Raw genomic sequence first — 57,671 nt, forward strand, 5'->3', positions numbered from 1 at the left:
TGCATTTCCGTATTGTAAGCGTGATGCGCCTGTTTCAGCAGCTGCTCGGTTTCCCGCTCCGGCAATATCGCCGTCACCGTGCGGATTTCTGCAACCTTCATCCCGGTTTCTTCAGGATGATCTTTTGGCAGCGCCTGCACTTCCGCTTGTTCGATTTGCTGCCAATAAGGCCATTCTTTTTCGATTGCGGGACTGTTGGCATATTGGGCCAATGCTTCGGTCCATCGGAGAAACGAATTTGTTTTGGCGGGCAGGCGGATGGGCAGATTTTTTGCCGCTTGTTCGTAAGCCATCGCAAAATGAGCCAAAAGAATGCGCCAAGACGTTCCATCTACCGCCAGATGATGAATGCATATGAACAAATGATCGCCATCCGGACAGCGGAATAAAGCTGATTTTATGAAAGGGCCGTCGGACAGATCGAAGCTTCTTTGGATTTCGCGGGTCTTCGCCTCAACCTCTGCCTGAAAGTCCTGGACCGAAGTGAAATCATACATACTCAGACTCAGCAGTTCTTCCGTTTCTTTCATACTGCGATTATATAAAGACAATCCATTCCCGGTGGGGCGCAGCACCAATCGCAAAGCGTCATGATGCTCGACAAGCTTGCTAAACGTCTGCCGAAGCGCCGTTTGATCAAAGCCGTGCGGTTGGTAAAGCATGACGGTTTGATTGAAATGATGCGGCTCCGCCAGGCCAAGCTCCAAAAACCAGTGCTGGATGGGCGTCAGCCCGCATTCCCCTGTCACTTCCCCCTGCTCCGCCATGTGACTGGCCGTTTGAACGTACGGGCTTAATGAAGCGATAGTCGGGTTTTGAAACAGATCCTTCATCTCCACCTTGTATCCTGCATGGAAAAGCTTGGAGAACAGCTGAATGGCTTTGATGGAGTCTCCACCCAAATCAAAAAAGCTGTCGTAAATCCCGACCGTTCGGGCGGCGAGAACCTCTTGCCAGATGGAGACAAGCGCCTGCTCCAAAACCGTACGAGGACCGGCATACCGCGTCTCGGGACGGTGGCTGGCTTCCGGCGCCGGCAAAGCTTTGCGGTCGATTTTGCCGCTTGGACCCAGCGGCATCCGCTCCAACTGCATGAAGTGGGCCGGCACCATGTAGTTGGGCAGCGCCTGCGACAACGCGGTTCTCAGCTCGCTTGCGCTGATCTCCTTATCCGCCACGAAGTAGGCGCACAGCCGCTTTTGTCCCGCGGCGTCCTCGCAAGCCGTCACAGCCGCTTCCCGCACAGCGTCGACCTTCAAAAGCTGCGCCTCCACTTCGCCCAGCTCGATCCGGTACCCGCGAATTTTAACCTGGTGATCGAGCCGTCCCAGAAACTCGATACTGCCGTCCGGCAGCCATCGCGCCAGATCGCCCGTTCGGTACATTCGCTTGCCTGGCGCAAAGGGACAAAGAACGAACTTCTCGGCGGTTAGCTCAGGCCGGTTGAAATAGCCCCTGGCCACCCCTTCTCCCGAGATGCACAGTTCGCCGGGCACGCCGATCGGCTGCAATCGCAATGAACGGTCTACGATCCATGCCTGCAAGCCGTCAAACGGTTTGCCGATCGGAACGGAAGCCGATGTGCCTTGTCCCGCTCCGGTAGCGTACCGTGTTGCATATACCGTCGTTTCGGTAGGCCCGTATATATTTTCCAATTTAACATTCCATGGCAGCTTGTGATGTTCGTCCGCCAATGCAGGAGGCAAAGCTTCACCGCAAGAGAAAATGTACTTTAACGCCCGGAATCTGGAACAATCGGTCATTTGCAGCACTTTCAAAACCGGACTATACATGGAAGGGACGAAATTTACATGCGTGATGTTCTCCTCCTCAAGCACCTTGAGCAAAGAAACCGGGTCCTTCTCCTGACCTTGCGGCAAAATAACAAGCTTGCCATTGCCAAAAAACCATCCGAACAGCTCCGACACCGAAACATCGAACGTATACGTCGTTTTGAAGAGAATAGCATCCTCCGCCAAAAGCGGGTATTCCCGCTCCATCCGGGTTAACAGGTGAACAACAGATCGGTGCTCGACCATAACGCCTTTCGGTTTCCCGGTCGATCCCGACGTATAAATCAAATAAGCAACATCGTTTGGCGCAGCTGTCTGCTCCAGATCGGACGCTTCCTGATCGAACAATGCGGGATCGTTCAGATTCAACAGCTGACCGTCAAAGGCGGCGCGATCCTGCAAACGCTCCTGGATCAGCAGCAGCCTCGCCCCGGAGTCTTCCAAAATAAAACGGATGCGCTCCTGCGGATACTCCGGATCGATCGGCACGTACGCGCCGCCGGCTTTCAGAATGGCGTAAATGCCGATCACCATTTCCAGGGAGCGTTCCGCCATAACCGCTACCCTCTCCCCGGGGCCGGTCCCTTTGGCCCGAAGCGTTCGGGCAAGACGATTGGCTCGTTCGTTTAATTCCCGGTACGTCAGCTCGCCCCCTTCAAAGCGAATGGCCGTCCGATCGGGCATCCGTGCCGCTTGTTCCTCAAACTTGCGATGAAGGCAGGCGTTTGTCAAATCGCAAGGGTCGCTTGCCGCGTTCCACTCGACCGCGATTTGCCTGTACTCCTCATCTGTCAACATCGTCAACTCGGACAGCGTTTGATGGGGATTTTCCGCGATGCTGCCAAGCAATTGATACCAATGGCCGGCCATACGCTCCATCGTATCACGGCGAAAAAGTTCTGTCGGATATTCAAGAAAGCCGGTCAAGCCTTTCGCAGTTTCTGCAACTCCAATCGTAATATCGTACTTGGCGGTTCCTCCATCGATATCCTCTTGCTCCACCTCCATCCCCGCGATAGCGGATGTGCCGGTTTTTTCATTCGGCGTATCGACATACACGAAAACGGCTTGCACCAGCGGATTGCGGCTGGGGTCATGGGGAATGCGCAGCTCGTCAAGCAGCAATCCGACAGGCAGCTCCTGATGATTGAAAACTTCCTTCAGCGTTTCCCTCACCTGATGCAGCAATTCCATGACCGTCATGTCGTCGGACATGTTGGCGCGAAGCGTTCCCATGGTCAAAAAATAGCCCATCACTCTTTCCAGCTCGGGAAGATTGCGGTTCGCAATAGGGGTTCCGACCAAAAGATCGGACTGTCCCGTATAACGGTATAACAGGATGTAAAATGCGGTCAAAATGATCATAAAGTTAGTCGCCTGTTCTTGCTGAGCAATCGCCTTCAGACGATCGAACACTTCGGTTGGCGTATGAATGAACACCCGCTCTCCCAGATAGTTCATGGCCGGAGGTCTCGGATAGTCCGTTTGAATGTCCAAAATGTACGAGCAGTCCTTCAGTTGTTCTTTCCAAAACTGCAGCAGCTTTTCTTTCTTCGTTCCTTGCAAATCTTTCCGCTGCCATTCCGCATAATCCGCATATTGAATCGGCGGTTCTGGAAGGCTGACGCGTTCTCCTCTCACATAAGCCGAATAATGAACAGCCATTTCTTCGAAAAATATCGAAAGCGTAATCAAATCGTTCACAATATGATGAACCGTCAATACCAGCTTTGCTTCCGTATCCGATAAGTAGAACAACTTAAAACGAACCAGCGGTCCTTCGTCCAGAACGAATACGCGCTGTACTTCTTCTCTCATCAGCTTTTGCACAACGGATTCTTTCAAATGCTCCGGCGTCTCCCGCAAGTCCACGATCGGCACCGTTAAACGCAGTTCAGGCATCACATATTGCAGCGGTTCCACGGGATCGAAAATAGTTCTCCACCCTTCGTGCCTGGCAAGAACCGCATTGATCGCTTCCACCAGCCATTCATAATGGATCGTTCCGGTTATTCGCCCTACTCCGTAAACGTTGTACGTATACGAATCCGGATGGAGCCGGTTCATAAACCACAGCCGCTCCTGGTCGTACGACAACGGACTCGCCCCTGTATGATTTCTTCTCGGAATGGTAGAACCTATCATACTGTTCAGTATGGAATCCATCTGCCTCGCCTTCAGCTTCTTTTCGAGCAAAGCCCGCTGTTCAGGCGTTAACAAATGAATGCGATCCGTTAAGCTTTTCATCTCATCGGCTCCTTTGTTTGAACAAATGTTTGCCGCAGCTCGGTTATATGCTGCATCGTCCTCATCACGATTTCCCGGCTAACGCCAAAGTCCATCAGACAGGCAATCTCCTGCACATCCATATCCCTGTAAATCCGCAAAAGATTCTCGCACTTTTCCTTCGTGCCAAGAAGCGCGCTGAAATGAAAATAAGATTCGAACGCTTGCTTGACGATGGCATCCAGATCCGCAGCAGTCATCGTATCGTACAATGCCGAGATGTTCTTTTGCTGCCGCAAAAACGTCTTCAAATATTCCTTTAACGGTTGTTCCACCAGCCGCCGCACTTCCTCGTTGCTTTCACCGAGGCAAGTATGCAGCATCACCGCCACTTTACGGGAGCCGGGATCGTATCCGTTCGCTGCAAGCATCTCGCGATATTTCGCAATTTTTTCCTCCAGCTCCCCAAAGTTGTTGCCCATAAATCCCGTTAAAATGTTAGCTCCTATTTCAGCCGCGTGCCGATAAGATTCCTCGCTTCCATTGGTGGCAATCCATATCGTCAGCTCCTTCTGGATCGGGCGAGGCAGGGTTCGAATTTCCCGGACGGTTCCGAACATGTCCGTAAACGGAGCGGCGTCTCCTCTCCACAAAGCTTGTACCGTTCGAATCGATCGGAACATTTCATCTTTACGCTTCTCGTAATAGTCGGGCGATTGTACGGGGGCAAGCAAAAAATCGGCCGGGTGCCAGCCGGATGCGAAGGAAACCGCTGCACGCCCGTTGGACAAATTGTCGACAACCGACCACTCCTCCGCAAATCTGATCGGATGATGCAGCGGAAGCACGACGCTTCCCGCCCTCAACTCGATCCGTTCTGTCACTGCTGCCAGAGCGGCGCTAAGAACGGACGGATTCGGGTACAATCCCCCGAAATCCTCGAAATGCCGCTCAGGCGTCCACACCGCCGGGAAGCCGTGCCGGTCCGCAAACTTGGCGCATTCCATCAGCATGCCGTATTTGTCCGGTTCTACCGTCGAGCCGTCGCCGGAGAAAAAGAAAATGCTGAAATCCATCGCCGCTCCTTCTCTGCGGCGCTTCGGTACAAAAGGAACCGCATGGTCTGCCGATTGCGATACCCGTTCGTTTGCCTGATCGGCATTGGCATTGTCCGTAGCCAAAAACGTTTCAAGCTCTTTTCCCTGAATCTTCATCCGCTGTTCCAGCAGTTTTCGCTGCTGAGGGGTCAAGGCTTCCAGCCTTTGCCGCAGTTCGCTCATCCCGGATTTCTCCTCTCTGTTATGCATCGCTGCCGAGAAGTTGGATCAGCTCATCGGGGTGCAGCTCCTCAACTTCGCTCAGCAACCGTTCAAATTCATCCAGCTCCTCTTGACTCACCTGCCTGGCTTCAATGGATTGTGCGAGCTGTTCTATCGTCGGCGCTTCGAAGAGGACATCCATCGGAATGTCACCGTGAAATGTTTGACGAAGACGCGCGACCAGTTGAATGGAGACAAGAGAGTTGCCTCCCAAATCAAAGAAGCTTTGCCGGATGCCGATGTTCGTCAGACCGAACAATGTTTCCCAAATGTCCGCAATCTTCTTTTCCGTTTCGGTGCGGGGCGCTGCATATTCAGCGCTGCTCTCCGTCCCGGCAGATTGAGGCATATCCGCCGGAGATGCAAACCATTCCTGCCGGATGTCAATCATATTTTGCTTGGACACAATCACCTGATTGAAATCTCCCGCTGCGATTTGTTTGACGGCGTCGATTCCTTCCGCGATGGAAAAGCCTTGTTCCTGAAGCATCCGTTGAAGCTGTTCCTTGAATACATCGGGCAAATTTCCCTGTTTTTCGAGCCAGCCATCCTCCTGCCACATGTTCCAATTGATCGAAGCGGCACGTATCCCTTGTTGGGTCAAATAGGTCGCGAACAAATCCGTCAACTGATTCGCCGCACACCCATTCATTTGGCCGACCCCGCCTGTAAGTGACATTCCGCTTGAAAACAGCAGCACCCAATCGAGATTCCGCCGCTCCGGCAGGATGGACGCCAAACGAAACAGGCTCATCGCCGGCGGAAGGAGAAGACGGCCTGACGTTTCTCTGTTTTGCAGTTGAACGAGACCCGGTTCAAGAACGTCGGGAATGAACAACACGCCTCTAATTGCGCCAAAAGTTTCTTCTTCCTGCCGAATCCGCTCTTTAAGGGCGGCTTCGTTGCGCCAATCTACGCTTACGTATCGCAGCTTGGAGCGGCCTTGCCGTTCCATCTCGCGAATCCGCCTGAACGCGGCCGGTGTCTCTGCTTCGATTTCCCCCATAACGATAAAAGTCGCATTCGTCGACTGCATCAATGCCTCGCACATGCTCAGGCCAAGGCCGCTCGTTGCCCCTGCGATCACATAGACGCCTTCCTCATGGAACATCTGCGGTGATGCATCGCTTTGCGGAAGGGCTATGCTTTCAATCCCTTGAACAAATCGGCTGTTTCCGCGGTAGACCACGTTGAATTCGGACGATTCGTGCGCGATTTCACGCGACAGCCGCTCGATCAACCGTTTGCTGCGCGCAGGACTGAGGTCGCTCTGGTCCACATCGATGATCCGCGTGTTGAGCTGTCCGTATTCCAGCGGGATTACGCGCAAAATGCCGAGCACCGCAGCCCGTTCGGGCATCCGTATTTGCTCATGGGCGACGCTGTACAGGTTGCCGGTTAAAACGATGATTTCGATCGGTTCTGCGGCTGCCGTCATGCCGATTCCTTGTGCGATATGCATCAAGCTGTAGAGCCCCATCTGCTGGGCGGATTCAAATTGCTCCGCATCCCACTCGCCGCTGCCGGCTTCCCGTACATCCAGATTCCAAAAATGAATCAGCTTCCGCGGGAGTTTCCCTTCGGATGACAGTTCCACAAAGAGCTTCTCGTAAGCAAGACGGTCCTTCGGATCTATGGCAAACATGTCATCTTCGATTCGCCTATACGTATCTCCCTGCAGCACGGTGATCACCGTATGCCCTTCTGCCTTAAGATGCAGCCGGAATTGCTCGGCAATGCCTTGAAGATCGTGAAACAATAGGTAGGTATGGAGGCTACCATTATGATTTTGCGTCTGCTCGGGCGAGGAAGGAATGACGGACTGCTTCCACATCGGAGCGTAAAACCAGCCCGCCGAATGTGTCCCGGCTTCCTGCGATACGGAAGTCCTGGATGAGGAATGATCCCGCATGTCGTTTGCCAGCAGCGTTTTGCGGTCGAAGGCATAAGTAGGAAGCGGGATAACCCGATGAGAGAGCCCGCCATACAGCAAAGTCATATCGATCTGGGCTCCATGCCGCCACAGCTCACCCATTGCCCGCAGTGCGCTGGCAAAGGCGCACGAATCCGATCCCGCGGTCGGCAGCGTATTGACCGCAGCCATTCGAGACAGCCGCCCGGAGGCGAAATGCTGCCTGACCAGCGTAGTCAGCGCCTGACCCGGACCTGCCTCCACAAAAACGGCGGCGCCTTTATGTTGAAGCATCAGATCGATTCCGCCGCTGAAACGGACGGTTTTCCGAATATGATTCACCCAGTATAGCGGGTCTTTTGCTTGCTCGGCCGTAATCCAAGTTCCGCTAACATTGGATACATACGGAATCAGCGGCTCGCGCAGGCGGATGCGGCGTACAACGGCCTCGAAGCGGGCCAGCATGGGCTCCATCATGGCAGAGTGATAAGCGTGGGAGGTGACCAACTTTTTGCTGGATATGGATTTCATCGCTAATGCTTTTTCGAACGTCTCGATGTCTTCAAACGAGCCTGAAACGACGCAGGAACCGGGACTGTTCACGGCTGCAACGTCAAGATTCCATGCATGATCCGCCAAGCTCGCGCGCAGTTCCGCTTCGGGCAGACTCACTGCCAGCATGGCTCCGGGGGGCATCTCTTGCATGAGCATTCCCCGCACTGCGACAAGGTGCAAAGCGTCCTCAAGCGACAGGACTCCAGCCAGACATGCCGCCACATACTCGCCGACGCTGTGGCCAATCATCGCCTGCGGACGAACGCCCCAAGCTTCCATCTGCTTCGCCATCGCATATTCGGTGACGAACAATGCGGGTTGTGCCATCGCTGTCCGGCTCAGGCTGGCGCTTGCTTCTTCCGGCTTGCCGCCGTCCGCGGGATAGAGCAGCTGCCGGAGATCCAAGCCAAGCTGAGGCTCCAGGAGCTCGGCGCATCGATCGACCGTTTCCCGAAAAACTTGCACTTTTCCGTTCGGAACCTCCTGATCGTACAACGTTTTTCCCATATTTACATACTGCGCCCCTTGCCCCGAAAACATGAAGAAAACCGCCGGCGGCTGAGAAGAAGCGGGATCCGGGAGCGGCTCGTGCAGCGCCTCTTCAAAATGACGAACCGCCTCTTCCGCCGTATTGGCGGACACCGCCAAACGGAGAGCAAAAGGCTCTTTGCGAGCAAGCGTATACGCGATATCGGATAAGGATGCTTCAGGAGCGGATTGAAGGTAGTCCATGAGGTTTACCGTATTCCGTTTCAATGAGACTGCGGATTTGGCGGAGATGGCGAGAAGCTGCGGAGCACCCGTTCGCTCGCCGGGAAGTTCCGCATGCCTTGAAGCCGCGGCAAGGGGCGCCTCTTCAACAATGACATGAGCGTTCGTTCCCCCGATGCCGAAAGAGCTTACACCGGCGCGGCGCGGGTGTTCTTTTAGAGGCCATGCGGAGAGTTCGCTATTAACGAAAAACGGACTATCGTCGAAATCGATTTTCGGATTCGGCATCGTATAATGTACATTCGGCGGGATTAGTCCATGCTGGACGGACAGCACGGCTTTGATCAATCCGGCAATTCCTGCGCCGCTGTCGAGATGGCCGATATTCGTTTTGACGGACCCGAGCGCACAATATTGTTTTTTCTTTGTGTAGGCGCGGTAGGCATCGGTCAAGGCGGCCACTTCAATCGGGTCTCCGAGCGGCGTTCCCGTGCCGTGGGCTTCCACATAACCGATCGTTTCCGGGTCGATGTCGGAGACGGCAAGCGCATCCATGATCACTTCGGCTTGTCTTGTCACGCTCGGTGCCGTGAAACCGATTTTATCGCCGCCGTCATTGTTGACGGCACTTCCCAGAATGACAGCGAGGATAGGATCGCCCTCTTTCACCGCATCCGCCAGCCGCTTTAGCAGCACGACACCGCCGCCGTTGCCGATGACCGTTCCTTCCGCAGCCGCGTCGAAAGCCCGGCAATGACCGTCCGGAGAATGAATGCCGCCTTCCTGGTAATAGGTGCCCTCTGTCTGCTCCGCCCGAATCGACAAACCTCCTGCAAGCGCCATATCGCACTCATAAGTAAGCAGCGCCTGACAAGCCATGTGGACAGCTACAAGGGAACTGGAGCAAGCCGTTTGCACCGTAACGCTGGGGCCGTTCAAATTTAATTTATAGGAAACCCGAGTGGCAAAAAATTCGGTCGAATTCCCAAGCATGATCGGAAATTGTCCAAGATGCTCGACCAGATTTCCATCGCTCATAACATGATGAATGTACTCCGATTGGCTGCATCCGGCATAGACGCCTACCCGGGCAGGAACGGATGCCGGCCGGTAGCCTGCGGATTCCAGAGCTTCGTATGCGCATTCCAAAAAAATGCGCTGCTGCGGGTCGGTAATCTCGGCTTCCCGGGGCGTCATCCCGAAAAAGTCCGCATCGAAATCGGCATAATCCGCGACGATCCCGGCGGCGTTGACCCGACTCGGCTCCGGCTCCTTGAAAAAAGTAATCGATTCCGTTCCGTTTCGCAAATTGTTCCAATAGCTCTTGAGGTCCGACGCTCCGGGAAATCTTCCGGCCATCCCGATCACCGCAACGCCCCGGTAATTCGTATCCTCCTGATTGGTTGTCATGATCATTTACCTTCCTTTCGTTCTAAGGTTCTTTTGCCGCATCATTTCTTCCCTTCGATGATGGATGTTTACGGATGATTTTTGGCTAGCCTCCTCTCCCAAAAGCTCTGCATTCAAGTAGCGAGCCAGCGACCTGATCGTGGGAAACCGGAACAAATCCGTCATGGTCACGGATTCATGAACGTGCTGGCGGATCAAATAATGAAGCCGGAACATCCCTATCGAATCCCCGCCGGCTTCAAAAAAGCCGACATCCGGCAAAATATCGTGTCTGCCGGTCACTTCTTTCCATAAATCCGCGATCCGCCGTTCCGTTTCGGTCAGACCGTTTTCTTGCGGCAGCGAAACGGGAGAGTGAAGCTCCGACAACATTTTGCGGTCAATTTTGCCGTTCGGCGTAAGCGGCATCTGCTCCAGTTGGACGAATCGAGCCGGGATCATATAGTTCGGCAGCGTCTCGGACAAGGAAATTCGCAGCTCGTTTGCATGCAGCTCCCGATCCGCCACGAAGTACGCCCACAGCTGATGCAGGCCGAATTCGTCCGCATTGGCCATTGCCACGGCTTCCTTCACGCCGTCGACCTGCAGCAGCTGCGCTTCCACTTCGCCCGGTTCGATCCGGTAGCTGCGAATTTTCACCTGGTGATCGATTCGGCCCAAATACTCGATTTTGCCGTCCGGCAGCCATCTTGCCAAATCTCCCGTCCGGTAAATCCGCTCTCCGCCGAAGCGGCTTGTCACAAATTTCGCCGCTGTTAGCTCCGGACGATTGAGGTAGCCCCGCGCCAGCCCGAGGCCTGCTGCGCACAGCTCGCCGGGCACGCCCACCGGCGCCAGATGGCCAAACGCGTCGGTTATATAGACGCGATGGTTCGGAACGGGACGGCCGATCGACACTGGCCGATCCTCTTGCGGGTCGCCGGAGGCCGCCCAGACTGCCGTTGCGATCGAGTTTTCCGTCGGGCCGTACCCGTTGTAGTACTTCACTTTGTCCTTCCACTTTTCCACCAATTTCAGCGACGCGGCCGAGCCGGCCGTAAACAAAATTCGCAGGTTCGGCATATGATCCGGCTCCAAATAAATCGCATACGCCGGCGGCAGCGTCGCCATCGTAATGCTGTGGTCCGCCAAATAGGACTCGAGCAATTGGTAGTTCAATATTGTCGCTGAAGCCGGAACATACAACGTCGCGCCGCAAAAAATCGCCGCATAAATTTCCCAATATGCCGCATCGAACGAAAGGCTCGCAAACTGCAGCACACGATCCGCCGGGGTCAGCTTCAACTCCCGGTCGAAATATACCATCAGGTTCGTGAGGCCGCGATGCTCCACCATCACTCCCTTCGGCTCGCCGGTCGTCCCTGACGTATAGATGATGTACGCCAGATCGTCCGCATTTGCCGCCGCCGGGTCCAAGTTCGAGCCGTCGACGTCGTAAACCGTCTCGTTATCCAGATCAAGGATTGCGGCTTTCGACTGCAGCTCTGCGTTCAAGCGTTTCCGGGCTAGCAGCAGCTTCGCGCCGGAATCTTCCAGCATGTACTTGATCCTGCCTTCCGGAACTTCCGGATCGATCGGCACATAGGCTCCGCCTGCCTTTAAAATGGCAAATATGGCTGCGTACACAGGCAGAGAACACTCCGCCATCAGGCCGACAAGCGTATCTTTGCCGACGCCAAGTTCACGCAGCGTCCGCGCCAGACGGTTCGCCCGCTCGTTGAGTTCCCGGTACGTCAGCGTCTGCCCTTCAACATACAGCGCCGGCCGGTCCGGCGTTCGCTCGGCCTGCTGCTCAAGCAGGCTGTGAATCGTTTGCCGATGCGGCGAATCCATCGCCGTGTCGTTAAACGGCCCGAAGATTTGCGCTTTCTCAATCTCCGTCACAACTTCCAGATCGCACACTTTTATGCCCGGATCCGTCACCACCTGCTCCAGCATATGCACCAGGTGCCCGTAAATCCGCTCTATCCACTCCGCGTCGTACATGAGCGTGTTGTAGCAGAAGCTGACCTCAATCTCTTTAGCGGGCAGTATGCGAATGATGAAGTCATAGAGCGCCGGCTCCTTAAGCAAGCGGCCTGTTTCTGCTTCTGCCTTTGCTTCTGCCTCGCTGGCTTGCCTGACCGGCCGTTCAATCGGATCGTTTTCAAAGATCATCAGATGGCCGATCAAATGCTGCTTCTGCCCCGCTGCATGCTGAATGTCATTACTGTAAGCGTGTGAAGTGAGGCTCCGCTCGTGCTTTCTCTGCATGACATCGGCAAAGCTCGTTTCCCCTTCACACTGAATCCGCACCGGTATCGTGCTGCCATTGTCGGACATTCCGCTGACTTGTCCCGTGTACGGGATGTTTGTTGGCCGCACCCGCACAATGCTGCCGAATACAACGTCATTGCTATTGTTGTATCGCTGCAGCAGCAGGCCCCACGCTGTTTGCATCAGCGCAATGACCGCTGCATGGTGCTGTTCTGCGACCCGTCCGATCCCTTTGCCAAGCGTTTCGTTCACACGGTAATAAAGCGTGTTGGCTTCATAGCCGTTGACTTTGCCATGCGGCTTGCCGGACGGCACCAGCGTTTGCTCTTCGTAGCCGGCTAAATAGCCCTTCCAATACGCAGTCGCCGCATCTTGATCCTGATTTTCAAGCTGTTCGATCTGCTCCCTCACTTTGTACGTACACTCCTTTCGGGAACCCAAATTATTACAATTTCAATATGGGAACGAAGCAAAATGTTTCGTTTTGTTTTGCCGCCAAAGACGGCGCATTTGTTCGTAAAACGGCTCGGCAGCGTGCAAAACCTGCGAAAGTGCAGGCTTTTTCGATAGGATCGGTACGTTTCGGGGAAAAACCTGCAAAAGTACAGGAATTATCCCTCATGAGCAGGCCGAACCCTATGTATCCGCAGAAAAGCCTGCACATTTGCAGGAATAATCCGAAACAAGCGTATGAAGCAGCAAAAAGATATATGTTTGCAGGTTTTCTGCTCATTGACAGTGATGCATTGGCCCCATATTTTTGCACACCCCTCCTTTTCAACATGATCCTCGGCTGTTTTGCATAAATATTCCAAATATTATTAAATTCTATTATTTTATTCAAAATTCCTTTCTCTAAAAAGCACTATTTTTGTCGCAATTTGGAATACGTGACCGAAATTAGACTGACGAAGTGATTTAACCTGATCAAGCCAACAGGAAATGTCGCATCTTATGCGGCGTCAGATTTTGAAACAAGACCGGCTTCTTCCGAATATTTGGCCAAAATCTTTCGTACCTCCCGATCAGTATTCTTTAAATGACTGAGGAAACGGAACGATACGATCCTTTCCGCCTTTTCCGTTATTAATGCGAACCTGACAGTAACCACAATCAATATCTGTCAGTCTAATATTGATTAGTTCGCTGACGCGGATGCCTTGGGAACCTCGATTTCAAGCTCCGCTCTCAAGTGCTGGAATAAGCTTTTCAAGTACGCGTAGTCTGGCCGCTCGCCGCGCAATACTTTGCCGGTTCCCGAGCCTTCTTTTTGGACGATGTACGTTTTTCCGTCACGCTAGTTCCCCTTCCAAGGATAATCGTTCGCTCATGTTGAGGCGGAATGTGCCATAAGGATCGAGTTCTCCTAATGCTTGATAAGTTGGATGCTTCAAATTAATCCGGGTAAACCGTTTCAAGATGGCTTCTGTCTCTGCGGTACCGAGCCGTAGTGCGGTGGCGTACTTCATCATCTGATCGTACTGCTGTCGGATCAGTTCCCAGTTAATCGGTCTCGCAAGCACAGGCTGAAGATTCGGGAAGGCGTCCGTCATACCAGAATCGGGACGATACAGAACGAGAAGTTTTGCGACAAAACACAGCATGTACAACATAAAACAAACACTAGCCCTCAACAGCGCGGTTCCTCTTAGGCCGCGTTTTTTGCATGTATTCCCTCCATAACGAACGAGAAAATACATTTTACCCGGGTAATATTGATTTTTTATTTTTATCCGGGTATAATTGGTGAGGCAATCAGAGAGGAGGTCAGCATGAGTAATGCCCTAACGCGCTTTTACTGCACGGCATTTTTGGGTGTGGGAGTCGTCGCCAGTGGTTCGTTACAGCATGTTGTTACTACAGTGAAGGATGCTCTGGATGACAGAGACCTCACACAGCTGCTTATATTTGACGATTCCACGGGGAAGCCAGTAGATGTTGATTTTCGTGGGAAGACAGATGATGTGCTCAAACGATTAGGAGAACAGTTTGGTGACTTACCCGGTACGGAAGTGAATCACCAGCCTACACGGCGGGTCGGTCGACCCAAGCTGGGGGTTGTATCCGGTGAGGTTACGTTATTGCCACGGCAATGGGAATGGCTCAAGAGTCAACCTGGAGGTGCGTCGGTAACATTACGAAAACTCATTGATGAGGCTCGCCGTGCTGGAGAAAAACAGAGCAATATCCGAGAGTCACAAGAAGCAACATATCACTTTATGACAGCTATGGCCGGGAACTTCCATCAATACGAAGAAGCTCTGCGGGCACTGTATGCTGGTGATTTGGATCGTTTTTACCACTTCATCGATGACTGGGCACCTGATATCAGAAACCATGTCAAAAGATTAGCCGCTAATGCATTCCCTGAAGGGAACCTATGAATGAAAGCATGTGGAGATTTGGAATGAAAAAAGGAACTACGAAAGGAGCCGCTATGACGGAGTTTGGATCTATTCGTTACATCGAACCATCGCAACGCGCTGGCATGAGGTTCATGCAGCGAGGCATTGAGGGCAGCATCGTCATGTTGAACCTGCTGCGTTTTCGTGATATTGCCGATTACACAGCCAATCCTGAACTAACACCGGAGGACCCAATCAGCGGTGCCGAAGCTTTCAACCGCTATATTGAGCACACCCTCCCATTTCTCCGTGAAAGCGGAGGTGAAATCATGTTTCTTGGCGATGGCGGAGAGTTTCTTATCGGACCCGAAGACGAAAGATGGGATCTTGTCATGCTGGTCCGCCAGAGCAGCGCGCAGTCGTTTCTTGCTTTTTCAAGTCATCAAGACTACCTGGCCGGTATCGGGCATCGGACTGCAGCGATCGAAGATTCCCGCCTTCTGCCAATGGCAGAACTTCCGATACCGAATTAATGAATTGGAGGAGAACATGATCATGAACATTCTGAAAGTCAACGGCGTTGATTTGGCCTATGACAGTTTCGGTAACGAAAATGACGAGGCTATTATCCTAATCGCCGGGCTTGGAACCCAGATGATTCGATGGACGGTTCCGTTTTGTCGGATATTAGCAGCGCGGGGCTTTCGCGTAATCCGCTTTGACAATCGCGACGCAGGTTGCTCGACACACTTTAGCCATTATCGGGCGCTGGATTTTGACGCACTGGCGACTGCTCTCATGTCAGGACAGCGACCGGACATCCCTTACACTCTCGATGACATGGCAGGCGACGCTATCGGACTGCTCGACGCCCTTTCAATTGACCGGGCACATGTCGTTGGCAGGTCGATGGGCGGAATGATCGCCCAGATTGCAGCCAGTGAGTACCCTGAACGGGTTTTATCACTCACCTCCATTATGTCCAGTTCCGGTAATCCCACCCTTCCGCAAGCTTCCCCGGATGTCATGGCGATGATGACTAAACCGGCGCCGAACCCCTTTGAGGATGAAGCAGGATTTTTGGCGCACAGCCTCTCTTTTGCCAAACGCATCGCCGGCACTGGCTATCCGTTTGAAGAAGACGCTTATCGGGCGCTCATTCTGGAGGAAGTCCAGCGAGCCTACGATCCAGGCAGTGTCGGACGACAAATTGCTGCGATCGCTGTCTCCGGTGACCGTCGTCCGCGGCTGGCGACCATAAAAGTACCAGCACTTGTCATTCATGGGGTGGACGATCCCCTGTTCGTCCCGGCGTGTGGCGAGGACACGGCTTCTGCCATCCCGGGCGCCGAGCTAATGTTGGTTGACGGCATGGGACACGACCTGCCGCACCAACTGTACAAAGTAACCGCTGACGGCATAGAGCGAACGGCTCGTCGCAATTGACACGCGTAGCAACCAGCCGGAGTCCCGCGGTGCCCAACGGGGCTTCCTAACAGAGACTCCATTTGATCGTATATGTGGAATCGATCGAATAAGCGCCGGTTTCATGATAACATCGTGAGCCGGCGCTTTTTCTGTGGGGATTTTTCCAAACTGACGATGGTCAGATTCAGAAACGAATTATTCAAGTAACGAGCATCCCCCCGGTTTCAAGCAGCGTTTTCAAACCCGAAAGCACAATCGGCAGACCGTTTTCAAGAATCCGCGCCGTAGCTGCAGCCTGCTCGAATTCATCATGCACGACGGTTACGAGGGTTACGCCCTGGAGCTCGGCATGCGATCCGATCTCCCATGTAATGCGCGACGGAGTATCGTTTTCCGTACCCGGAAACGAGATGAACCGCCAACCCATAACGAGCTTGTTCGGAGGATCCATCTCAAGAATGGTCCCTTCCGCCTTCTTTTCATCCCCGTTCCATAATTCGAAGGGAGAATCGACTTCCCAGTTGGACCGGATGGCGCAGTTGAACCAAAACTTCGACGTTTTGTCCGGATCCGTTATCGCTTTCCATACCTGCTCAGGCTTCGCTTTTATCGCAATCCGGTTGACATGACGGGGTTTGTTGTTCATGTTCGTTTCACGCTCCAATTCGTTTTGTAGAGATGTTAATTCGATCGCCCAGGGTTCGGCGTATTTGCTTACCCACCGGTCGTAAATTTGGCGTATGGGTACGGCATTCAAATAATGCAGCTTTTCCCGGCCTGCTTTTCTCGTGGTAATGAGCCCGGCTTCCTCCAATATATTCAAATGCTTCATGACGCCAAACCTGGACATGTCGAGCGGGGCGCAGAGATCGTTTAGCGTTCGTCCATCCGAGGCGTGAAGCATATCCAGAAGCGTACGGCGACTGGGATCGGCAAGCGCTTTGAATATGTCATTATCCAATCGGAGCACCTCCTTTTTGACATTCAGAAAAAAATGGAATGAAGTCACTTGACATGTTACCATATAGTAACGTATGATGAAAATATCAATAGTGACCTTACAGTCACATATTATCACAAACGGATTTGTTTGTCAGCCGGCGGCATGTAAATCCCTCCCTCTAACCACAACCAACCATTTGAAAATGAAAGGTGATGTTGAAGATGAAAGTAACTTTGATCGCAGGCAGTAACCGCGCAAACGCAAGCAGTACCAACCTTCTCCGGTACATGGAAAGTCTTTTGAAAGCCCAGCATATTGCGGTCCATTTCGTTGATTTATCGGCGCTGCCGCTGCCGCTCTTTTCGCCGGACAACTGGGATTTCCACCCGAACGTCCAGCGAATGCTGGAAGCAATCGCAGCCGGCGACGGTTTGATTCTAGCGACTCCGGAATATCACGGCTCCATATCCGGCGCACTCAAAAACGCTTTGGACTATGTAAACGCCAAGCAAGTTGCAGGCAAGCCTGTGCTCTCGGTGAGCTCCGCCGGCGGCCCGCTCGGAGTAAGCTCGCTGACCCACCTGCAGACTATTGTACGCAATTTGCACGGGGTTAGCTGTTCAGAGTGGATTTCTATCGGGTATGGTTCGAATGAATTTGGTCCGGATGGCGCTCCTTTAGACGAGGGTATGAGAGACAGAGTTCAGGGTGCAGTCCAAACTTTCGTGGAGCTGACCCGGAAGCTTGTGACAACCGCCGCGGCATCAAATTAACAACGCAGTCTCTTTTTTTTCGCCAACATGTTACCTTTTGGTAACGTAATGACGTTGGAATAGCGATCATCTTCATCCTAGTATCCCATTATGCCTGTTCGTGGGTAAATTTGCTTCAGTAGAACGGGCTTTACTAAACCTTACTTAAGGAGATGTTTTTTATGAAACCGATAGAACAAAAAAATGCAGAAGCAGTGACCGCATTTATCGAGGATATTGCGAATCAAAACATTCTGGAAAGGACGGATCAGTTCTTTGTCAAGCAATTCCTGGAGGCATTTACGGATCGTCAGTATACCGTGGATGAAATTCTGGCCCAAGAAGAAAAAGTCATCGCAAGAATCCTCATGACGGCTGTGCATTCAGGTCATTTTGCGGGAAATGCACCTACAGGCAAAACCGTGAAGGCAACTCAATTCCGCGAATTCCGCGTCATCGATGGGAAAATCGCCGAACACCTCGGCTGGTTCGATACAGGCACACTTTTGCCTCAAATCCAGGCTCAATAATTGCAAATAAACCTATAAGGAGATGGCGGACATGAAAACGACGGAACAGAGAAATGTGGAAACGGTAAATGAATTTATAAAAGCATTTTGGAACCAAAATGAATTGGATTGCGTGGATCGTTATCTGTCAGCCGATTATCAAGAGCTTTCTTACCATTCCAAAGAAGGCCTCAAAAAATTTGCCGCAACAATCTTGGAGGCATTTCCCGATAAAAGCTACACTGTCGAAGAGATCATCGGCCAAGGGGATACGGTGCTCGTCAGAATGACAGTAAAAGGCACGCATCAAGGCATATTCTTTGGTACTGCGCCTACGGGCAATACGATTGATGTCACTCTGTACCGCAGATATCGCGTTGCGGACGGCAAAATTGCCGAGCATCGCGGCTGGATCGACATGGTGACTATGTGGAGTCAAATTCGCGGCAACTGAACGGATTCCTCCCTTATACACTGTGCTTCAAAGCGTTCATGCGGCCTTTCCCTTCATATGCTCCAAACGCAAACAACCGAGCCTCATATAGGATCGGTTGTTTGGTCTTATGCCGCCAATTGGGATACTGCTATGAAACTCCCGTATTTCGCAAGCCATACTATCGCGAATATTCTGATATCAATTTATCGACATAATAATTATTATGTAATCTTTTATCTATTCATCGTGTATATAGTAAAAAAAATTTCTGGTTTAACAAGGGAATTTTGTATTTTTATACTATTCGTTTTTGTGAGACTGTTGTATGATAGTTTTATTTAGATTGAAAAAATTGTAAACATGAGAGGAGCTATCGCACATGAAAAAGAAATGGCTGATCACTCTGACCGGCGTCACCCTGACCGTATCCGCCCTGTCCGCCCCGTTCATACCATTGAACACGGGGTACGTGCTCGCAGCGGCTGGGCAGCAATCGGAGAGCAAACCGTCCTATCCGACGCGCGCCGACATTCCGTCGGCCTATAAGTGGAAAACGGAAGACATTTATGCCGGCAAAGCAGCCTGGGACGCCGATGTGAAAAAAGTCCGCGATTTGGCGGAGGCTTTCACTGCCAAGTATCAAAACAAGCTGGGATCCTCCGCTTCCGTGCTGAAATCGGCCCTGGACGATTACACCGAACTGAACCGCCTCTTCGACAAAACGTATGTGTTCGCACACCTGAGCCTGGATGTTAACTCCGGCAATCCGGACATGCAGACGCTCTCCGACGGCGCTGACAAGCTTAGCTCCGATACGGCTTCGAAACTGGCCTGGTTCACCGTGGAGCTGAACCAAATTCCGGACGACCAGCTCGCAGCGCTGCTGAGCGCCCCCGAACTGAAGCCGTTCAAACATTTTGTCGAAGATAAGGTCCGCACGAAAGCGCATACTCTTTCCAAGGAAATGGAAGAAGCGTTAGCCAAAACCTCCCCCCTCTCCAGCAATCCGGAAGACACCTTCTCCATGCTCATCAAAGATATCAAATTTCCGACGATCAAGGACGAGAACGGCAAGGAAGTCCAGCTTACGCGCTCCAACTTTATCACTTACATGGAAAGCAAAAACCGGGACGTCCGCAAAGCGGCTTTCGAAGCTTACTACGGCACACTGGCCAAGTTTCAGGACACCTTTTCGAAAACGCTCGGCGGCGAAGTACAGGCTAACAACATCAACTCCGAATTGCACAAATACGGATCGGCTCTGGAAGGCGCGCTAACGCCGAATAACGTCCCTGTCCAGGTCTATGACGAGTTGGTCAATACGGTGAACAAAAACTTGTCCCCCCTGCACCGTTATATGGAAGTGAAGAAAAAGCTGCTCGGCGTCGACCAGCTTCACATGTACGACATTTACACCCCTGTCGTCGAATACGAGGAACGTTACATACCGTATGAGGAAGGCAAGCAGATGGTGCTCGACGGGCTGAAACCGATGGGCGACGCGTATGAGAACGTCCTCAAGGGAGCTTTTGACCAAGGCTGGATCGACGTCTATCCGACCGATGACAAACGGAGCGGCGGCTACCAGTGGGGTACCTTTGACACGCATCCTTACATACTGCTGAACTACGAGGGAACTTATGACTCCGTGAGCACGCTCGGGCATGAGCTGGGTCACGCCATGCAGTCCTATTACACGAACAAAACGCAAAATTACTTGAACTCAAGCTACCCGATCTTCACGGCAGAAGTCGCTTCCACCATGAACGAAACGCTGATGTTCAAATCTTTTTACGCCAAAGCCAAATCCAAACAGGAAAAGCTATATCTGCTGAATCAATACCTTGAAAATTTCCGCACCACCCTATTCCGCCAAACGCAGTTTGCCGAATTCGAGCGCGCGATTCATGAAAAAGCGCAAAAAGGCGAGTCCCTCAATGCGGAAACGCTGAAAAAACTGTATCTTGACATTAACAAAAAATACTACGGCCCTGCGATCGTGTCCGATGACGAAATCGCCATGGAATGGGCGCGCATCCCGCACTTCTATTACGGCTACTATGTGTATCAGTACGCGACTTCCTTTGCGGCGTCCGCGGCGTTGGCCGATCAGGTGCTCACCGAAGGTCCGACGGCCGTGAACCGCATTCGCGACAACTTCCTTGCGGCAGGCAATTCCGCATCGCCGATCGACGTTCTGAAAGCAGCCGGCGTTGACATGTCGACGGCCAAACCGATCGAAGAAGCGCTCAAGGTGTTTGAATCGACGCTTGCCGAATTCGAGAAGCTTGCAGCCGAGGTGGAAAACGAAGGCTCGATAACGGTTAAAGTGACAATTAACGGCAAACAACAGCAGTTCGAGCAAGCTCCGCTCAACGTCGACGGCAGCATCCTCGTCCCTGCCCGCGGTGTGTTCGAAGCCTTGGGTGCGAAGGTAGCCTGGAACGAGGAGCAAAAGGCGATTACAGTGACAAAAGGCGGCAAAACGATCGTCCTGACGCTCGACTCCAAAACCGCAACGGTCGACGGCAGCAGCGTGACTCTGGAGCAGGAAGCGCGGCTCGCAAACGGCTTCACCGTAGTTCCGGCCCGATTCATCGCAGAAGCGCTGGGCGCAAAAGTGACTTGGAACAGCGACGACCAAACGGTTGTTATTACGGAATAAGTGAAACAGGTTGCCCAATCAGGTTGATTCATCCGTCTAGCGGCAGACAGGCATGGCGATGTTCGGCGGGCGCATACGGGCCGGCGTGCCCGATCTCCAATCGGGCTGCGCCGGGTGGAAGATGTAACTGGTTGCCGGAGGACGGCCTATTGCAGTCCCTTTTGCCCTTTTCTGGTTGATTTTTCGCATACAAAAGTCATCTTTATCGCTGTTTGGCACGATTCTGTTCGGTTTTTCATACTTATTTTTCGTTTTTCACGAAATCAGTACAATTTCTGTGTGAAATTTCGAATAGATTTCCACGATTCGCAAGTGGCAGCGGTTGGCAGACCGGCTCCTCTCTTATTCATTCGAGTTGAACCCCCAGTCAAACTGGGGGTTTACGTATACAACAAAAACCTCCGCTCCCAGTTTCGGGGCGGAGGTTTCACTTTATTTCATGCCTGAAATATTGTAATTCTCGATAATGTGCTTCTGGAAGAAGAAGAAAATAATCATAATCGGAATGACCATGAACGCCGCGCCCGCCATCTGCAGCGCGAAGTTGGTGCCATGCTGGCCTTTCAGCAGCTGCAGGCCAACCGACAGCGTGTACAGCTTCTCGTCGTTGGCGATGATGAGCGGCCAAAGGAAGCTGTTCCAGCCGCCGATGAACGTCAGAATCGCCTGCACGGCGAGAATCGGTTTGGACATCGGCAGCACGATTTGTGCGAAAAGCCGGTACTCGCTTGCCCCGTCCAACCGTGTCGCCTCCATAATCTCATCCGGCAGCGTCAGCATGAACTGGCGGAACAGGAAAATGCCGAAGGCGCTCGTGAAGCCCGGCAGCACGACGCCAAGCATCGTGTTCGTCAAATTGACGCTGTTCAGGATGAGGTACACCGGGATCATCGTGACCTGCCCGGGAATCATCATCGTGGCGAGCACGAGCAGGAACATTTTTTCCCGGCCCTTGAATTTATACTTGGCAAAGCCGAAGCCGGCCATCGCATTCAGCAGCAGTCCGACGAAGGAGAGCAGCGTAATCAGCAGCGTATTAAACAAATACGTGCTGAAATCCATCTCCGTGAAAAGTTTGCTGAAGTTGTCAAACGTGAACATTTCCGGCCACAGCGTCGGCGGCATGCGCTTGATCTCCCCTTCCGTCTTGAAGGCGGAGAGCAGCATCCAGATGAACGGCAAAATCATCGCCACGCCAAATACGGTCAAAACAAGGCCGGCAATCCACTGCTGCAGCTTTCCGCGCGAGCTTTCGGTCCGGGCAGACGTTTTAATCGCGGATGATGACATTCATGTTCGCCTCCTATTCCTCGGCTTGCTTCCGCTGGAGTCTCAGCTGGAGCATGGTGACGGCAATAATAATAAAGAAGAGTATGAACGATCCCGCTGCCGCATAACCGAAGTGGCTGAACTGGAAGCCGTTCTGGTAAATAAACAGCGATGCGGATACGGTGCCGTTAAGCGGTCCGCCCTGAGTCATGACAAAGGGCTCTTCAAAAAACTGCAGCCAGCCGATCATCGTCGTCACGCTGACAAAGAAGATCGCAAAACGCATCATCGGAATCGTAATCCGCGTCAACTGCTGCCAATTGCTTGCCCCGTCGAGCTGCGCAGCCTCATAGTACGACCGGTCGATCCCCTGAAGCGCGGCGATGAAGATGATCATATTCAGCCCGATGCTTCGCCAGAGCGCCAGCATAATGAGCGACAGCTTGGCAACGGTCGGCTCGGTCAGCCATGGCACCGGGTCTGCGCCGAGCGACGTCAGGATGTAGTTGAACAGGCCGATGCGGGGATTGTACAGATAGCTCCAGACAACGGCCACGGCCACTACGTTGGTGACCGACGGCAGGTAGTACACGCCGCGGAATATTTTGAACACGCGCGAGCGGCCGAAGTTGATCAGCAGCGCAACGCCGAGCGAGCACACGATGACCAGCGGCACGCCGACGATGACATAGAACAGCGTGTTTCGCAGCGCCAGCAGGAAGACGGGATCGCCCAGCACATCGGCGTAGTTTTTGAGCCCGACAAAATGAATGGTCGAATAATTGGCAAGACCCGCGAGACCCATGTCGGTCAGGCTGATGTATACCGCAACGAGAATGGGCAGCAGGGAAAACACAGCAAGCAGAATAAGGGTCGGCCCGATAAAGACGTATGGCGCAGCCTTTGAAGGTCCTTTCATGATCTCACTTCCTTTGCACTTGGCCGATTAACCAGTTTTACTTGTTCAGCAGCTGCTGGGATTGCGCGTTGAAGTCTTTCAACTGGGCATCGATGTCCGCTTTGGCACGGTAAATCTGTTCAAAGGTTTTCAGGTAGTTCTGGGAAATATTATCCCACGATTTGACGAGCGGCATCGGCTCGGCGGTTTTCAACTGCTCGCCGACAACGCTCATATTGGCATCCCCTTTCAGCTGCGGATCTTCCCACGCCTTCATATTCGCCGGCAGCTCGCCGGTTTGTTTCATCCAGGCCAGCTGGTTTTCCGGCTTGCTCAGGAACGAGATGAACTTCATCGATTCGGCTTTATGCTCGGTAAAGTTGAAAACGGCCAAGTTGGAGCCGCCGAGGGAGCTCATATTGTTTTGCTTCGACGGCAGCACGGCTGTGGCCCATTTGCCGTCGACATTTTGAACTTGATCCTTGACAGTTTTGATCATCCAAGGACCGCTGATGAACATCGGAACCATGCCGTCTCCGCCGAACGTTTGGGAAATGTCCAGGCCGAGATCGACCGGAGCGTAGCCGTTTTGGAAAAAGCCTTTGAGATACGCCACCGTATCGCGGAACGCCGGCTCTTCGAACTGGGCCTTGTTGTCCGTAATCAGCTTGGCGCCGTTTTGACGGGCGAACATGAAGCTCAGCGTAGGTTCCTTCGGATCCAGGCCGATGCCGTATTTGTCCTTGCCGCGCTCGGTCAGCTTTTTGGAAGCGTCGAGCAGTTCATCCCAAGTTTTTGGCGCATGATCGTACCCGACCGCTTTCAACACATCGGTGCGATAAAATAATATTCTTGTCTCGGCAAGCCAAGGCACGCCGAAAGTTTTGCCGTCGAACTGATTGGAGGTTACAGTGCCTTTGAAAAAGTTGCCGGCGGCGAGCTCCGGATATTTGGCCAGGTCCCCTGTCAGATCGGCCAGCGCGCCCGCTGATGCGAATTCCGGCATCCAGGTGGTACCCATCTGCAGCACATCCGGTCCTTTTTTGGAAGCAACTGCTGTCAGCAGCTTGTCATGGGCACTCCCCCACGGAATCGCTTGTACCTTTATCGTAATATCCGGGTTCTCTTTGGCGAAGGCCTCTGCCATCTGCTCCATCGGCTTGCTGCTGTCGCCCATCGCCCAGACGGAGAGCGTGACTTTGCCGCTTTCTCCGGATTTGTTACCGCTTGACGAGCAGCCCGCGAGTACAGTTCCTACGAGCATAACTGTCGCGATGGCCGCGCTTGCAGTTTTCTTTTTCATCTGTTTTTCCTCCCCTGATTAAGTTGCTCCAAACTTTATAGAAACGTTTCGATATGAATTATAGATTAAATTGAAATCGTATTCAAGGTTTTTTTGTTGAACAATTTCCCCTTCATATATAGCCGGAAATGGACAATTTCCGTACAGCATGCGCGAACACGCAAAAATATTTAACGTTTGACTTCATTTCACTACTTTGTTTATACTCTTTTTAACTGTTATAGAAACGTTTCTATTACCCATTTTCCGTTGTAAGAAGGTTTTACCCATCAGAGGAGGTACTGCACGATGTCGACTCAACAACCCGCTCCGCACCCGGCCGTCTGGCGGCTGGAAGCCGGAGCTTTGGCCTTCACCTTTCATCCGTCGGGAGACCTGTATGAGGCGCTAGGCGGCGGAATTATGCTGAATCAGCTGCTGAGCAGCCCGCCGGACGGCTCGCTGAACAACCTATATTTGAGGATCGCCCGGCCTGAGGGCTACTCGGTCCATCCGCTGCTCGGCGTCCGCTCGGCAAGCCGCATCAGCCGCGGAGAACACCGCATCACCTGGAGCGGCATCGCCGACGAGATTCGTTATGAGGTCTCTTTTCTGCTATCATCGCGCAATATATGGTTTTGGGAAGTCAACCTTCATTCGGAAGGCGCTTCCGTCCGGGCGGATATCGTCTACGGCCAGGATATCGGCCTCGGCGTTCCCGCCGCCGTGCGCAGCAACGAAGCCTACTGCTCGCAGTATATCGATCATGCAGCATTCCGTACTGAAGATTTGGGCTGGGTCGTCTGCTCCCGTCAAAATCAGCCGCAGGCTGGACGCTTCCCTTATTTGCAGCAGGGCTGCCTGACGGGCGCCGCTTCCTTTTCCACCGACGGCTTCCAATTTTTCGGCCTCAGCTTCAAAGATACCCATCAGCCCGAGGCGCTTTCTCGAGATCAACTGCCAAGCAAGGTATACCAGTACGAGTTCGCCTATACAGCGCTCCAGTCCCAATCGATGGATGCGGCGGAAGGAGCCCGGGCCGTCTTTTACGGCATGTTCCGCGAGGATCATCCCGAGGCGGTCGCGTCAGCCGAATTCGCCCATGAGCTTGCGGCAGCTTGGCAAGAGGCGGAGTCCTTGCCTGCCGACGAAGTACCTGCCCATCCGGTGCCGCTCAAGTCGCCGGATCTCGGAGCCCCGCTCAAGGTCCGACCGCTGACGGCCGCCGAGCTGCAAGCACGCTATCCTTCCCGTCTGGAGGAGGAATGGGCGGATGGCGAACTGCTCTCCTTTTTCACTCCGACTTACGAGCACGTAGTGCTGAAAAGCAAGGAGATGCGCATCGAGAGGCCGCACGGCCATATTTTGATGAGCGGCGCACCCGACCGGGCGGGCGTCGAAATGCTGACTTCGACCGCTTATATGTACGGGGTTTTTCACTCCCATCTCGTCGTCGGCAATACTTCTTTCAACAAGCTGCTGAGCAATACGCGAAATGCGCTAGGCGCCACCAATGCATCCGGGCTTCGATTATACGCCCGGGTCGGCGGCAGCTTCCGGCTGCTCGCCATGCCGAGCCTGTTCGAGATCGGCTTCAACTATTGCCGCTGGATCTACCGGCTGGACGGGGATACGCTCGAAATTACGAGCTATACGAGCGCAGACTCCCCTGACGCGGTGCTGGAAGTGAGGTCCGAAAGCGGCCGGCCCCGCGAATATCTGATCACCGCGCAGATCACTATGGGCGACCGCGAGTACGAGGCTCTTTATGAGCTGACAGAGCGCGAAGGCTGCCTGCTCATTGCCGCGGCCGAAGGCTCGCCGATCCGCGAGGCGTATCCCGAGCTCCGCTACCGGATCTGTGCCGAAGGCACCGGGCTGCGCAGAACCGATGAGCGCAGGCTGATGCCGTCGCTTGTCCCAGGGCCGGCCCCGCTGCTTGTGCTGGAGACGGATGCCGCGGCGTCCTGGCGCCTCCTCATCGGCGGCCGCCTTGCCGGCTTCGGCGCCGATGCGTCCGCAGCGCCCTCTCCCGCTTTTGAAAGCGAGAAGCTGAAATACCGCGAGGATATGGCCAAGTTGATGAACGGCTTCGCCATGGAGCACCCGCAGGGCAGCGAAGCCGTGCAGCGCCTGAACATGCTGGCGTGGTGGTACACGCATAACATGCGGGTTCATTTTGCGGTTCCTCACGGGCTGGAGCAATACGGCGGAGCCGCTTGGGGTACACGCGACGTATGCCAAGGGCCTGCGGAGTACTTTCTTGCGGTTCAGCATTACGAGGCGGTCCGCGATATTATTTTGACGGTATATGAACATCAATACGATTCCGGCGGCGGCTGGCCGCAATGGTTCATGTTCGACCGCTATCGCCGCGTCCAGCAGGAAGAGAGCCACGGAGATATCATCGTGTGGCCGCTCAAGCTGCTTGGCGACTACATCGCCGCAACGGGCGATACCTCCATTTTGGAATCTGAGCTATCCTATACGGATCAGCACACCTTCGAGCTGACAGAGCAAAAACAGCCGCTGTTTCATCATGTGCTGAAGCAGATGGACTACATCCGCGCCCGCTTCCTGCACGGCACCCGTCTTTCCGCTTACGGCGACGGCGACTGGGACGACACGCTGCAGCCGGCCAGTGCGGAGCTGCGCACCTATATGATCAGCAGTTGGACCGTGGCGCTGACGTACCAAGCCGTGCGGCAGCTCGGCACCCTGCTCGCTTCCGCTCCCGCCGCGGGGGGCGCCTCCGAAGAGTACCGGGCATTCGGCGCGGAACTGCTGCAGCTGGCGGACGGCATCTCCGCGGATTTCCGCCGCTACATGAATCCGAACGAAGTCATTCCCGGCTTCCTGTATATGAAGGACCCGGAGCAGCCGGACAAATGGCTCCACCCGACCGACACACGCACCGGCATCCAATACCGGCTGCTGCCGATGACGCGCAGCATGATTGCCGGGCTGCTCACGCCGGAACAGGCCGAACAGCATTACCGGCTGATCAAGCGCGAGCTGAGCTTCCCGGACGGCGTGCGGCTGATGAACCGGACGGCTTCTTATGAAGGCGGCGTCAGCACCCGCTTTAAGCGCGCGGAGCAGGCGGCCAACTTCGGCCGCGAAATCGGGCTGCAGTATGTGCATGCCCATATCCGCTTCATCGAAGCGATGGCGGGGATTGGCAAGCCCGAGGAAGCGTGGCTGGCGCTGCAGGTCATTAACCCGATCGGCATTCGCAAAGCTGTGCCGAACGCGGAATTGCGGCAGAGCAATGCGTATTTCAGCAGCTCCGACGGCAAGTTCGCAAGCCGCTATGAGGCTGCGGAGCGCTTCGGCGAGCTGCGCAGCGGCTCGGCTCCCGTCAAGGGCGGCTGGCGCATCTATTCCAGCGGCCCCGGCATCTACATGAACCAGCTGATCTCGAACGTGCTCGGCATTCGCCTAGCCGCAGGCCGTCTTCAGCTGGATCCGGTGCTTCCGGCCGAGCTGGACGGACTGAGCGTGCGCTTCGCGGCAGCCGGCCGGCCGGTCCGCATCACATACAAGCTCTCCGGCGGCGGCAGCGCCATTCGCCGGGTTACTGTCAACGGACGCGAAGCCTCCTTCAGCAGGCTCATCGGTCCTTACCGCAGCACCGGCGTGGAATTGTCTCTGGAGGCGCTGGAGCCCCTCTGGCTGCCGGAAGCCGAACAGCTGAATGAAATTGCGATTGAAGCCTGATTATGAAAAAAATCGTCTTCCGGATAACGCTTACGAAAGAGAAAGTTGTGGTATATTTGAAAAACAAGCAGTCTTTAGGAGGGAACCCGATGGTCAGCATCAAGGATATTGCCAAGCAGGCCGGAGTGTCGATCTCGACGGTCTCCTACGCCCTGAACGGCAGTCCTAAGGTTACACCCGAAACAAGCACCAAAATCCTTGCCATCGCCAAGGAATTGAATTATATTCCCAATGCTGCGGCCCGCCAGCTCAAAAAGCAGGAATCCCGCATTATCGGGGCGTTCCTGACCGACTTTACCGGCGCTTTCTGGGGCGACCTGCTCCAAGGTATGAAAGAAGTACTGAATCGCAAGGGCTACGACCTGATCGTCTGCAGCGGCATGCAGTCCCACCGGCTGCTCCCGGAGCGTATGATTGACGGGGCCATCATTCTTGACTTGACCTTCTCCGACGAGGAGCTGCTGGATTACGCGGAGCGCGGCCACAAGCTCGTCGTCCTGGACCGAGAGCTCAATCATCCGGCCGTGAACCAGGTGCTGCTGGACAATAAGGCCGGCGCTAATCTGGCGATGGACTATCTTATCGATACCGGGCACCGCAAGCTATATGTTGTGACGGGACCGCCGGATACGTTCGACGCCCGGCAGCGGATGTTCGCCGTCCGACAGACGCTGGCCCGCCATCCCGATATCGAGGCGGTCATAATCGAAGGCGACTTCAATAAAGGCTCAGGCGAAGAGGCCGGCCGCATCATTCTGGATTCGTATGACGGCCCGGTCGGCGTGTTCTGCATGAACGACGAGATGGCGATCGGCCTGCATAACTATGCGGCCCGCCGAGGCTTTCGGGTAGGCGAGGACTTCTCGCTCATCGGGTTTGACAACATTGATCTGACCCACTATCTTCAGCCGCGCCTCTCCACCATCGAGTATTCCAAGTACCGTTGGGGCGCTATGGCCTCCGAGCAGCTCCTCCGCCTCATCGCAGGCGAGGAAGTGGAACATGAGCGGATATATGTCTCTCTCATTAAGGGAGCTTCAGTGAAGCTTCGGAATGACGGGTAATCCGATGCGAATGGACTGACAAACAAATAGAGGCAGCTTTTCAGGAGCTGCCTCAGGCCGCCCGAGAAAGTCGCGACACTCAGTTAGGGTTAGGGCTATGGGAAACAGTGAGCCCTTAATTTGAAGGACAGCCGTTTTTTCCGGGTGCGCACCTCTCCTTGTGAGGTCGCGGTACTGAACAAAATGGGTAGGAAACATCGTGGTAGGGAAAAAGCCTGCGAAATGGCGCAGGTTTTTTCTATGAAATCGGCTTGTTTTGGCGAAAATCCTGCAAAAGTGCAGGATTTTTCGCTGAAAGTGAACCTGAGCCCATGTCCCCGTTGAAAAGCCTGCACAATTGCAGGAATTTGTCGTAGCCAGCGATCAAGGACGCAAATTCATGTATTTTTGCAGGTTTTCTTCGTGCAGCAGGCAGGTTGGGGTTATCCCCTTTAACGTAGGGGTTTTTCAACAGCCAGTGGCAGCTTTTCAGGGGCTGCCTTCCGGTATGAGCAAATTCCGTTAAAATCTGCTTTATGATTATTGGTGTTATTGCCGGGCCGGCGGGATGCTCTGTGGAAAATTGAACATATTATTCGGGTCGTAACGGGCTTTAACTCGTGTCAGCCTGTCGAAATTACTACCGTAGTAGGCCTGCTGCCAGTGTTTGATTTGGAGGTCCGGCGTATTGACGTAAACACCGCGGGTAAAGGGGAGCATCGCCCTGCGGAAGCTCTCTACCCAGCGAATTCCCCGCCTCGCCTCCGCTTGTGTGTTCCAGGTGGCAGTGGGAGTTACATTATACAAGGCCCGGCGGTAGAAATAACTGTAGCCCGATTCGGCACCTTGGCCACCGCGCCGCCTAAACCGTGAAATAAGATAGAGACCGCAGAGGTAGGCGGCGATTCAATGAAACGCCGTATAGTGGCGATGGCAGCCTCGGGCAGCCGATGATAGACGTAGGGTCCGACGCTTTTAAAAGGATAAGGAGCTGTTGGCGTCGTCTTCGCTGCCAGCTCAACAGACTCAATCCACGGTATTTCCTCAATAACTACCTTCCGCGGCGACCCGGACCGAAGTAATGGCTGCAGCAATTGGCGAAGCTTTTGGGCCGATCCGAGGAAGACTCCTTGCATCAATATAGGGTAACTCTCCGAAGCCTGCCGTCCGTTAGCTATCCCCAGGGTAACGGTGAGCTGCTCATTGGCACCTGGAACAGTATAATCCTGCCAAGTCCGAAGCACTGGTTCAAGATCACGTAAGTCCCAACCGATTTCAGCAAAGCCGACCGTTTCAATCGGGTGAGACCGAAAGCGGAAGTTCGTGCAAATTCCGAAGTTGCCTCCTCCCCCTCCCCGCAATGCCCAGAACAGATCGGCGTTTTGGCTGGCATTGGCGTGAATCGTGCGTCCGTCGGCGTTGACCATTTCGACATCGACTAAATGGTCGATCGTGAGACCGTAGGGTCGAGATAGAATACTGTGACCGCCTCCAAGAGTGACTCCGGCAATGCCAGTGGTTGGGCAAAGCCCGACCGGCACTACCAACCCTTCTTTCCAGAGTGCCGAGTTCAAGGCGCCTCCCCTAATGCCTGTCTGTACTGCGGCGATGCCGTGCCTGCGGTTCACATCCACCTGATGCATGTCGCTCACGTCAATCACGATTCCTCCGTTGACGACTGACAAGCCCTCGTAACTGTGGCGGCCGGAGCGCATGCGGATCGGTACGTTATGATAGCGGGCCCAACGTATGGCGTTGACTACATCCTGAGTTTTCTGAGCAAATACGATGACTCGCGGGAATTTGTTAAAGAAGGTGTTGAATTCCCGACGAGCCGAGTTGTACTCGCGATTCCCCGGTTCAACGATACGTCCGGTCAGCTCAGGTTCCTTGCCGCGTCTTAATATTCGAGGAGCGTATCGTTTATCGATCAGTAATCCCGGCAACTTGTTTTTGGCCCACTTCTTTTTCAAGTTTCGCAGCACAGTATTACATACCTTCACTTTACGGGCTGGCTTTTTCACATTCAACCTTTTCACATCCCTTCCCAGCTCTCGAATACATAGGATGTTGACCTGAAAAAATTTGCTTGGATGAATGTGGAAAAGTAAAAGAAGGCCAAGAAAATCCACGAATAGCAGCAGCCATTCGCGGAGCGCCGCCACCGGCTCCCGCTCCATCATCAGTTGTGTTTCAAAGGCGGACGCTCCGCTCCTCCACCCCACACCTGACTCCCTCCGTTCTACTCTGTGCTTTGTGCTGCTCTTTACTCCCTATCCGGTCTGAAAGCCGGAATACGAAGTGATCCCAATGTTGGTTTTCATCGGTAACGATAGTTGAAAAACAGAAAAAAAGCAGGCCAAGACTGTATGGTTCCAGTTTTGGCCTGCTTTTTTTATAAACCCGCCCAGACATCTTTCGCATAGCTTCCATTCGACTGAAGATTTGCCAACCATTTTTCCGCATCTTGTTTTTCAGCCCCATGGACAAGCTGATAAGCTTTCTGCAATACGTTCTCTACATCCGGAGTCATTTTGCTGCCATCTCCGCATACGAAAATTCGTCCTCCGCCATCAAGAATGCGGATTATTTCCGCTGCATTTTCCGCCATCAAATGTTGTACGTAAGTTTTAGGTACGCCTTCCTTGCGGGAGAAAGCAGTATGAATCGTTACTAATCCGTCTTTTTCAAATTGTTCAAGTTCTTCGCGGTAAATATAATCGGCTTCGTTCCTGCATCCAAAGTAAAGATGAGCCTCGCCCAGCGATTTTCCTGCTTGCTTCATCATAGCACGACCCTGCAGAAAACCGCGGAAAGGCGCTACTCCGGTCCCGGGGCCCACCATAATTAAAGGTGTCTGCGGATCTTCAGGGAGCTGGAATCCGGATTCCGGTGTACGGACGAACATGACCATGTTTTCCCCGGGCTTGCGTTCAGCCAAATAATTCGAAGCAACCCCGCGATACTCGCCTTGTCCGCTCCAAGCAGCGCTCCGCACCACCCCTACTGTAATACCGGCACGTTCAGAGTTCATCCGCGGGGAACTTGATATCGAATAATATCGCGGTTTTAATGGAAGCAGCAGCTCCAAAAACTTCTCAAACGGAATTTCGCACGCTTCGTATTTTTCAACAAGATCAAGCATCGTAATCCGTTTCTTCAATATCTGTTCTTCGTATGTTCCCTCCTCTAACAAAGCTTCAAGCTCGCGCTTATGCGGAGGGCAAGCCGTAAAAGCGGCAACTTCGCGTATTTGGGCGCGGGAAGCGGCTTCCTGCACCTCTACACTATGGCTGAGCAGGTCACAAAGAGATACAGGCCGATCTAAAGGCAGATGGGAGCTGCTAACTCCGCTTGCCGTCAAAATCACTTGATCGTTTTCGCTCAAACGAAATCGCCGTAGAATACGGTTGACATTCTCTTTACTGTTGCTTGGGAAAACTCCGAGGTGATCGCCCTCCTGATACGTAACCCCGTTCGGCAATTCGATCTCGATGTGCCGTGTGCTTCGTTCGCTGCCGGACTGCTGAAGCTCGCGATTTTCCGCGACTATCCCGCGAACCGCTTCGTACGATTGAGCGAGAGGAGTTTCTGCCAAGCCGCTGACAAACTGAATGTTCAGCGTACTCCGTTCTTTTTCCGCATTTTCGTTCAGCTTTAAATCGAACGTCTTCATCGCATCGGTCCACATTTGTTTTTTCCATGTTTCAAACTGCTTTTCGAAGTCTCCGCTTGCATCGGCCTCTCCGCGAAGGGAGAATCTGGACGCTCCTGCTTCGGCAAGCTTCCGGTCGATGAATCTGGGTACCTCTTGATACGTAGAAGCCCAGTTGCGATCCCCGCAGCCAAATACGGAATAATGAACTCCTTTAAGCTCCCCCGCTTCAACCTGTTCCAACCATTGAACGAATTGTCGCGCATTGCCCGGTGGTTTACCGTTATAAGAAGAGGTGATGATTAATAAGGCGCCTTCCTTCGGCAAATTGCCTAACCGCTCATTAAGGGGGGCGGTTTCGCTTCGAATGCCGTGCAATCGGGCAATGTCCGCCAGTTCTTTTGCAATACGCTCTGCCGTTCCCATATTCGAACCGTAAAGAACGAGCAGCGGCCTGTTATTCACTCCGATGATGGAAGCTTTCTTCACTTGGTTGTCAAGTTTTGGAGCATCGGCAACGGCATCATCAGGCTTGATTGCATGCGTATTAGTGACTTTCTTATCTCGCAATTGAACGCGTATCTTAAAATCTCCCGGTTTCAGCGTCAGCGTTTGCTTTATTTTCAACTGATAGTTCATATGATCAATCAATTGAAATTGTTGAAGGATCATGCCGATAACTAAAGCCGCTTCGTGCAGCGCGAACTGCATACCGATACAAGCCCGTTGACCGTTCCCAAAAGGTTTATACGCATGGTTTGGAACATTGGTCGGGTCTTCAAACCGTTCAGGGCGGAATTGTTCCGCATCATTTCCCCAAGCTCCCTTATCCCGATGAAGTTGGGGCAAAAGAACGGACAAAGACTCCCCTTTTTTAATGAGGTATTTTCCCCCGATCGTCGTATCTTCTCTAGCGTTTAGTCTAAATACAGGGGCTGTCGGCCATAAACGCAAAGATTCGCTTAAAATCATCCGAATATATTTAAGCTTTAGCACTTGTTCATAAGTCGGCACTGAGTCTGTTAGTACTTCATCCACTTCTGCGTAAGCCTTTTTTAAAACTTCAGGGTGCTTCAATAAGTAGTAGGTCGTAAAAGACAACAATCCGCTCGTCGTCTCATGACCGGCTATCAAAAATGTAATAATTTGATAACGAATATTTTCATCACTCAGCAGTTCCCCGGTTTCGGGATCTTTAACATTCAACATTCGGGCGAGCAAATCGGTTTCCCCGTGATCTCCGCTTGCTTTACGATCTGCAATGATTTTATCTACCAAGGCGAACATCGATTGAATATCGCGCTCGAACTGGTGTTTTGTTTTTAACATCAGTTTGTTTTGTATCGGCAGCCTGGTGCCATAATGCATGGCTTCATCCAGAGATCGAACCATGCTAACGATAAAAGGGTTTGGCGTTTCTCTGTAAAAACTATTGAAACGATAGCTAAATCCGCACAAGCCGATGGTGTCCAGCGTAAGCCGTGTCATATCTTCAGGAACATCGATGCTTTCGTCCGGGTTCAATCGCGCCCATTTTTGAACAAGCTGCGAAGCGATGTCGAGCATCATGCCGTGATACCCTTTCATCGCTTGTTGGCTAAATGAAGGCATCAGAATTTGATGCGCTTTCCTCCAATTGGGTTCCTCCGACAGACTTGTGAACAGTCCGTCTCCGGAAAATTCACGTACTTTACGCAGGTGATCGATGCCTTTGTCAAAACGCGACTCGTCACATACTTCGGCCACTAAGTCGGGCCCGGAGAGGACATACACATATTTTGTAAATCCCTCGAATTTAAAAATAGGACCGAACTCGTCGGCGATTTTACATAAAGATAATACCGGCAAATCCTTATCGATCAAGGGTACATTCCCGAGTGCGCCATATCTTTTCGGCTGGGGGATCGGCATTAATTTTTCCATAGAAAAACCCCTTTTCCATATTTCACTTTATATTATCCAACTTGGACGCAATGCCATACATGAATGTTAATCGCGCTTGAAAGGTCGATCCTTAAATTCGGTAATAAATGATTCAACATCGTCAAAAAGTTTTTTTAGTTTAAAAAAATCGCTATTTCTAATATCCAAATAATAATAATTCATTGTACCTTCTCGTCTAACGCCAATTAATTTTGCATCTTTCAACACTTTAAGGTGATGGGATACTGCCGGACGGGACAAATGAGTCTTTTTTGTAATCTCGCCGACCCGAATGCCTCGTCCGCTGTCACTTTCGCTTTCGATTAGCGCAATAATAATGGATTGACGCGTTTCATCCCCAATCGCAATTAATGCTTTTTGACATTCACTGAACTCTTTGGTCAACCGTTTCAAGCGTTCTTGTCTATCCATGTTCAGCCTCTCAGTTTAATGGTTTAATCTTATAAACTATAGTAGCACAAAATATAATGAAACATTCATTGGGAAAGAAAATCGAGACGTAAAAAAAGAACGCCCCCGCGCTTTCGTCTGGGTTGCGTTCTCCTTATTGTTTAGCTCAGTAACCCCCGTGCCAGCATCGATTCGGCGAGCAGGACGGCTCCTTTTCCGGCGCCCATCTTCGTATTGTGGGAGACCGACACGTAATTCGTGATAAATGAAAATCGCGATTGACATACTAGGGAAATGAATCAGATCATTCGGTGAGTATTTCGATGCCCAAGATTGGAGTTTAACGAAATGATGAATAAAATCATGGATTTTATCAAATATAAAGGGGTTGTATGGAAAATCCCTTTAGCCGCCGGGCTGTCATGGGAGCTTGCGGAGTGGGCCGGATCCAAGCATCCTTACCTCGCTCCTCTGACGGCCATATTGTCCATTCAATTAACCGTTGACAAGTCGATCCAGTTCGCATGGCAGCGCATCGTGGGAACGATTGCCGGCGTCCTTTTCACCGTATCGTTAACACCTTATGTCGGTTTGAACGGCTGGAGCATCGGGCTCCTGATTCTTATCGGGGCTTTCATCGTAAATTGGCTGAAATTGGATCATGCGATCCTGATTCAGGTTGCTCTCAGCATTTTATTGGTGTTGTATTTTCAGAGCAAGATGCCCGCCTACTCCCTGGATCGGATACGCGATACCGTTATCGGCGCGATCGTTGCCATCTTGATCCTTATTGCGGTATTTCCTCCCGATACGTTGAACATAGCCAAAAAAAAGATGCTCCATTTCGCGGACCATCTATCCAATCATTTTATAAACACCGCACTTTGGGTAAAAGAAGGCTGTTCCGCTAATGAAGCGCAACATTTGCAAACTCGCTTGCAAACTTTATTTCAGGAGCTGCATCAAGCGACAACCGAGCTGGATAAAGCGGAGCAAAGTTTACGCTACAATCCTTTAGGTCAACAAAAACGCAATATTTTGAAACAATTAAACCGGCAAATGAACCGTCTTCGATCCGGCTATGCCAATCTTGCAGACATGATACGGGTTCTTGTGATATGGTCCGAAAGCGGCAATTTTACGAATGCGGATCATCGAATGTGGGCCGATTATTTGAACACGTTGGCGGATCTTGTACAGCAATGGAAACGTGTGTTGGACGATCCGGCGGCATCCGGCTCGGCATCCAATGAATCAGCCCTGCCAATAAAAGCGCCGGCCCATATGGCAAATTACCAGTACCCGCTTGCGTTATATACGAACGCTGAACAAGTCATTCAAGATTTCCGCCGATGATTTTTTCCAACAAAATCCTGTAATCGTCAGCCGTGTCGACATCCATGAACAGATCCGGAGCTGTGAAATCGATGCAAATTCCCGATTTTTCCTTGCGGATAAGCTGTCTGGCTCCCTGATCGTTCTGCAATTGCAGGAGAACCGGAAACATCCGCTGCGCAAAAATGACCGGCGGTCTGGCCAAACCGCCATAGCTTGAGGCCACGAAACCGGTACTGCTGGCCGCCCGATGCGTTTGAAAGCATGCAAGCAGTTCATCGATCATCTCTTGTGCAACTAAAGGTTGATCCGCCAGTAATACCATTACGGCTGTCGCTTCCATCGCAACCGCAGCCTGTACGCCGCACCGCAGGGAGTGCGCTTGCCCCAAATGCGCTTCAGGGCAGTAAATAACGGACCATTTCCGACTGATCGGCTCCCGGTAAAAGGTGTGATCCACCCAGTCCGCCTTAGGGCTGTTGGAGATGACCGCAACATGATCCAAACCGGAGCCCAAAGCCGCAGCCAGCGCGTAATTTCCCAAAGTCATAGAACCTGCCGGAAGCCGAAGCTTATCCGCACCCATTCGGGTGCTTTGGCCCGCCGCCAAATAGATGCCGATGATACGATTTTGCTTCATTGGATAACAACTTCATAGGCTCTTTTTCTCCTGAACGTACGTATGATTTCTGCGACAATGCTCACGGCGATTTCCTCCGGCCCCTCTGCCCCGATCGCGAGTCCGACGGGAGAATGAATTTCCATCTGAACCGGCACATCGATGAGCAGCCGTTTTGTTCTATTTTTCGATCCCAGGATGCCTAGATAGCAAAGCCCACGGTCGGAAAGAAGCCGAACCAGCTGCTGATCCCTCCTAAAATTATGAGTCATTACAACGGCGTAATCATAAGGCGTAACATGAATCATCCCTACCGTTTCCTCCGGAAACCCCAACAACATGTATTCAGCATTCGGAAAATAACGCCGCTCGCAATAATCGGGCCTCCAATCGGAGACGATGACGGCAAAACCGACGGCTGCCGCAAATGCGGCAAGCGGCCTGGCGTCCGGTCCCGCACCAAAGATGAGCAGGCGAGGTTTGGGATAATACGTATGAACGAAAACTTCCGATTGTATGGATGAGACGAACTTCATTCCGCTCTTCCGCGAAGCCTCGGACCCGGATGCCAAATCCAACAATTCCGGCGGAATATCGCCCCGCCACTCCCCGAATAGGTGACGATCTCCGGTAACGAAACTATAATCGATGACAGAACCGTCCGGGCCGAACTTTTTCACGAGTATGACCTCAATTCGCTGATCCAGGTAATTTTTCAAGACACGTAGATGATCGGCGAACACACCTTGTACCGGTTCCATCGTGACATGGACAACACCGCCGCAGCCCGGCGATTCCCCCCAGGACAGCGGGTCTGCTGATTGCATGTCGAAGGCGAAGCTGCGGGAAACGCCAGTTTCCAACATATCCGGCACACAAGCCGAAAGATTCGCCTCCAAACAACCGGCGCTTAATACCCCGATCTGCGAGCCGTCTTCAAGAAACAGCATCGATGTCCCTTCTTTGCGGTATGCGCTCCCTTCCACTCGGGTAATCGTCGCAAGCACGCTTCTTTGACCGGTATGGTGAAGGGTCTCCAAAATACGGTGAATTTCTTCCAAACTTCCCCCCTCCTCAGCTCCCAGAGGATTCATGTTTCAGTGTGAGATAAACCTCTATCGAGGTCTTTTCGAAGATGAGCGACCGCGTTCAGAGGTAGGTTTATTCGCCAATAAGAATGCGGTTCTACGCGCTTTAGCGCTGTAAAGAACTTAAACATTCTTATGTGGTAAAAATGGCCTGTACAGCCTTATGAATTTCTTCATAGGACGTACACCTGCATATGTTGGATTCCAGCCATACCCTGATTGTTTCTTCGTTCGCATGGGGATCGGCATTCCGCAAGCCCTCGCAGTTTACGATAAAGCCGGGAGTGCAATAACCGCATTGGAATGCCTGATTTTGAACAAAAGCTTGCAGTACCGGCGAGTTCGTCAAGCCCTCGATCGTTATCACTTCTTTTCCGCCGGCTTCCACGGTGAGCATCATGCACGATTTTATAGGCGTACCGTTTACCAAAATCGTACACGTACCGCAGTCTCCGTTGTCGCAGCCGGACTTACTTCCCGTGAGGCCGAGGTTGTCCCGAAGCGTGTATAAGAGTATATCCGCGGCTCTTACTCGAACTGTACGCTTTTCGCCGTTAACTGTAAATTCTACCGGATACACCATAGGATCGCTGGCTGACATGCTTCACCTTCTTTCCAATATATGCACCGTGTCGGCTATCGTTTGCCGAAGCACAAATTTCCGGTAAGGGGCGGATCCTTCCGCATTATCCAGCAATGGAGCGGGAAGTTCGCCGATCGCCTGTTCAATTCTGGCTGCCGGCGGCATCGAGGAGTCGTTCAACGACCGCTCGATTTCGACGGAGCGAAACGGGAATGCGCAAACGCCGCTGAATGCGATCCGAATCTGCCTGTTTTTCTTAAGAGCAGCCGCGGTTACGAGAGGATAGCCGACATTGCCGATCTGCCTTTTTTTGAAATGAACGAACGGCAGCGACACATAGTCTCGGTCTGTTAAAGTTTGTACAAGAAACTCTCCTTGCTGCAATCTCAACTTCCCTAAAAAAACGTGGTGAATCGGAACCTCTCTTATTCCTTGTATTCCTGCTATGATCATGCGGCTGTTTGCCAATAGAAGCGGGAGCACGGACTCCCGATAATGAATGTTGCCGCAAATGTTTCCCCCGAGCGTGATTTGATTCCGGGCTGTTTGGTCGGCGATTCCTTGCGCCGTTTGACTGAGCAGCGGGAACGGATTCGCCTCGGACAAAGCTGATAACGTGACGCAAGCTCCGATTACGAGCTTATCCTTATGCATTTCCATAACGCTGCACTCCGGAATGGATTTCAAATCGATCACAGCTCCCGGATGAATGGAGTTAGTTCGAGACCATGTGATAATTTCCGTCCCTCCGGCGTAATATAGCGGCTTCTTCCCTTGTTTGTGCAGCAGCTGAAACCGCTCAACCGCCTTCTGCATGGAGGAAGGTCTGTAGTATTCGAAGTCAAACGGAATCATGGATTGTCCTCCAGATCGTCTCGGGCGTCAGAGGCAAACGATTAAGCTCTACTCCGGCGGCAGCGGCCAGGCTATTCGCTAATGCTGCGGGCATGCCGATCAACCCATGCTCTCCAATCCCCCGCAATCCGTAAGGCGCTTCCAAATGAGGCGTCTCGACGAATTCAACGAAGTACGCCGGCTGCTCGCCATAACGTATCAATTTGTAGGTTCGAAATTGCGGATTGAGGATGGCCCCTTGATCATTGAATAGAAAAGCCTCCCGGCTGGCAAGGCTTAAGCCAATACTCATAGCGCCCGTAATTTGGCCGCGGGCTAATTCCGGATTGATCACCCTGCCGGCATCGATGACCGTCGCCGCCTTAACGATTTTGTACGTGTAATCTCTTGTATTCCATTCCACTTCTACCGCTTGGGCGCCTACCGTCCACTCCGGGCCTGGATTTCCTTTGCCCGTCTCCGGGTCCAACATGGTCAAATTTCGCATCGCATAGCTCCCGCGGCCGATGACTTGACCGCCGATCGTATTCCCGTTTGGGAATTTGTATCCGTTCGCGATTTTTTCGATTTCGATCCCGATTTGGGGGCGATCTTTGCGGTAAACTTTACCTCCTCCGACATCCAGGTCTGTCGGCAAGCATTGCAGTACGACCGAGGCAATGTTTTTTAACCCGGCGATCGCGTCGTCGGCCGCCTTCAGAGCTGCATTGCCGACTAGAAAAGTGCTGCGGCTTGCCACCGTTTTCCAATGGTGAGGATCGGATTCGGTATTTACATCCGTCGAAATATGGATCATCCGGTCATCCATACGCAGCCGTTCGGCCAACAATTGCGTAAGCGCCGTCCTCGTGCCCTGCCCGATCTCTACTGCACCGCACAGCAAATTAACGCTTCCGTCGGGATTAAACACAACAATAGCTCCCGCACCGGCGTCTGTCGGGGTACTCGAATTTTTCCAGAAACAGCATACCCCTTTCGCCTTGATGAGATGGCCGTCGGTTTCGGGCAGGGACCGGTCGTCCCAGCGGATTAATGATTTCAGTTTTGCAATGCACATGGGCAAATTGCCGACATTGCTTCTATTCAGCAAGGTTTGTGTCGGGGATGTATCCCCCGGTCCTATCGCATTATAAAACCGGAATTCCAAAGGATCCATTCCCAAACGGCCCGCCAATACATCCATCGCGCGTTCCATGGCGAACGTCATTTCCGGATGGCCGAATCCGCGGAACGAGGTGGAATAGGGGCGATTGGTGTACATGCATAAGGAATCGCAATGTACGTTATCGATGCGATAAGGCCCGGTGCTGTCGGCAGCTCCCGCCCTGCTCATGACCGCACCTCGATCCGAATAAGCACCGCCGTCATACAGATGCAAAATTTCCGCGGCCATTAATTTTCCCTCACGGGTACAGCCAAGTTTGATGATGGCATCCAATCCGATATGGACCGGAGAAGAGATCATGTCCTGCTCTCTGGAGTTAACCAATTTAACAGTTTTTCCACCGACTGCACGGGATGCCAAAAAAACAAGAAATTCCATCTGAATCGCCGCTTTGCCCCCAAAACTGCCTCCGACCAGAGGCGTGTGGACGACGACTTTGTGAAGCGGAATTTGAAACGACTGGCTGATTGCTCTTTGGATAATATAGGGCGATTGCGAAGCGGAATGAATGATCACTTTTCCGTCGGGGAAAATCTCTGCCGTACTGCACCGCAATTCCAATGCAGCGTGATCCGATTGCGGTAAACTGACCCGGACCTCAATAATATGATCGCTTTTTTGCCATCCTGCTTCCATATTCCCCTTGCGTATTTTGGTTCGGTTCGCAATGTTGGTTCCCGGTTCCGGGTAAACCTCTTCGCGCCGCTTGTACGCGGCAAGGTGCTCATGTATGAGCGGAGCATCTTTCTTATAAGCTTCGGTTGGAGAAAGTACGGCCGGTAAAAGCTCATAATCCACTTTGATTTTGAGTGCCGCCATCTCTGCCATATATTCTTGTTCCGCGACAACAAGGGCGACGGGTTCACCGTAATACCTCACTTTGTCAATCGCGATCGGCGGCCGGTCGGCCAGTGGCGACCCGGTCAAAATCGGGTAATCGTTTCCCGTGATAACCGCTTTTACACCCGGGATTTTCATGGCTTCGGACGAATCAATCGATTTTATTTTCGCGTGAGCATGGGCGCTGCTCGCTATTTTGGCATGTAAAAGTCCCGGTCTCGGATTATCGTTCACATATCTCGTTGTTCCTGTAACTTTCTCCCAAGTTTCCTTTCTGGGAATGCTTTTCCCAACCGATTGAACGATCTCAGCCCCCTCCTTTTCCAAGTTCTCCATATCTCATATATATACAGGATTTGTTGTCCGTATTATCGTTGCTGGCTTTGTATATTTTTCGGAATTTTTTCCAATCGGTTAGGGCAAGATATGTTTCGGGACTACGCTGGCAAAAAGAAGCATGTCCCATCACATTAACGAGGAGTGAGACAGAATGGCTGAAAAAAACGATCGCGATGCTGAGCGCAGCACGAACGATGTGGCCGGCGTTGACGCCGGAGAAGCTGTAGGAACCGTGAGCGGCGGTGTCGCTGGCGCCGTCGTGGGTTCTCTTTTGGGACCTGTCGGCACTGTTGCAGGCGGCATCGCAGGGGCGGCATTGGGCAACAAAGCCGGTGAAGGCGCAGGAGATAATGACGATAAGGATTCAGAATAAACGGCATCTGCATTAAAACAAAAAGGGTACCGGGGAAACCCCTGTACCCTGCTTTGCTTTATAAACGGGGTGGTACCAGCTCACATCCAGCCTTGTTGATGAGAAATCGACTTTTTCAGGACCTCTTTAAAACTCATTGGGGGTCGACCGATCAAATTAGCTAGAGCAGGATCGACTTGCGCGAAATCGCCCTGACGGCTCGCTAGAAACATCCCCATCCGCATATTTACACTCGCTTCCGGCACACCTTGAGACATCATGCGGTCCCGAAACTCTTCGTCCGACACAACGATTCGACGGATGGTCCGCCCCAAGACCTCGGAAACAATTGCCGCAATCCCTTCCATGTCAATTGCTTCGGATGCCGTAAGATTGGGAGTCATGCCATCTAATTTCTGCTCGCTTATGATCGCCGCCGTAGCTTCGGCCAAGTCGGAGTGGGTTGTCCAGGCAACCGGACCGTCCTCAGGAGCGATCAATTCCCCAGTTTTTATTGCTCCGCTGATCAACATTAGCGCCGATGCGGCGTAGTAGCCATTGCGGAGCGACGTGAAGGCAATACCTGAAGCTTTCAGCAGTTTTTCGGTAGCTGCATGGTGAATCATAGGAGCGAAGTGTGATGTCGGGGAAGAACCCATGTGACTTGTGTACAGCACCCGACTAGCCCTTGCTTTCTTTGCCGTGTCAATCGCTGTTTGATGCTGCCGGATACCATGCGGGATATCAGCCTCACCCAGGATGCCGGACGAAACGATGAAAACCTGCGACGCCCCCTCAAAGGCGTGGTGCAGACTTTCGGCATCGTCGAAATCGCCCCGACGGACACGAACTCCACGTTCCTGAAGCTCTTGTGCCTGATTCGGATCGCGGACGCTGACACCGATCTGCTCGGCAGGTACACGCTTAAGTAACTGCTCTACCACAGCCCGACCCAATTTCCCGTTGGCTCCGGTAACGATAATCATGACAACAACATCCTTTCATTTTGTATATAGTGTTTATCCACGAACAGTCTTACCGTTTCTAAATTGCATATTAGGGAAAGAAGCGCCGGCTATCTCATTTTCGGGTATCGCTTCTTCAATTTTCTTAATATCGTCTTCAGTCAGACGAATATCAAGCGACTGCAAAGCCTCTTGAATATGAGCCGGTGATACGGTTCCAATGAGCGGTATGATGTCTTCACCCTTGGATAATATCCATGCAAGCGCCAGTTGGGATACCGTCATTTGTTTATTTGCGGCGATCTCACCCAGCTTCTTGGCCAGAGCAACATTTTTTTCTATATTTTCTTCAAAAAATAACGGGACGTAGCCGCCTTTGCTCTTTTGGATTCGCTCCTCTGTCCAATTGCCGGCAAGGAGCCCATGAGCCACCGCCCCAAAAGCGACAACACCGACCCCCAATTCCCTTGCTATTGGCAAAATATCTTTTTCTATTCTTCGGTTAAAAAGCGAGTATTCGACTTCCACCAAGCTGATCGGATGCGTTGCATGCGCTCTTCTCAATGTCTCTGCATCGATCTGGCTGACCCCGATATGCTTGACATAGCCGGCCTGAACCAGTTCGGAAATGGCACCGATCGTTTCTTCAACAGGGATACCCAGATCGATCCTTGCAGGCTGATAGAGATCGATATAGTCAAGATGGAGTCGTTTGAGCGAATAGGTAAGATAGTTCTTAACATGATGGGGGGAGACATCCAGTCCGTACAGGGAACCGTCAGGCGCATTCAATACCCCAAACTTCAGCGAGATAAAATATTGATCCCTTTTATACCCCTTCAACGCTTCGCCAATGACCATCTCGCTTCGGCCTGCACCATAGAAATCCCCCGTATTAAGATGATTGATTCCACTCTCCATTGCGGTATGAATGGCGGCAATGCCGGTGCCTTTAACGGCTTCATCGGCATTTGACATGTGACCGCAACCGAGTCCGATTCTGGATAGATCCAGTCCGTTTTTTTGATAATTCATCATGATAACCTCCTAAATTATATTTTGTAAAATAAGTAGCCATCTACACAATAATTTAAAAAAATAAACGAATACATAGCAAATTCATAGCTTTGACAGCTGCTTTTCAACGTTTTCAAAAGCATGGGTCAACAGAGAAACAAACATGGCTTTTTCGTCATCTGACATACCTTGGGTGACCAATTCTTCAGATTTCGATAAGGCACCACTCCTCACGCCCGTCGGCAGGGTTACTATTGCGCGTGATAAATCCGGATTTCCCCAGACCGTTCATGTCGAACACACTTTGCATAGGTTTCCCCTTGGATTCGTGTAGATGTCTACACTATATATTCAGTTTTTAGTTTTGTCAATGAGAAGTTTCAGATGTGTCGTTGTGCTGTTGACGATGTTACCTCATCGTGTCACCTTAAAGATATGACACAGGAGAAGATGATGACATTGATTCGGATACCGGTCATCATTATTTGCCGATATCCGAAGTGGTGAATGCGATTTTCGCGTTCGGATGCAAGAGATTTGGGGCAATGCCACGACATCCTGTGCATCGGATTCTAAAAAATTCGGCGCATGGGATCAAAATCTTATGACGGAATGGCATATCCGGTACCGCGGCCGCGGCGTTATGATTTTTTGACACGTTGAGAAGAACTCGACAGTCGTTGGAAGTCTATTCAAAACTTGCAACTACCGATGCCCAGCAGGAACTGTCGTTATCCGACAGGTCCTTAGCAGTAAAGGCGGCCATGAAATTGGCGGTCTTATCCATCTGCTGTTCAAAAAAAATCGACAGGTCATCATCGATTACGTCACGCAACATCACGATTTCCATTTTACGTATTCTCCCGTTTGTTCAGTAAGAAAAAGCTGATCGGCGAAGATTAGTATTTGTCTCCGTTACAGTGAACAGGCAAGAAGTGATCAACATATTTTTCTTGTTCAGCGTCAAATAGTTACCGATTGCATCATCCAATTTGGGTGTACCAATTCCGGAATTCCAGAGCAAGTTCAGGTCTGCTCAATCGGGCAATCCATTCGGGTTCCAGTGCATGTGTGGTGTCCGATACGGCAAATACCAATACCCCCGATTCGTTCATATCAAGGAAAAAACCTTCCTTATTCAGCGAATCAAGCGCTGCCACACAGCACTCGTATACTTTCTCTTTAAATTGCTCGTGGCGTTCCGCCGATTTCATGCCCTTCACTTCGTTATACAATAGATTGGATATTTCCGAAAAACATTCGGCTCCTTCAAATTCATGATCCCATTCCCCCGGACTCCAGCGATAGTAAACGGCATCATCAGGGTCGCCGGCAATCATTTTGTTCAAGTGATCGGTTGAGTTTACCGCCGGACAAACGGTGATTGCGTCTGAGTCGGAATACAAGGCATAACCGCAAAAGCGCTGTCCTGGATATTTGTTTCTTACCCGTTCGAACGCCTCCTTGGCGGCCGCCTCGATTTTTGATTGCAGCACTTGAAAATCCATGTTTCTCTCCTTTGTTCTTGTTTAGTTTGCATAGTACACTTTACCGATTCTCCAAACTTCAAGCGAAGTCCTTCCTCCTGAAAAACCGAATTAATGTGAAATAATGATATAAATGATTCTATAAATTATATTATTTATATTTATTTGCGAATATATGGAAATTTAAAAATGTATTCGCATTTATGAGCGCGTTGGTATTATTTTTCTCGATTTCGGTAAGCGCATTTGCAGCTACTACATCTATTACAATTCCTGCTAATAATGTAACTGGAACACTTGGTTCCGTAAGTGATTCGCAAAACTATACATTTACAACGCCTACTGGATCCAAAAAGCATTTTTATTACAAAATAGATGGACCTTCTGACCAGATTTATAAAGTTTCTGTTTACAAAACAAACGGTTCCACAGCATCCGGCTCTGTCATTCAAAGCGCTGATTGCACTGATGATAATGTTCAATGCACTTGCCCGTTGGAGCTGATCTTGTAGCGCACGTTCTCGCAACTCGCCATGTTTGCCGAAGAAGATCGCTCTGGCCAATGCGTTCATCGCTTCCCCTTTGTTCAACCCCCGATGGATTTTTCGCCGAAGCGCCTCGCTCGATAGGTAATTCAGGATGAAGATCGTTTTCTCGATACGCCCCATTTCTCGCAGCGCGGTAGCCAAACTGTTTTGTCTTGCATAGGAACCGATTTTCCCCATAATGAGTGATGCTGAAACGGTGCCTTCCCGGATGGAGTGAGCCAGCCGGAGAACATCATCGTAGTTTTCCTGAATGATCTTTGTATGAATCTGTCCGCGCAACAGTTTCTCCAATTTAGGAAAATCGGAAGGTTTCCCGATAGCGTAGAGCTTGGAATCAGCCAAGTCGCGTAAGCGCGGTGCAAAGCGAAATCCAAGCAGATGCGTTAAACCAAAGACTTGATCGGTGTAACCGGCTGTATCCGTATAATGCTCCTCGATGGCCAAGTCCGTTTCATGGTGGAGCAAGCCGTCGATGACGTGTACGGCATCCCGAGCATTCGTATTGATGACTTTCGTGTAGAACGTGGAAACTTGTCCAATGACACAAAAGCTCCTTCAATGCCGACACAATAATGCCCTCATTCATTAAACAGATTCCCGATTGCCCGGACGTACCTATCTGCTGGAGATATCGTCATCCGGATTTGATGGTGTATTTGTGTCAAGCTCCCAGTCTGAGGGTGATTTCCTAACAGAAACGATTGACACAATTGTCCCCTCATTCTTCCACTAAGTCGTATAATGGGGCTAATTAATTTTAGGTTGGCAAGAACGACCAAACACCTCAAGGAGACTGCTGTTTTTGTGTTTAGTCTCGAGTGCACCACCTCTAATGTTCGTATTGTCTGATCATCTCCAGGAGCTTGCTTTGTATTTGTTCGCGGACAACTTGGGGACGCTTCACGTTTGCCTCCATGCCAAGGCCGAGGAAAAAATGTACCGCCCATCGTGCATATGATGCGCTCATCTTTGTGCGAATCGTGCCTGATCCGTCCTCATGCAGCTCAATCCCCTGGGTTAACCATAAGTCTGATCGGCATCGTCTCACACCCTCCGACGTCAAATCCACCTCAAGATCCAAGGTATCACTCTCATCCATTCGCATGATCCATGTCTGAATGTGCTCCTCAGCCATATTTAATCTCATGCTTTGGTCGGCCTCAAGCGAGAAATCCTTCACCCGATCCACGCGAAACACTCGATAATCCCCAGCCAAGAAGCAATAAGCCTGGCAGTACCATAACCCATTCATCGTATATAACCCGAGTGGTTGAATCATCCTTTCTCGGCGTGAAGAAGCTTCGTATATGATAGTGACGACGTACTGCTCCAATGCAGCTTCGAGCAGCTCCTTCAAGAAAAGAACTTCCATCTCATGTGGAGGTATCCAGAATACAAGCCGCTGTTGCATTCGTTCTATCTTTTGCTTTAGCTCACTCGACAGGAAATGAAAAAACTTGTGCAATGCGGTATCCACTTCATTATTAAAAGGAAGAGACTTGTAATTGTGTAACGATTGACAGGCAAAAAACAATGCGATTGCCTCATGTTCGGTAAAGCTAATGGGCGGCAGCACCTTCTCCCTCAGAACGCGATAACCGCCCCTGGGTCCTGCCTCAGAGTAGAGCGGCACACCCAGTTCACTCAGCTCCATCAAATCGCGAATCATCGTTCGGCGTGAAACGCCGCATTGGTCTGCCATCTCCTGTATTGTAAACTTCTTTCGTTCATTGACCAGCATGATAAGTTGAATGAGTCGCTGAGCTTTGTGCATGGACCGTTCCCTCCTTGTATTTTTTTAAAAAATAATAGTGTCACTACCTGGCACTATTATCCCGTATGCTTAATCTCGAAGTCAATATTTACACACCGAGGAGGATTCGGATATGCAATTCAGACTAAAGCATAACTATGGATGCATTCTTGGTCCTTCCGTCAGGGTAAGGGTTATGTGGCGATTACTGACTTTGATCAGTAGGTGTGAAGATACACTCAAATATGAAGACGGAGTGAGAATAAAAAGATGGAGCATAAAAATCAACAATACGTTATGGAAATTGTTTTGTTCGAATTGAGGGAGGGGACGGATAAACAACTCTTTCTCCAGGCAGCCGGCGCATTGAGTGAGGTGCTGCAAGCTGGCATACCTGGGTTTAAAGGGCGCACTTTGCTGCATACGCCAGACGAAATCCAATGGACGGACATCATATACTGGTCTGATATGGAAATGGCATTGTCAGCCATGGAGCAACTCAAGTTTGTACCAGCTTTCCAAAATTTTGTGTCGATGATTGATTCCAGGGAAATCACACAACGACATCTAATCCCTGCTAAGCTGAACATGTAGGGATTTTGTGGAGTTGGCCGGTTCCATTGCTCAATTGCCATCAAGATGATAAACCAAGAAAGGAGATGGAACATGGGAGATACATTTGCGGGTAAATATAATCTGGATTTTTTTAACCGATTTATGGTCATCGTCAAACTTAAATATCCTGCATTTGATTCAACAAAGTTTCTGAACTTAATTTACGATGATCGCTGGGAACAGGAACAATTGAAAGCGCGTATCCGGCATATAAGCACCTCTTTGCAATTGACCCTGCCTGTATCCTATAGCGACGCCTTAGCGGTCTTGGCCCAAATCGCTCCCCAATGTAGAGGAGTCGAATACTTGTTCTTTCCTGATTTCGTGGAAGTATACGGACTTGACGATTGGACAAATTCCATTCCTGCATTGGAACGATTCACCCCCTTTTCCAGTTCAGAGTTCGCCGTTCGTCCTTTTATTGTGCAAGATCCTGTTAGAATGATGGACCAGATGCTGCAGTGGGCAAGTCATCCCGATCATCACATCAGAAGGCTAGCCAGCGAGGGCTGCCGTCCCAGATTGCCCTGGGCAATGGCCTTGGATATATTCAAAGCTGATCCGTCGCCAATTGTGCCAGTATTGGAAAAACTCAAGCGGGATTCATCTGTCTACGTGCAGAAAAGCGTTGCTAATAATCTGAACGATATTTCCAAGGATCATCCCGAAAAGATCAAACAACTCGCCAGCGATTGGTACGGAGAGAGCTTGCAGACCGATTGGATTGTCAAACACGGATGTCGCGGTTTGCTGCGAAAAGGCGATCCAGACGTGCTTTCATTGTTCGGTTTTGAGATTTCACCGGATGTGACGGTAAGCGCTTTGTCGCTGGACGAAGAGACGCTGGCGATCGGCCAAACTCTCAACTTTTCTTTTTCGATCCGGACCAATTCCTCTGCATCCCAGAGGCTACGGGTCGAGTACGCGATTGATTTTGTCAAAGCGAACGGTACGACATCGAGAAAGTTATTCAAAGTAACAGAAAGCAACTACAACAAAGCAGAGCGGCAATACGTACGGACCTACCATTTCAAGGATTTGACGACCCGCAAGCATTATCCGGGCAAGCATAGGTTATCTGTAATCATAAATGGAAAAGAGCTAGCGGTAACGGATTTTCACGTTACCTCTACCACAGAGCCCTCGTGGTAACCAACGTAAGGAATAAGAACTTTATAACATGGAGGAAACAATATGAGTAAAGTATCAGTAATTGGTTTAGGATCAATGGGTGCAGCACTGGCTCGAGTGTTGCTTCAATATGGCTATCGAGTTACAGTATGGAACCGATCGAGCGCAAAGGCGGAGCTGCTCGTCAAAGAAGGTGCTATCCTTGCCCCCAGTGCGGCTTCTGCTATAAGTGCAAGCACGGTGTCAATTATCTGCGTCTCTGACTATAAGGCTTCGTACAGTATTTTGGATACAGAGGACGTTAGACCGGTCCTCGCCGGACGCGTTCTTGTCCAGTTGAGCACAGGCAGCCCCCAGCAAGCACGTGACAATGAAACATGGGCCCAAGAACACAATGCGGAATATCTCGACGGAGCCATAGCGGCTTCACCGCCCCAGATGGGTAAGCCGGACGCTACAATCTTCACATCAGGCTCCATAACCGCTTTTCAACAGAGTGAGCCGTATCTTAAATGTCTGGCCGGAAATGTGCCTTATCTTGGAGAGCAGGTTAGCGCAGCGTCTTCGACAGAATTGGCGTTTCTTTCATACTTATTTGGTTCGTATATCGGATTTTTCCATGCGGCACGTATCCTTGAATCGGACGGCCTACGCGTGGATGCTTTCGGGTCCATGATCGCTCAGGTTTCGCAGGTTGTCGGTAATGTCATCAAGTATGAGAGTGAAGTGATTCAAACAGAAACATACGATAATCCACAGAGTTCCATAAATATGTGTATGACGACAGTGGAGCTCTTCATGGAACAAGCACGTGAAGCTGGCATTAACGATGAATTTCCGGTATTTGCTCAAGGACTTTTCAGGAAGGCCTTGGATGCTGGCTACGGACATGAGGAACTCGGTGCCCTTATTAAAGTGATTCGATAGGATACCGATGATTCTAACGCCGCCTGCTCTAATTCGGAGAAACGTACAGCGAAACGAAGCTTGAACGAACGAAAGATGTTTGAAGCAATTATCCTTTCATAATCTGAAAGCGGTAATTCCTGTGCAAAGGAATTATCGCTTTTTTGCAAGTAAATTTCCTTAGCGTATATTTTTGTTAAAATGTTGGCGGTACCCCTTGTACAAGTGTACGGTCAGAATTATGTGGCTAGCTCAGATCATACGTTTTACATTACTGCTTACTACGGCAACTAGTAAAGCATAACAGGATCGAGAGACCCTCACCTCTTGACGCTGTTAAACAGAAAGAACCCCGCGAACCATTTATCTTTGGAGATCGAGTTATCGATACAAAGATTAAATGAGGAGTAGGGTTCTTTTTTTGTAAATCAAGGCAGTCTGGACTATCGACAAAAATGCCGTTTCAACGCGACAGAAATCACCACCTCTATTCAGTCAACAATAGTAAGCCCGGGAATTCTCTGCAAAAGCGCGCGTATTTCGCTCAAAGGCAAACCGCTTTTCTCAGCCAATGCACTGGCATCACCAAATACAGCGACACATTCCCGATCCTGATCCGCATAAATATCCAAAATCAGGCCGATCTTGTTCGGCCATTGTTGTGAGATTACAAAATCCCGCGCTTCCGCCGGATTCAACAGGTAAAAGCATGGCCATTTGGGAATAAGAATCCCGCTCATGTCACAGTTCAACATTCGGCATTCGTGCATGCGGGCAGATGAAAAATCGCACTCTGACACGGATGATCTGTCCATATCTTCCCAATCGCCAAAATCACAGCCGGAATAATTGCCCATGAACTTGACGCGCAAGAAATGTACGCCCTGAAAATGAAAGTCCTTCAAGGCTTTCTTTTGATCGAAAACTCCTCCATACATCCTCACTCCGGCAAAAGTCATCCCTCGCGTATCAGCCTCCGAAATTACGGTGCAATCATGCAGTTCCATGTTCGGGCCCAAAATAGTTACCTGATCCCGCTTAAGCTCAATCGTTTGGCTGGAAAGCACTTGAATATTCATCTTTTCTCCTTTGTCTTGCACCATTTATGTTGATAAATCAATATCTCCAGTATATTCTATCGTATACCAATTAACGGAAATTAGGAAGGTAAGACTCTCGTCAGAAATGAAATACTCCATACCATGACTATTTTCCATCAATAGGGAAATATTTTTTGCGTCATCAACTATCACAACATCGCACTTATTTATAAAGTTTTGCTCGAAAAATAGGAATGCAGGGGCGCTTTTCATGAATAAGGAAAAGGAAAATTCGTTCGCGTCTGCGGACACTTTATTTGCACTTTCACCGATGGAAAGGTGCCCTTCCGTCTTCCAAGGCTTATATTTTTCGAGTACCGTGAAAATATATTCGCAGCCCTGCTCCTTCGGAAGCAAGGCCGCTTTTATGGACATCAGCTCCGCGACGCGCATCAACTCTTTCGCATGACTAAATTTATGCAAATCCATGGCTTATCACCTCAGATATGATTTTTGCCGCCGCTTGCCCAGACCTGCAATTCTAATTCTTGCTTTATGCCCATTTCCATTCTCGTTCTTAATTGCACATACTTTTCCATCATCGGATGATCGTATCCAAAGAAAGTGCTGATTCTGCCTGTCAACGTGTCATCCTCATGCTCATTACCCCACTGAAACAACTCCTGGTAGAGGTCGATTACAGACTCTTGATTGAGCGGAGAAAACCTTACAGGGTGCGGAACATCAGCCAATTTGAATTCCAACAGATCGTGCAAAACATGAAGCCAGTGTTCCATCGTTCGTTTATCAGGGGTGTGGGCTTTGAGATCCGAGATGAGTTCACTGAACGTTAGCTCGACCATTTGCATGGACATGTAGCCCCACCAATGGCTCCCCGTTCCATTGCCGTACATTTCCCAAAACGGCTCCATTAATATAGATTTAATTTGCTTTTTCTGCGTACTGCCAAACATGGAGATGCCAAGGATCAGCCCCGCATTGCAATCCGTTGATGCCTGTTCTCCCCACGCAAGCAGCCTGGGAACGATTTGTTCATTAGCGAATTTAAAGCTCAGAGCGGGTAAAAGTTCAGGGAAAAGCGGCTGCCCGTATACCTTTTCCAACTCGCTCTCCAACCGTTCCCGATGCGATTCACAAGGAAGGTGCAGCAGCCCGAGACAAGCATCTGTACAAAGATGCCATTCGTTAACACCGATGCAATCCACCATATAATCGATATATTTCTCATACCCCAAATACCCCATCACATGAAGAACCTCGCTGGGCATTCCTTCCTTAAGCCGCCCCTGCTCAAAGCAAAAACGATCGATCTCCTCCGCCATGGCCAAGTCTCCGCATCTCATAACAGGGTCAAGCAGCAGCGTGTACCTGTAATCGGAAGGCTGCTCTGCGAACATTTGAAATAAAGCCGCTGCATCCTCCCGGGCTCCATACTTAGAGGTTATGCGGCAATAGGATGCAAGAACGCCTGCATCTATCTTTTGACCGGATCTCAACAGTTGAATAAGCTTTTCTGTGTTTGGAATCATCGCTACACTCCTGTTTATATGTATGACCTACCAGAATCGGCGCTCTTCCAGCGGTACCTCCCAAACGATTTCGTCGAGCCATGCCTCGTACCACTGCAAAAAGGACATATGGCCAAGATCTTCGCCTGAGAGTGTTTCAGGGAATACTCCGCCAAAATCTCCGCGGTAGTCGCTCCACACTTTTCCATATTCGCTACCTTTTACAACAAGTAGGCCCAGGCCACCGCCGCCCCAATCGCATACACGGATAGCACCGGCTATCCGGTCGACCGAAAAGTAATATTCCATCAAATCGTCTTTATTTGGGGAACCCTCCTCCATTGCGCGTCTTAGTGGCTCATAGTTCCAAGCCGATACATACGCGAAATCTTTTCCAGTATGAATGGTATCATGATTTCCTGCGGGTATCCGCGGGTCTATGATCGTTTCCGCGCTAAGCGGAACGATTCCACGGCCGGGACCAAACCCTCCATTCCCTATTTCGGACAAAAAACACTTGAAGTCATCGGGAATTTTAATATTCAATTTTTTCTCAAATAAAGAGATTTCATCAACGTTGAGCGTAGGATTAAAAGATATTGCTTCCTGCTGAGGAGGAAGCGTTATTTTTTTCTTCCTAATTTCATTTATTTTTTGCAAAATGGATTGAACAGACATCATGAGCACTAGCGCACACTCCTTTAGAAGCGTCTTATGACATCATTCTACCATGCAACTCTCTTTTGCAAAAATGATTGCTCGGCTATAAAAAAAAGTCCACCGAAAGGTGAATAACCTTCCATTGGACTTTTCCTTTCACTCTGCAGCTATTCGCTGCTCCATGTCACCGCAATCCACACATCCGCCAACTCTTTGCTTTCAAAAAACAGGTCCAGCTTGCTTTCCGCACTTTCCGGCACGGCAATCTCATGCACGCCGCCGCTGAACTTGCCGATGAGCAAATTGCCCATTCGCTTGTCCTGCACAAGCGTCGATTTCTTCGTTCGATCGGCCGTTTCGTAGACATCCAAGCTGGCGGGAGACGAATGCGGGGTGCGGACAATCAAATCGAATCGCTGCATGGTTACTTTCCCCCGGCTCCAAAACGGAAAGTGCTCCGCGCGAAAATCGAGCGAAAGATTGTAAAGCGGATTGCCCCCCTCCGGACTCTGACTTTGGCTTTGGCGCTGGAATTTCGCCCATTCCGTCGGGAACTCGTGGCGTACGGAGAACAGACGCACGGAGCCCGGGGCGAGCGCTTCCTTAATCAAAGATTTCAAGTTTTTGACGGCATCATCGCGTAACCGGGCGCCACCTTCGCGCGCCGTGTAGCGGATATGCAGGATGACGTCGCTAATCGAGTTGTAATCGAACTGGCGATGATCGCTCGGCAGCTCCAACTGCCATTCGCTGATGACACCGGAGTTCTCGAACGGCAAATACCGCTCGTCGCGAAGATTAGTTTCGAACAGTCCGCTGTCGTTCTGGGCCGTGCTCGTAACGATCGCCTGCATGCTCCCGTAGTAATCGCTGAACCGGTTGTCCTCGCCTTCCCGATTGCGCGCATAGCTGTCCCCCATGCCCGCGTCTTTGCGAATCGAGCTTTTGTTCAGCTTCAGGGTGCAATTCACCGAAGTGTAAGGACCGGCCACGCAAGGAATGCTGATGGCCACGTTTTTGATGCGGCGGAAAAAATGCCCAGGCCCATCCATATCAAAAAGCTCTTCAGGCAGCGATACCGTACATGTCCCTGCAGTCCGAAGCTGCAGCAGCGCCATCGGGTCCAATTGCACAAGGCTAACGTGCTTCGTAAGCTCGTATTCGCGCTGGTTCTGCTCGTGATAGGCCATCTCCATCCGCTTCAAATCGAGATAGAGCTTTTCACCGGCCAACAATCCTTCTTTGCCGGACATGTAGCCGAATTGCAAAAACGTCAAATCCGGCTTTCCCAGCTCGTGCTGCAGCGCCCGTTCGGCTTTCTTCGCGATATCGAAGGCGAATTGGAATACTTGCGCATACATGCCGCGAACTTCGCGCTTCAGCCACGTATAAAAGGCTTGGTTTGTTTTTTTGCCGTTCTTTTCGTTGGTGAGAAAGTTTTCGATTTCCTGCGAATGCTCCATTTGCTTCTGGTGATTGAGCCACTCGCGCTGGGCGATGTTCTCGCGAATTTGCGCGGCGCGCAGTTGTTTGAAAATTTGGTTGATTTCGCCGGCGGCGGCATTGCTCTGCTGCCCCCAGTCCTGCTCCCGGCGGGTGTAAGCGCCTATTTTGGCGGCGCGCCCCGCTTCATAACTCAAACGGTCGGAAATTGCGAGCGCGACGTTTGCCGCAAACCGGCTCACTTGCGACAGTTTGGAACCGCCGGAGATGTTGGTAGATCCTCCAAGCCCCCAGTAATGGAGATTAATTTTGAAATCGGGAATTAATGACAGCCCTTGTGCCGAAAGGTTCAAAAGCTTGATCGCATCCTGGATGCCGCGCGCCTGATCCGATTTGTCCAATTCTTCCGCCTCGTATTTGTTCACGATTTTGCCGCCGGAATCGCCCAGGTCTTGGGCAATGTCGATGTCTGCGGCGCGGTGCTGCAATTCCGGTTCGACGCTTTTGAACTTTAATTTGTCCAAAAGGCTCGTGTCCAGCGGATCAAGACCCGGAATTTCGATTTCGCTCTCCTGTTTGCCGAGCATCCGCTCATAGTAAATAAATCGATTGGCGGCATTGGCAAGTGAAGTTTCCAGCCCTTCGCGGCTTTTGATTGCCTCTTGCCATTGCGCGTACTTCACTTGATGGATCAGACCCATCATTTCTTTCTCGTGTTTGGCGCGCAGAATCGACAGCGCCTCGTTGTCCTCTTTCTCCATCGCCGACAGCAGGCTGCCGCCCAGCGATTTGACCTCTTGGCAAACCTCGGCTGCCTTTTGCACGAGCAGTTGAAAGCGCACTAATGGCAGCGGCTGGTTGACCCCTGCGACTACGCCTCCCGCATCAAGGCCCGAGGCGGCCGCGCGCGCCAGCAAGGCCGGGTCGATAGGCGGCTCGAACAGCGGCAGCTGGCGGAAAATGCCTTGCAGGTTCAAGCTGTTGCGGATTTTGAACAATCGGTCCGCTACCGTATCCCAGTAGCCCATCAACTTGTCGTTATGCGGCACGCAAAAATAGAGAGATGTGCCGATGCTGCTTAACGCCGCGAATTGGTCGCTTGAACCGCCCGCCTGGGGAAACGGCGCCAGGTCAAACAGGATCTCGCTTTCCATTTTTACCAGCGTGTTGCCGAGCTCATCCCATTTGTCGCGCACGCGAGCATAGGTGAGCGGCGCCAAAGAAGCTTTTTTGGGCACGGCTTGCGGACGCTCGCCCAAAATCAGCGCAGCAAGCACATAAATTTGCGTCGCCTCGTTAATCGACTCGCCGGAATCCTGGCGGAACAGATCGTCCCCCCATGAGATGAGATTGTCCAAATAAGCCATGACGGCCTTGTACATATACGCCGTCTGGCGGTAGCGCGCGACGAGGTGAGGGCGAAACGGCGAATCCTTCCATGCGCCGATACTGTTGATCGTATCTTGTTTCAAAAGCGAATCGGCCCCCGAGGACAAATTCATGAGGATGTCTTCGATTTGCTTGACTTCGGTGTATTGAAACGGCTTCACCTTCCAGTATCGCTCGGGAACCGCCCCGTCGCTGCTGTCCGTCGGATCGAAAATGAAATGGAACCAACGCTGGGCGTCCTCGTAGCGCTGGTTTTTGCTTAAATGAACGGCTACTGCCATCGGCACATGATAAAACAATTCCCAATTATAGATGGAATAGGCTCCGCCGGACGTGAAATCAAGATCGCGCACCGGATACGGCTGTTGAACCGCTTCGGTCGGAGTATATTGCGTTTCGGTAAATATATCCCGGTACAAAACAGGACGCGGCTTGCCTCCCAGCAGCTGTACATCGGTCCCGATCGGCACTTCCACGACGCTTGGCTCTGTAAGCCGGCGCAGCTTGCCGTCTTCGCCAATGATAACGACCGCTTCGGGCAAGGTTACTTT

Annotated in this window: 41 protein-coding genes and 4 pseudogenes (2 of these 45 cut by a window edge); 16 read left to right on the forward strand and 29 right to left on the reverse strand. The window is 51.3% G+C overall.

Annotation, left to right across the window (positions count from 1 at the left end):
• The 4 genes in view from AC3G2T_RS23655 to AC3G2T_RS23670 are tightly spaced (at most 19 nt apart) and all read right to left on the reverse strand, a layout consistent with a single transcriptional unit that may run on beyond the window.
• Window positions 1–4,040, reverse strand: partial view of an amino acid adenylation domain-containing protein gene (locus AC3G2T_RS23655; RefSeq protein ID WP_474680972.1) — the 5' portion only. 2,776 nt of this gene lie to the left of the window's left edge; the window shows 4,040 of its 6,816 coding nt (coding positions 1–4,040); its start codon is at window positions 4,038–4,040; its stop codon lies beyond the left edge, outside the window.
• Window positions 4,037–5,299, reverse strand: coding sequence for a MupA/Atu3671 family FMN-dependent luciferase-like monooxygenase (locus AC3G2T_RS23660; protein ID WP_488437112.1), 1,263 nt, complete (start codon window positions 5,297–5,299; stop codon window positions 4,037–4,039). Before AC3G2T_RS23660 ends, AC3G2T_RS23655 begins: the two co-directional genes overlap by 4 nt.
• 19 nt (window positions 5,300–5,318) lie before the next feature.
• The gene (locus tag AC3G2T_RS23665; protein ID WP_488437113.1) at window positions 5,319–9,926 is read right to left on the reverse strand and encodes a type I polyketide synthase; all 4,608 of its coding nucleotides are present in this window, start codon (window positions 9,924–9,926) and stop codon (window positions 5,319–5,321) included.
• Between the two features lie 6 nt (window positions 9,927–9,932).
• Window positions 9,933–12,593, reverse strand: coding sequence for a non-ribosomal peptide synthetase (locus AC3G2T_RS23670; RefSeq protein WP_488437114.1), 2,661 nt, complete (start codon window positions 12,591–12,593; stop codon window positions 9,933–9,935).
• Between the two features lie 47 nt (window positions 12,594–12,640).
• On the opposite strand from AC3G2T_RS23670, the gene AC3G2T_RS23675 reads away from it, so the two are divergent.
• Entirely contained in the window at window positions 12,641–12,988 is a 348-nt protein-coding gene (locus tag AC3G2T_RS23675) for a hypothetical protein (RefSeq protein ID WP_488437115.1), read from the forward strand.
• Window positions 12,989–13,207: 219 nt separating this feature from the next.
• Here the strand turns inward: AC3G2T_RS23675 and AC3G2T_RS23680 are convergent, their stop codons facing one another.
• Entirely contained in the window at window positions 13,208–13,339 is a 132-nt protein-coding gene (locus AC3G2T_RS23680; protein WP_488437150.1) for a tyrosine-type recombinase/integrase, read from the reverse strand.
• Window positions 13,340–13,540: 201 nt separating this feature from the next.
• A pseudogene (locus AC3G2T_RS23685) lies at window positions 13,541–13,756 on the reverse strand (Tn3 family transposase); the annotation flags it as partial.
• A 198-nt stretch (window positions 13,757–13,954) separates the two neighbouring features.
• Here AC3G2T_RS23685 and AC3G2T_RS23690 point away from each other — a divergent pair.
• The 3 genes from AC3G2T_RS23690 to AC3G2T_RS23700 are packed head-to-tail and all read left to right on the forward strand — an operon-like array spanning window position 13,955 to window position 15,973.
• Window positions 13,955–14,566: a DUF2239 family protein gene (locus AC3G2T_RS23690; protein WP_474680967.1), complete on the forward strand. Its 612-nt coding sequence runs from the start codon at window positions 13,955–13,957 to the stop codon at window positions 14,564–14,566.
• A 23-nt stretch (window positions 14,567–14,589) separates the two neighbouring features.
• The gene (locus tag AC3G2T_RS23695; protein WP_474680966.1) at window positions 14,590–15,060 is read left to right on the forward strand and encodes a DUF1330 domain-containing protein; all 471 of its coding nucleotides are present in this window, start codon (window positions 14,590–14,592) and stop codon (window positions 15,058–15,060) included.
• 22 nt (window positions 15,061–15,082) lie between these two features.
• Window positions 15,083–15,973 carry an alpha/beta fold hydrolase gene (locus tag AC3G2T_RS23700; protein ID WP_474680965.1) on the forward strand — a complete coding sequence of 297 codons (891 nt, stop codon included), beginning with the start codon at window positions 15,083–15,085 and terminating at the stop codon, window positions 15,971–15,973.
• Window positions 15,974–16,154: 181 nt separating this feature from the next.
• On the opposite strand, the gene AC3G2T_RS23705 is transcribed toward AC3G2T_RS23700, so the two are convergent.
• Window positions 16,155–16,916 carry an ArsR/SmtB family transcription factor gene (locus AC3G2T_RS23705; protein WP_474680964.1) on the reverse strand — a complete coding sequence of 254 codons (762 nt, stop codon included), beginning with the start codon at window positions 16,914–16,916 and terminating at the stop codon, window positions 16,155–16,157.
• A 203-nt stretch (window positions 16,917–17,119) separates the two neighbouring features.
• Between AC3G2T_RS23705 and AC3G2T_RS23710 the strand changes: the two genes are divergently transcribed.
• From AC3G2T_RS23710 to pepF, 4 genes are all read left to right on the forward strand, one after another.
• Entirely contained in the window at window positions 17,120–17,671 is a 552-nt protein-coding gene (locus AC3G2T_RS23710; RefSeq protein ID WP_474680963.1) for an NADPH-dependent FMN reductase, read from the forward strand.
• Between the two features lie 161 nt (window positions 17,672–17,832).
• Window positions 17,833–18,180: an ester cyclase gene (locus AC3G2T_RS23715; protein WP_474680962.1), complete on the forward strand. Its 348-nt coding sequence runs from the start codon at window positions 17,833–17,835 to the stop codon at window positions 18,178–18,180.
• 31 nt (window positions 18,181–18,211) lie between these two features.
• Window positions 18,212–18,613 carry an ester cyclase gene (locus AC3G2T_RS23720; RefSeq protein ID WP_474680961.1) on the forward strand — a complete coding sequence of 134 codons (402 nt, stop codon included), beginning with the start codon at window positions 18,212–18,214 and terminating at the stop codon, window positions 18,611–18,613.
• 361 nt (window positions 18,614–18,974) lie between these two features.
• Window positions 18,975–21,260, forward strand: coding sequence for an oligoendopeptidase F (pepF, locus tag AC3G2T_RS23725; RefSeq protein ID WP_488437116.1), 2,286 nt, complete (start codon window positions 18,975–18,977; stop codon window positions 21,258–21,260).
• A 432-nt stretch (window positions 21,261–21,692) separates the two neighbouring features.
• On the opposite strand, the gene AC3G2T_RS23730 is transcribed toward pepF, so the two are convergent.
• The 3 genes from AC3G2T_RS23730 to AC3G2T_RS23740 are packed head-to-tail and all read right to left on the reverse strand — an operon-like array spanning window position 21,693 to window position 24,730.
• Complete coding sequence (locus AC3G2T_RS23730) at window positions 21,693–22,550, reverse strand: carbohydrate ABC transporter permease (RefSeq protein WP_488437117.1); 858 nt, start codon at window positions 22,548–22,550, stop codon at window positions 21,693–21,695.
• Window positions 22,551–22,563: 13 nt separating this feature from the next.
• Window positions 22,564–23,448 (reverse strand): carbohydrate ABC transporter permease, encoded by an 885-nt coding sequence (locus AC3G2T_RS23735; RefSeq protein ID WP_488437118.1) that lies wholly within the window; start codon window positions 23,446–23,448, stop codon window positions 22,564–22,566.
• Between the two features lie 37 nt (window positions 23,449–23,485).
• A complete protein-coding gene (locus AC3G2T_RS23740; protein ID WP_488437119.1) occupies window positions 23,486–24,730 on the reverse strand; it encodes a sugar ABC transporter substrate-binding protein in 1,245 nt (414 codons plus the stop codon).
• A gap of 288 nt (window positions 24,731–25,018) precedes the next feature.
• Here AC3G2T_RS23740 and AC3G2T_RS23745 point away from each other — a divergent pair, with 288 nt between their 5' ends.
• Together AC3G2T_RS23745 and AC3G2T_RS23750 are read left to right on the forward strand one after the other, a co-directional pair.
• Window positions 25,019–28,429 (forward strand): GH36-type glycosyl hydrolase domain-containing protein, encoded by a 3,411-nt coding sequence (locus tag AC3G2T_RS23745; protein WP_488437120.1) that lies wholly within the window; start codon window positions 25,019–25,021, stop codon window positions 28,427–28,429.
• Between the two features lie 89 nt (window positions 28,430–28,518).
• Window positions 28,519–29,493 (forward strand): LacI family DNA-binding transcriptional regulator, encoded by a 975-nt coding sequence (locus AC3G2T_RS23750; RefSeq protein WP_488437151.1) that lies wholly within the window; start codon window positions 28,519–28,521, stop codon window positions 29,491–29,493.
• A gap of 528 nt (window positions 29,494–30,021) precedes the next feature.
• On the opposite strand, the pseudogene AC3G2T_RS23755 reads toward AC3G2T_RS23750, so the two are convergent.
• The 3 genes and pseudogenes from AC3G2T_RS23755 to AC3G2T_RS23765 all read right to left on the reverse strand — a co-directional run bounded on the left by AC3G2T_RS23755 (window position 30,022) and on the right by AC3G2T_RS23765 (window position 35,482).
• Window positions 30,022–31,379: pseudogene (locus AC3G2T_RS23755) on the reverse strand (FAD-binding oxidoreductase).
• A 488-nt stretch (window positions 31,380–31,867) separates the two neighbouring features.
• Entirely contained in the window at window positions 31,868–35,050 is a 3,183-nt protein-coding gene (locus AC3G2T_RS23760; protein WP_488437121.1) for a bifunctional cytochrome P450/NADPH--P450 reductase, read from the reverse strand.
• Window positions 35,051–35,116: 66 nt separating this feature from the next.
• On the reverse strand, window positions 35,117–35,482 hold the full coding sequence (locus AC3G2T_RS23765; protein WP_488437122.1) for an ArsR/SmtB family transcription factor: 366 nt from the start codon (window positions 35,480–35,482) through the stop codon (window positions 35,117–35,119).
• Window positions 35,483–35,809: 327 nt separating this feature from the next.
• Between AC3G2T_RS23765 and AC3G2T_RS23770 the strand changes: the two genes are divergently transcribed.
• Window positions 35,810–36,817, forward strand: a complete 1,008-nt coding sequence (locus AC3G2T_RS23770) for an FUSC family protein (RefSeq protein ID WP_488437123.1) — start codon at window positions 35,810–35,812, stop codon at window positions 36,815–36,817.
• Here AC3G2T_RS23770 and AC3G2T_RS23775 read toward each other — a convergent pair.
• The 5 genes from AC3G2T_RS23775 to AC3G2T_RS23795 form a co-directional block, all read right to left on the reverse strand.
• A complete protein-coding gene (locus tag AC3G2T_RS23775; protein WP_488437124.1) occupies window positions 36,795–37,436 on the reverse strand; it encodes a nucleotidyltransferase family protein in 642 nt (213 codons plus the stop codon). The genes AC3G2T_RS23770 and AC3G2T_RS23775 overlap by 23 nt on opposite strands.
• Window positions 37,433–38,476: an XdhC family protein gene (locus tag AC3G2T_RS23780; RefSeq protein ID WP_488437125.1), complete on the reverse strand. Its 1,044-nt coding sequence runs from the start codon at window positions 38,474–38,476 to the stop codon at window positions 37,433–37,435. Before AC3G2T_RS23780 ends, AC3G2T_RS23775 begins: the two co-directional genes overlap by 4 nt.
• A 160-nt stretch (window positions 38,477–38,636) precedes the next feature.
• Complete coding sequence (locus tag AC3G2T_RS23785; RefSeq protein ID WP_488437152.1) at window positions 38,637–39,086, reverse strand: (2Fe-2S)-binding protein; 450 nt, start codon at window positions 39,084–39,086, stop codon at window positions 38,637–38,639.
• Between the two features lie 21 nt (window positions 39,087–39,107).
• Window positions 39,108–39,941, reverse strand: a complete 834-nt coding sequence (locus AC3G2T_RS23790) for an FAD binding domain-containing protein (protein ID WP_488437126.1) — start codon at window positions 39,939–39,941, stop codon at window positions 39,108–39,110.
• On the reverse strand, window positions 39,928–42,282 hold the full coding sequence (locus AC3G2T_RS23795) for a xanthine dehydrogenase family protein molybdopterin-binding subunit (RefSeq protein ID WP_488437127.1): 2,355 nt from the start codon (window positions 42,280–42,282) through the stop codon (window positions 39,928–39,930). Before AC3G2T_RS23795 ends, AC3G2T_RS23790 begins: the two co-directional genes overlap by 14 nt.
• A 154-nt stretch (window positions 42,283–42,436) precedes the next feature.
• Between AC3G2T_RS23795 and AC3G2T_RS23800 the strand changes: the two genes are divergently transcribed.
• Complete coding sequence (locus AC3G2T_RS23800; protein WP_474680947.1) at window positions 42,437–42,658, forward strand: hypothetical protein; 222 nt, start codon at window positions 42,437–42,439, stop codon at window positions 42,656–42,658.
• A gap of 80 nt (window positions 42,659–42,738) precedes the next feature.
• Here the strand turns inward: AC3G2T_RS23800 and AC3G2T_RS23805 are convergent, their stop codons facing one another.
• Entirely contained in the window at window positions 42,739–43,623 is an 885-nt protein-coding gene (locus AC3G2T_RS23805; RefSeq protein WP_488437128.1) for an SDR family oxidoreductase, read from the reverse strand.
• Window positions 43,624–43,656: 33 nt separating this feature from the next.
• On the reverse strand, window positions 43,657–44,640 hold the full coding sequence (locus AC3G2T_RS23810; protein ID WP_488437129.1) for an aldo/keto reductase: 984 nt from the start codon (window positions 44,638–44,640) through the stop codon (window positions 43,657–43,659).
• 493 nt (window positions 44,641–45,133) lie between these two features.
• Between AC3G2T_RS23810 and AC3G2T_RS23815 the strand changes: the two are divergent.
• Window positions 45,134–45,271 (forward strand): annotated as a pseudogene (locus AC3G2T_RS23815) (Tn3 family transposase); the annotation flags it as partial.
• 36 nt (window positions 45,272–45,307) lie between these two features.
• Here AC3G2T_RS23815 and AC3G2T_RS23820 read toward each other — a convergent pair.
• The 4 genes and pseudogenes from AC3G2T_RS23820 to AC3G2T_RS23835 form a co-directional block, all read right to left on the reverse strand.
• Complete coding sequence (locus tag AC3G2T_RS23820) at window positions 45,308–45,469, reverse strand: hypothetical protein (RefSeq protein WP_488437130.1); 162 nt, start codon at window positions 45,467–45,469, stop codon at window positions 45,308–45,310.
• A 133-nt stretch (window positions 45,470–45,602) separates the two neighbouring features.
• On the reverse strand, window positions 45,603–46,127 hold the full coding sequence (locus AC3G2T_RS23825) for a DUF4303 domain-containing protein (protein ID WP_488437131.1): 525 nt from the start codon (window positions 46,125–46,127) through the stop codon (window positions 45,603–45,605).
• A gap of 425 nt (window positions 46,128–46,552) precedes the next feature.
• Window positions 46,553–47,188, reverse strand: a pseudogene (locus tag AC3G2T_RS23830) (Tn3 family transposase); the annotation flags it as partial.
• Between the two features lie 295 nt (window positions 47,189–47,483).
• Window positions 47,484–48,428, reverse strand: a complete 945-nt coding sequence (locus AC3G2T_RS23835; protein ID WP_488437132.1) for a helix-turn-helix transcriptional regulator — start codon at window positions 48,426–48,428, stop codon at window positions 47,484–47,486.
• Window positions 48,429–48,677: 249 nt separating this feature from the next.
• Here AC3G2T_RS23835 and AC3G2T_RS23840 point away from each other — a divergent pair, with 249 nt between their 5' ends.
• The 3 genes from AC3G2T_RS23840 to AC3G2T_RS23850 all read left to right on the forward strand — a co-directional run bounded on the left by AC3G2T_RS23840 (window position 48,678) and on the right by AC3G2T_RS23850 (window position 51,080).
• Entirely contained in the window at window positions 48,678–49,001 is a 324-nt protein-coding gene (locus AC3G2T_RS23840; RefSeq protein WP_488437133.1) for a hypothetical protein, read from the forward strand.
• A gap of 72 nt (window positions 49,002–49,073) precedes the next feature.
• Entirely contained in the window at window positions 49,074–50,174 is a 1,101-nt protein-coding gene (locus tag AC3G2T_RS23845; RefSeq protein WP_488437134.1) for a DNA alkylation repair protein, read from the forward strand.
• Window positions 50,175–50,216: 42 nt separating this feature from the next.
• Window positions 50,217–51,080, forward strand: coding sequence for an NAD(P)-dependent oxidoreductase (locus AC3G2T_RS23850; protein WP_488437135.1), 864 nt, complete (start codon window positions 50,217–50,219; stop codon window positions 51,078–51,080).
• A 470-nt stretch (window positions 51,081–51,550) separates the two neighbouring features.
• Here the strand turns inward: AC3G2T_RS23850 and AC3G2T_RS23855 are convergent, their stop codons facing one another.
• The 5 genes from AC3G2T_RS23855 to AC3G2T_RS23875 all read right to left on the reverse strand — a co-directional run.
• Window positions 51,551–52,138 (reverse strand): pentapeptide repeat-containing protein, encoded by a 588-nt coding sequence (locus AC3G2T_RS23855; RefSeq protein WP_488437136.1) that lies wholly within the window; start codon window positions 52,136–52,138, stop codon window positions 51,551–51,553.
• A gap of 24 nt (window positions 52,139–52,162) precedes the next feature.
• A complete protein-coding gene (locus tag AC3G2T_RS23860; RefSeq protein WP_488437137.1) occupies window positions 52,163–52,588 on the reverse strand; it encodes a hypothetical protein in 426 nt (141 codons plus the stop codon).
• A gap of 11 nt (window positions 52,589–52,599) precedes the next feature.
• Window positions 52,600–53,649 carry a hypothetical protein gene (locus AC3G2T_RS23865; protein ID WP_474680939.1) on the reverse strand — a complete coding sequence of 350 codons (1,050 nt, stop codon included), beginning with the start codon at window positions 53,647–53,649 and terminating at the stop codon, window positions 52,600–52,602.
• A gap of 27 nt (window positions 53,650–53,676) precedes the next feature.
• Window positions 53,677–54,309 (reverse strand): SMI1/KNR4 family protein, encoded by a 633-nt coding sequence (locus AC3G2T_RS23870; RefSeq protein WP_488437153.1) that lies wholly within the window; start codon window positions 54,307–54,309, stop codon window positions 53,677–53,679.
• 146 nt (window positions 54,310–54,455) lie between these two features.
• Window positions 54,456–57,671, reverse strand: partial view of a Tc toxin subunit A-related protein gene (locus AC3G2T_RS23875; RefSeq protein WP_488437138.1) — the 3' portion only. It continues 549 nt past the right edge of the window; 3,216 of the gene's 3,765 nt are visible here — the last part of the coding sequence; its start codon lies beyond the right edge, outside the window; its stop codon occupies window positions 54,456–54,458.

The sequence above is a fragment of the Paenibacillus sp. sgz302191 genome (assembly GCF_057749925.1).

What these genes read in the sequence shown, in the direction of transcription:
- AC3G2T_RS23700 (WP_474680965.1), top strand. Translation starts at nt 15,083, where the DNA reads ATGAACATTCTGAAAGTCAACGGCGTTGATTTGGCCTATGACAGTTTC.
- AC3G2T_RS23840 (WP_488437133.1), top strand. Translation starts at nt 48,678, where the DNA reads ATGGAGCATAAAAATCAACAATACGTTATGGAAATTGTTTTGTTCGAA.
- AC3G2T_RS23710 (WP_474680963.1), top strand. Translation starts at nt 17,120, where the DNA reads ATGAAAGTAACTTTGATCGCAGGCAGTAACCGCGCAAACGCAAGCAGT.
- AC3G2T_RS23870 (WP_488437153.1), bottom strand. Translation starts at nt 54,309, where the DNA reads ATGATGTCTGTTCAATCCATTTTGCAAAAAATAAATGAAATTAGGAAG.
- AC3G2T_RS23810 (WP_488437129.1), bottom strand. Translation starts at nt 44,640, where the DNA reads ATGATGAATTATCAAAAAAACGGACTGGATCTATCCAGAATCGGACTC.
- AC3G2T_RS23845 (WP_488437134.1), top strand. Translation starts at nt 49,074, where the DNA reads ATGGGAGATACATTTGCGGGTAAATATAATCTGGATTTTTTTAACCGA.
- AC3G2T_RS23675 (WP_488437115.1), top strand. Translation starts at nt 12,641, where the DNA reads ATGGGAACGAAGCAAAATGTTTCGTTTTGTTTTGCCGCCAAAGACGGC.
- AC3G2T_RS23765 (WP_488437122.1), bottom strand. Translation starts at nt 35,482, where the DNA reads ATGGATAGACAAGAACGCTTGAAACGGTTGACCAAAGAGTTCAGTGAA.
- AC3G2T_RS23715 (WP_474680962.1), top strand. Translation starts at nt 17,833, where the DNA reads ATGAAACCGATAGAACAAAAAAATGCAGAAGCAGTGACCGCATTTATC.
- AC3G2T_RS23825 (WP_488437131.1), bottom strand. Translation starts at nt 46,127, where the DNA reads ATGGATTTTCAAGTGCTGCAATCAAAAATCGAGGCGGCCGCCAAGGAG.
- AC3G2T_RS23865 (WP_474680939.1), bottom strand. Translation starts at nt 53,649, where the DNA reads ATGATTCCAAACACAGAAAAGCTTATTCAACTGTTGAGATCCGGTCAA.
- pepF (WP_488437116.1), top strand. Translation starts at nt 18,975, where the DNA reads ATGAAAAAGAAATGGCTGATCACTCTGACCGGCGTCACCCTGACCGTA.
- AC3G2T_RS23795 (WP_488437127.1), bottom strand. Translation starts at nt 42,282, where the DNA reads ATGGAGAACTTGGAAAAGGAGGGGGCTGAGATCGTTCAATCGGTTGGG.
- AC3G2T_RS23770 (WP_488437123.1), top strand. Translation starts at nt 35,810, where the DNA reads ATGATGAATAAAATCATGGATTTTATCAAATATAAAGGGGTTGTATGG.
- AC3G2T_RS23695 (WP_474680966.1), top strand. Translation starts at nt 14,590, where the DNA reads ATGAAAAAAGGAACTACGAAAGGAGCCGCTATGACGGAGTTTGGATCT.
- AC3G2T_RS23785 (WP_488437152.1), bottom strand. Translation starts at nt 39,086, where the DNA reads ATGGTGTATCCGGTAGAATTTACAGTTAACGGCGAAAAGCGTACAGTT.
- AC3G2T_RS23850 (WP_488437135.1), top strand. Translation starts at nt 50,217, where the DNA reads ATGAGTAAAGTATCAGTAATTGGTTTAGGATCAATGGGTGCAGCACTG.
- AC3G2T_RS23760 (WP_488437121.1), bottom strand. Translation starts at nt 35,050, where the DNA reads ATGGAAAAATTAATGCCGATCCCCCAGCCGAAAAGATATGGCGCACTC.
- AC3G2T_RS23820 (WP_488437130.1), bottom strand. Translation starts at nt 45,469, where the DNA reads ATGGAAATCGTGATGTTGCGTGACGTAATCGATGATGACCTGTCGATT.
- AC3G2T_RS23860 (WP_488437137.1), bottom strand. Translation starts at nt 52,588, where the DNA reads ATGGATTTGCATAAATTTAGTCATGCGAAAGAGTTGATGCGCGTCGCG.
- AC3G2T_RS23745 (WP_488437120.1), top strand. Translation starts at nt 25,019, where the DNA reads ATGTCGACTCAACAACCCGCTCCGCACCCGGCCGTCTGGCGGCTGGAA.
- AC3G2T_RS23660 (WP_488437112.1), bottom strand. Translation starts at nt 5,299, where the DNA reads ATGAGCGAACTGCGGCAAAGGCTGGAAGCCTTGACCCCTCAGCAGCGA.
- AC3G2T_RS23750 (WP_488437151.1), top strand. Translation starts at nt 28,519, where the DNA reads ATGGTCAGCATCAAGGATATTGCCAAGCAGGCCGGAGTGTCGATCTCG.
- AC3G2T_RS23665 (WP_488437113.1), bottom strand. Translation starts at nt 9,926, where the DNA reads ATGACAACCAATCAGGAGGATACGAATTACCGGGGCGTTGCGGTGATC.
- AC3G2T_RS23690 (WP_474680967.1), top strand. Translation starts at nt 13,955, where the DNA reads ATGAGTAATGCCCTAACGCGCTTTTACTGCACGGCATTTTTGGGTGTG.
- AC3G2T_RS23775 (WP_488437124.1), bottom strand. Translation starts at nt 37,436, where the DNA reads ATGAAGCAAAATCGTATCATCGGCATCTATTTGGCGGCGGGCCAAAGC.
- AC3G2T_RS23735 (WP_488437118.1), bottom strand. Translation starts at nt 23,448, where the DNA reads ATGAAAGGACCTTCAAAGGCTGCGCCATACGTCTTTATCGGGCCGACC.
- AC3G2T_RS23740 (WP_488437119.1), bottom strand. Translation starts at nt 24,730, where the DNA reads ATGAAAAAGAAAACTGCAAGCGCGGCCATCGCGACAGTTATGCTCGTA.
- AC3G2T_RS23790 (WP_488437126.1), bottom strand. Translation starts at nt 39,941, where the DNA reads ATGATTCCGTTTGACTTCGAATACTACAGACCTTCCTCCATGCAGAAG.
- AC3G2T_RS23800 (WP_474680947.1), top strand. Translation starts at nt 42,437, where the DNA reads ATGGCTGAAAAAAACGATCGCGATGCTGAGCGCAGCACGAACGATGTG.
- AC3G2T_RS23720 (WP_474680961.1), top strand. Translation starts at nt 18,212, where the DNA reads ATGAAAACGACGGAACAGAGAAATGTGGAAACGGTAAATGAATTTATA.
- AC3G2T_RS23805 (WP_488437128.1), bottom strand. Translation starts at nt 43,623, where the DNA reads ATGATTATCGTTACCGGAGCCAACGGGAAATTGGGTCGGGCTGTGGTA.
- AC3G2T_RS23730 (WP_488437117.1), bottom strand. Translation starts at nt 22,550, where the DNA reads ATGTCATCATCCGCGATTAAAACGTCTGCCCGGACCGAAAGCTCGCGC.
- AC3G2T_RS23835 (WP_488437132.1), bottom strand. Translation starts at nt 48,428, where the DNA reads ATGCACAAAGCTCAGCGACTCATTCAACTTATCATGCTGGTCAATGAA.
- AC3G2T_RS23855 (WP_488437136.1), bottom strand. Translation starts at nt 52,138, where the DNA reads ATGAATATTCAAGTGCTTTCCAGCCAAACGATTGAGCTTAAGCGGGAT.